Annotated in this window: 50 protein-coding genes, 1 tRNA gene, 1 pseudogene and 2 riboswitches (2 of these 54 only partly in view); of the genes and pseudogenes, 26 read left to right on the forward strand and 26 right to left on the reverse strand. The window is 56.8% G+C overall.

Translation table 11 applies throughout. The features are described 5' to 3' along the window. The 3 genes in view from V6936_RS05845 to V6936_RS05855 are tightly spaced (at most 23 nt apart) and all read right to left on the reverse strand, a layout consistent with a single transcriptional unit that may run on beyond the window. Nucleotides 1–216 carry the 5' portion of an MmoB/DmpM family protein gene (locus V6936_RS05845; protein WP_003800437.1) on the reverse strand. Its footprint begins 57 nt before the window's first position, so only the first 216 of its 273 coding nucleotides appear in the window; the start codon lies at nt 214–216; the stop codon falls past the left edge of the window. Then, nucleotides 216–1,223, reverse strand: a complete 1,008-nt coding sequence (locus V6936_RS05850; protein ID WP_336579564.1) for an aromatic/alkene monooxygenase hydroxylase subunit beta — start codon at nt 1,221–1,223, stop codon at nt 216–218. The genes V6936_RS05845 and V6936_RS05850 overlap by 1 nt, the downstream gene beginning before the upstream one ends. A gap of 23 nt (nt 1,224–1,246) precedes the next feature. Further along, nucleotides 1,247–1,519 (reverse strand): phenol hydroxylase subunit, encoded by a 273-nt coding sequence (locus V6936_RS05855; RefSeq protein WP_131071674.1) that lies wholly within the window; start codon nt 1,517–1,519, stop codon nt 1,247–1,249. A 351-nt stretch (nt 1,520–1,870) separates the two neighbouring features. Between V6936_RS05855 and V6936_RS05860 the strand changes: the two genes are divergently transcribed. Then, nucleotides 1,871–3,574 (forward strand): sigma-54-dependent Fis family transcriptional regulator, encoded by a 1,704-nt coding sequence (locus tag V6936_RS05860; RefSeq protein ID WP_131071673.1) that lies wholly within the window; start codon nt 1,871–1,873, stop codon nt 3,572–3,574. Nucleotides 3,575–3,628: 54 nt separating this feature from the next. On the opposite strand, the gene V6936_RS05865 is transcribed toward V6936_RS05860, so the two are convergent. Next, nucleotides 3,629–4,225 carry an HD domain-containing protein gene (locus V6936_RS05865; RefSeq protein WP_059317693.1) on the reverse strand — a complete coding sequence of 199 codons (597 nt, stop codon included), beginning with the start codon at nt 4,223–4,225 and terminating at the stop codon, nt 3,629–3,631. Nucleotides 4,226–4,440: 215 nt separating this feature from the next. Between V6936_RS05865 and V6936_RS05870 the strand changes: the two genes are divergently transcribed. Continuing rightward, on the forward strand, nt 4,441–4,713 hold the full coding sequence (locus V6936_RS05870) for a hypothetical protein (protein ID WP_003800445.1): 273 nt from the start codon (nt 4,441–4,443) through the stop codon (nt 4,711–4,713). 187 nt (nt 4,714–4,900) lie between these two features. On the opposite strand, the gene V6936_RS05875 is transcribed toward V6936_RS05870, so the two are convergent. From V6936_RS05875 to V6936_RS05900, 6 genes are all read right to left on the reverse strand, one after another. Beyond that, complete coding sequence (locus V6936_RS05875) at nt 4,901–5,635, reverse strand: amino acid ABC transporter ATP-binding protein (RefSeq protein WP_240208741.1); 735 nt, start codon at nt 5,633–5,635, stop codon at nt 4,901–4,903. After that, complete coding sequence (locus tag V6936_RS05880) at nt 5,632–6,330, reverse strand: amino acid ABC transporter permease (RefSeq protein ID WP_003800448.1); 699 nt, start codon at nt 6,328–6,330, stop codon at nt 5,632–5,634. The genes V6936_RS05875 and V6936_RS05880 overlap by 4 nt, the downstream gene beginning before the upstream one ends. After that, nucleotides 6,330–7,064 (reverse strand): amino acid ABC transporter permease, encoded by a 735-nt coding sequence (locus V6936_RS05885; RefSeq protein ID WP_003800450.1) that lies wholly within the window; start codon nt 7,062–7,064, stop codon nt 6,330–6,332. Before V6936_RS05885 ends, V6936_RS05880 begins: the two co-directional genes overlap by 1 nt. Nucleotides 7,065–7,166: 102 nt before the next feature. Then, on the reverse strand, nt 7,167–7,976 hold the full coding sequence (locus V6936_RS05890; protein ID WP_003800452.1) for an ABC transporter substrate-binding protein: 810 nt from the start codon (nt 7,974–7,976) through the stop codon (nt 7,167–7,169). Nucleotides 7,977–8,146: 170 nt separating this feature from the next. After that, entirely contained in the window at nt 8,147–8,686 is a 540-nt protein-coding gene (locus tag V6936_RS05895; RefSeq protein ID WP_003800454.1) for a lipocalin family protein, read from the reverse strand. A gap of 125 nt (nt 8,687–8,811) precedes the next feature. Next, nucleotides 8,812–9,231: a GFA family protein gene (locus V6936_RS05900; RefSeq protein ID WP_003800456.1), complete on the reverse strand. Its 420-nt coding sequence runs from the start codon at nt 9,229–9,231 to the stop codon at nt 8,812–8,814. Nucleotides 9,232–9,467: 236 nt separating this feature from the next. Between V6936_RS05900 and V6936_RS05905 the strand changes: the two genes are divergently transcribed. Next, nucleotides 9,468–9,872 carry a RidA family protein gene (locus V6936_RS05905; RefSeq protein ID WP_039943113.1) on the forward strand — a complete coding sequence of 135 codons (405 nt, stop codon included), beginning with the start codon at nt 9,468–9,470 and terminating at the stop codon, nt 9,870–9,872. 196 nt (nt 9,873–10,068) lie between these two features. Here V6936_RS05905 and V6936_RS05910 read toward each other — a convergent pair whose 3' ends face one another. Together V6936_RS05910 and V6936_RS05915 are read right to left on the reverse strand one after the other, a co-directional pair. Next, nucleotides 10,069–11,496, reverse strand: coding sequence for an amidase (locus V6936_RS05910; protein WP_219235969.1), 1,428 nt, complete (start codon nt 11,494–11,496; stop codon nt 10,069–10,071). A gap of 79 nt (nt 11,497–11,575) precedes the next feature. Beyond that, on the reverse strand, nt 11,576–12,880 hold the full coding sequence (locus V6936_RS05915) for an MFS transporter (RefSeq protein WP_003800463.1): 1,305 nt from the start codon (nt 12,878–12,880) through the stop codon (nt 11,576–11,578). Nucleotides 12,881–12,958: 78 nt separating this feature from the next. Here V6936_RS05915 and V6936_RS05920 point away from each other — a divergent pair, with 78 nt between their 5' ends. After that, complete coding sequence (locus tag V6936_RS05920; RefSeq protein WP_336579568.1) at nt 12,959–13,972, forward strand: Lrp/AsnC family transcriptional regulator; 1,014 nt, start codon at nt 12,959–12,961, stop codon at nt 13,970–13,972. A gap of 237 nt (nt 13,973–14,209) precedes the next feature. Here the strand turns inward: V6936_RS05920 and V6936_RS05925 are convergent, their stop codons facing one another. Beyond that, nucleotides 14,210–14,383 (reverse strand): YegP family protein, encoded by a 174-nt coding sequence (locus V6936_RS05925; protein ID WP_003800466.1) that lies wholly within the window; start codon nt 14,381–14,383, stop codon nt 14,210–14,212. Nucleotides 14,384–14,791: 408 nt separating this feature from the next. Here V6936_RS05925 and trhA point away from each other — a divergent pair, with 408 nt between their 5' ends. Beyond that, complete coding sequence (trhA, locus tag V6936_RS05930; protein ID WP_003800468.1) at nt 14,792–15,412, forward strand: PAQR family membrane homeostasis protein TrhA; 621 nt, start codon at nt 14,792–14,794, stop codon at nt 15,410–15,412. A gap of 996 nt (nt 15,413–16,408) precedes the next feature. Here trhA and V6936_RS05940 read toward each other — a convergent pair. Beyond that, the gene (locus tag V6936_RS05940) at nt 16,409–16,618 is read right to left on the reverse strand and encodes a cold-shock protein (RefSeq protein WP_003800472.1); all 210 of its coding nucleotides are present in this window, start codon (nt 16,616–16,618) and stop codon (nt 16,409–16,411) included. A 315-nt stretch (nt 16,619–16,933) separates the two neighbouring features. Between V6936_RS05940 and V6936_RS05945 the strand changes: the two genes are divergently transcribed. Continuing rightward, nucleotides 16,934–17,542 (forward strand): tyrosine-type recombinase/integrase, encoded by a 609-nt coding sequence (locus V6936_RS05945; RefSeq protein ID WP_336579571.1) that lies wholly within the window; start codon nt 16,934–16,936, stop codon nt 17,540–17,542. A gap of 156 nt (nt 17,543–17,698) precedes the next feature. Here V6936_RS05945 and V6936_RS05950 read toward each other — a convergent pair. Continuing rightward, nucleotides 17,699–17,775 (reverse strand) — tRNA-Val (locus tag V6936_RS05950). A 381-nt stretch (nt 17,776–18,156) separates the two neighbouring features. On the opposite strand from V6936_RS05950, the gene V6936_RS05955 reads away from it, so the two are divergent. The 10 genes from V6936_RS05955 to V6936_RS06000 all read left to right on the forward strand — a co-directional run bounded on the left by V6936_RS05955 (nt 18,157) and on the right by V6936_RS06000 (nt 31,801). Further along, nucleotides 18,157–18,651 (forward strand): YkgJ family cysteine cluster protein, encoded by a 495-nt coding sequence (locus tag V6936_RS05955; protein ID WP_275694034.1) that lies wholly within the window; start codon nt 18,157–18,159, stop codon nt 18,649–18,651. A 71-nt stretch (nt 18,652–18,722) separates the two neighbouring features. Then, nucleotides 18,723–19,769 (forward strand): NADP(H)-dependent aldo-keto reductase, encoded by a 1,047-nt coding sequence (locus V6936_RS05960; protein WP_003801154.1) that lies wholly within the window; start codon nt 18,723–18,725, stop codon nt 19,767–19,769. Between the two features lie 197 nt (nt 19,770–19,966). Beyond that, nucleotides 19,967–21,100, forward strand: a complete 1,134-nt coding sequence (nadA, locus tag V6936_RS05965; protein ID WP_336579572.1) for a quinolinate synthase NadA — start codon at nt 19,967–19,969, stop codon at nt 21,098–21,100. After that, entirely contained in the window at nt 21,100–22,752 is a 1,653-nt protein-coding gene (gene nadB / locus V6936_RS05970) for an L-aspartate oxidase (protein WP_336579573.1), read from the forward strand. Before nadA ends, nadB begins: the two co-directional genes overlap by 1 nt. Before the next feature lie 81 nt (nt 22,753–22,833). Then, the gene (locus V6936_RS05975; protein ID WP_059317704.1) at nt 22,834–23,508 is read left to right on the forward strand and encodes a response regulator transcription factor; all 675 of its coding nucleotides are present in this window, start codon (nt 22,834–22,836) and stop codon (nt 23,506–23,508) included. Beyond that, entirely contained in the window at nt 23,508–26,021 is a 2,514-nt protein-coding gene (locus V6936_RS05980) for a sensor histidine kinase (RefSeq protein ID WP_336579574.1), read from the forward strand. The genes V6936_RS05975 and V6936_RS05980 overlap by 1 nt, the downstream gene beginning before the upstream one ends. A 115-nt stretch (nt 26,022–26,136) precedes the next feature. Continuing rightward, entirely contained in the window at nt 26,137–27,222 is a 1,086-nt protein-coding gene (locus V6936_RS05985; protein ID WP_240208750.1) for an ABC transporter substrate-binding protein, read from the forward strand. A gap of 70 nt (nt 27,223–27,292) precedes the next feature. Next, the gene (locus V6936_RS05990) at nt 27,293–29,059 is read left to right on the forward strand and encodes an ABC transporter permease (RefSeq protein ID WP_336579575.1); all 1,767 of its coding nucleotides are present in this window, start codon (nt 27,293–27,295) and stop codon (nt 29,057–29,059) included. After that, nucleotides 29,056–30,126, forward strand: a complete 1,071-nt coding sequence (locus V6936_RS05995; protein WP_336579576.1) for an ABC transporter ATP-binding protein — start codon at nt 29,056–29,058, stop codon at nt 30,124–30,126. Before V6936_RS05990 ends, V6936_RS05995 begins: the two co-directional genes overlap by 4 nt. Nucleotides 30,127–30,218: 92 nt before the next feature. Next, nucleotides 30,219–30,306, forward strand: a riboswitch (glycine riboswitch). A 4-nt stretch (nt 30,307–30,310) separates the two neighbouring features. After that, nucleotides 30,311–30,391: riboswitch (glycine riboswitch) on the forward strand. 48 nt (nt 30,392–30,439) lie between these two features. Then, complete coding sequence (locus V6936_RS06000) at nt 30,440–31,801, forward strand: D-amino acid dehydrogenase (RefSeq protein ID WP_081050014.1); 1,362 nt, start codon at nt 30,440–30,442, stop codon at nt 31,799–31,801. On the opposite strand, the pseudogene V6936_RS06005 reads toward V6936_RS06000, so the two are convergent. The 3 genes and pseudogenes from V6936_RS06005 to V6936_RS06015 form a co-directional block, all read right to left on the reverse strand. Beyond that, a pseudogene (locus V6936_RS06005) lies at nt 31,746–33,923 on the reverse strand (ATP-dependent DNA helicase); the annotation flags it as partial. The gene V6936_RS06000 and the pseudogene V6936_RS06005 overlap by 56 nt on opposite strands. Continuing rightward, complete coding sequence (locus V6936_RS06010; RefSeq protein WP_059317706.1) at nt 33,920–35,587, reverse strand: VRR-NUC domain-containing protein; 1,668 nt, start codon at nt 35,585–35,587, stop codon at nt 33,920–33,922. The pseudogene V6936_RS06005 and the gene V6936_RS06010, both read right to left, overlap by 4 nt. Before the next feature lie 39 nt (nt 35,588–35,626). Continuing rightward, nucleotides 35,627–36,142: a MarR family winged helix-turn-helix transcriptional regulator gene (locus V6936_RS06015; RefSeq protein WP_003801180.1), complete on the reverse strand. Its 516-nt coding sequence runs from the start codon at nt 36,140–36,142 to the stop codon at nt 35,627–35,629. 84 nt (nt 36,143–36,226) lie between these two features. Here V6936_RS06015 and V6936_RS06020 point away from each other — a divergent pair, with 84 nt between their 5' ends. After that, complete coding sequence (locus V6936_RS06020) at nt 36,227–37,129, forward strand: DMT family transporter (RefSeq protein WP_003801182.1); 903 nt, start codon at nt 36,227–36,229, stop codon at nt 37,127–37,129. Nucleotides 37,130–37,200: 71 nt separating this feature from the next. On the opposite strand, the gene V6936_RS06025 is transcribed toward V6936_RS06020, so the two are convergent. Next, the gene (locus V6936_RS06025; RefSeq protein ID WP_336579577.1) at nt 37,201–38,508 is read right to left on the reverse strand and encodes an aminotransferase class I/II-fold pyridoxal phosphate-dependent enzyme; all 1,308 of its coding nucleotides are present in this window, start codon (nt 38,506–38,508) and stop codon (nt 37,201–37,203) included. Between the two features lie 77 nt (nt 38,509–38,585). Here V6936_RS06025 and V6936_RS06030 point away from each other — a divergent pair, with 77 nt between their 5' ends. Continuing rightward, on the forward strand, nt 38,586–39,389 hold the full coding sequence (locus tag V6936_RS06030; RefSeq protein ID WP_003801186.1) for a YggS family pyridoxal phosphate-dependent enzyme: 804 nt from the start codon (nt 38,586–38,588) through the stop codon (nt 39,387–39,389). After that, entirely contained in the window at nt 39,386–39,655 is a 270-nt protein-coding gene (locus tag V6936_RS06035) for a hypothetical protein (RefSeq protein WP_003801188.1), read from the forward strand. Before V6936_RS06030 ends, V6936_RS06035 begins: the two co-directional genes overlap by 4 nt. 138 nt (nt 39,656–39,793) lie before the next feature. On the opposite strand, the gene V6936_RS06040 is transcribed toward V6936_RS06035, so the two are convergent. Beyond that, entirely contained in the window at nt 39,794–41,110 is a 1,317-nt protein-coding gene (locus V6936_RS06040) for an MFS transporter (protein ID WP_003801191.1), read from the reverse strand. A gap of 277 nt (nt 41,111–41,387) precedes the next feature. Beyond that, on the reverse strand, nt 41,388–42,527 hold the full coding sequence (locus V6936_RS06045; RefSeq protein ID WP_003801194.1) for an FAD-dependent monooxygenase: 1,140 nt from the start codon (nt 42,525–42,527) through the stop codon (nt 41,388–41,390). A gap of 411 nt (nt 42,528–42,938) precedes the next feature. Here V6936_RS06045 and V6936_RS06050 point away from each other — a divergent pair, with 411 nt between their 5' ends. The 7 genes from V6936_RS06050 (at nt 42,939) to V6936_RS06080 (ending at nt 51,059) form a co-directional block, all read left to right on the forward strand. Further along, nucleotides 42,939–43,418 carry a MarR family winged helix-turn-helix transcriptional regulator gene (locus V6936_RS06050; RefSeq protein WP_003801195.1) on the forward strand — a complete coding sequence of 160 codons (480 nt, stop codon included), beginning with the start codon at nt 42,939–42,941 and terminating at the stop codon, nt 43,416–43,418. A 77-nt stretch (nt 43,419–43,495) separates the two neighbouring features. After that, nucleotides 43,496–44,659: an NnrS family protein gene (locus tag V6936_RS06055; RefSeq protein ID WP_003801197.1), complete on the forward strand. Its 1,164-nt coding sequence runs from the start codon at nt 43,496–43,498 to the stop codon at nt 44,657–44,659. A gap of 132 nt (nt 44,660–44,791) precedes the next feature. Further along, a complete protein-coding gene (locus V6936_RS06060) occupies nt 44,792–46,753 on the forward strand; it encodes a PIG-L family deacetylase (RefSeq protein ID WP_336579579.1) in 1,962 nt (653 codons plus the stop codon). Nucleotides 46,754–46,996: 243 nt separating this feature from the next. After that, nucleotides 46,997–48,430 (forward strand): hypothetical protein, encoded by a 1,434-nt coding sequence (locus V6936_RS06065; RefSeq protein WP_059317709.1) that lies wholly within the window; start codon nt 46,997–46,999, stop codon nt 48,428–48,430. Between the two features lie 298 nt (nt 48,431–48,728). Further along, the gene (locus tag V6936_RS06070; protein ID WP_240208759.1) at nt 48,729–49,208 is read left to right on the forward strand and encodes a hypothetical protein; all 480 of its coding nucleotides are present in this window, start codon (nt 48,729–48,731) and stop codon (nt 49,206–49,208) included. Nucleotides 49,209–49,262: 54 nt separating this feature from the next. Beyond that, nucleotides 49,263–49,874, forward strand: a complete 612-nt coding sequence (locus V6936_RS06075) for a superoxide dismutase (RefSeq protein ID WP_240208760.1) — start codon at nt 49,263–49,265, stop codon at nt 49,872–49,874. 249 nt (nt 49,875–50,123) lie between these two features. After that, a complete protein-coding gene (locus V6936_RS06080) occupies nt 50,124–51,059 on the forward strand; it encodes a helix-turn-helix transcriptional regulator (RefSeq protein ID WP_336579580.1) in 936 nt (311 codons plus the stop codon). Nucleotides 51,060–51,101: 42 nt separating this feature from the next. Here V6936_RS06080 and V6936_RS06085 read toward each other — a convergent pair whose 3' ends face one another. From V6936_RS06085 to V6936_RS06105, 5 genes are all read right to left on the reverse strand, one after another. Continuing rightward, nucleotides 51,102–52,211: a class II histone deacetylase gene (locus V6936_RS06085; protein ID WP_240208762.1), complete on the reverse strand. Its 1,110-nt coding sequence runs from the start codon at nt 52,209–52,211 to the stop codon at nt 51,102–51,104. 201 nt (nt 52,212–52,412) lie between these two features. Beyond that, nucleotides 52,413–53,027, reverse strand: coding sequence for an ABC transporter ATP-binding protein (locus V6936_RS06090; RefSeq protein WP_003801211.1), 615 nt, complete (start codon nt 53,025–53,027; stop codon nt 52,413–52,415). A gap of 291 nt (nt 53,028–53,318) precedes the next feature. Beyond that, on the reverse strand, nt 53,319–54,257 hold the full coding sequence (locus tag V6936_RS06095; RefSeq protein ID WP_051010412.1) for a ZIP family metal transporter: 939 nt from the start codon (nt 54,255–54,257) through the stop codon (nt 53,319–53,321). 269 nt (nt 54,258–54,526) lie between these two features. After that, nucleotides 54,527–56,068: a dynamin family protein gene (locus V6936_RS06100; RefSeq protein ID WP_240208763.1), complete on the reverse strand. Its 1,542-nt coding sequence runs from the start codon at nt 56,066–56,068 to the stop codon at nt 54,527–54,529. Beyond that, nucleotides 56,068–57,119, reverse strand: the 3' portion of a protein-coding gene (locus V6936_RS06105; protein WP_336579582.1) for a GTPase. The gene runs 211 nt beyond the window's last position; only the last 1,052 of its 1,263 coding nucleotides appear in the window; the start codon falls outside the window, past its right edge; it ends in the stop codon at nt 56,068–56,070. Before V6936_RS06105 ends, V6936_RS06100 begins: the two co-directional genes overlap by 1 nt.

The raw sequence follows: 57,119 nt of genomic DNA on the forward strand, positions 1-57,119 counted from the left end.
GGTGATCAGATTCAGATGCAGCTCCTGCATGTCCCATTGCTGCCCATACTTTTCTTCCACGGTCTCGCGCTTGACGGTCAACTGACCCACACACTCAATACGGATCATGGCTGGCTGATAAATCACCGTCGCGTCCGGGTTGTCTTCCTCGATGGCCTCGACGATGTAGCGCGACATGTCGTTGTCTTGCAGGCCGATATAAACCTTGGATGTCATCAGGCTTCTCCACCCAGGCTCAGGCCTGCTTTCGTGACGCGTTTGGCAATGGTTTCCTGCGCCTGTTCCCAGACCTGATCAGCCTGCTCGGCAAAGGCCGCCTTAAGGTATGGCATGAAGGCGGCGTGTACTTGAGGCAGCCACTGATTGAGCCAGGTTTGGAGTTGCTGCTTGTTTTCCTCGCTTTCGGCAACGGCAATCTTGAAGACGCTATCGCTCCAATTGGACAGGTCTTTATGGCACTCCAACATGAACTCCAGCAGCATATCCAGATCGCGGCCGCCTTCCTTGGCCAGATCCGCCACCAGAGCTTGATACACCCCCTGATGCACCACGCTATTGACCAGCAGGGACTGCACCAGCAGCAGTTCAAACCAGTCTTTCTGGACCAACGTTTTCTCGCACAAGGCGCGCAGACCTTGCCAGGCCGCATCCTGCATCCAGGCCTCTTTGGCTTGGCTCAGGGAATCGGCACTATTGCCATCGATCAGCAGCCCCATACGGGAGACGTATTGCGCCATACCCAGCGAATCCATCCCGGCATAGAGACAGGCTTGGGTAATGGTGGTGCCATACCCGTAGGCCGAGCCCGACATGAAGTTCAGGTTGGCAGTTTGCTCAATGTGACGCACAGGCAGCAGCAAGCGGGTGACCTTGGCTTTGACGTCCTCGCTCAGATACTGAGCCAGCTCGCGCTTTTCAAAAAAACCGTAATTGGTTTCCGCCGACTCCTGCATGCGGGCACGGTTCTGAACATACGCCCCGTAATAGAACTGACGCGGGTCACGGAACACATACCAGTCTTTCATTTGAATGGCGGTGTGTGTGGGGTCGTTCAGGGTCTTGTTCGGCATCCACAGAGGCCGGTAATGGAAGTTGGCCGTCGCCTGGGCGTCGTAGGTGGCTTCCTGGTAGCGCGTGGCCGGTTTTTCGCCAAAGCGGCGGGCCACGTTGGCGAAGGTTTGCCGCACCGGCTGCAAACTGGCCGTTTTAATTTCTAATGTCATCCTCTTGTTCTCCTGAATAAAACCTACTGGGCTTCAGCCTGACGACTGTTACCGACCAAAGTGTCATAACCAAAACGCCATTTTTCCTCGTTCTCGTCATTGACCCGCATTTGCTCATCGCTCATGGGCTGGACATTGTTTTGCAGGCAAAACTGCTCAAATGCCGCCGGGGGCATGACCAGCTCCACAAACAGGTCCGGCTGGCCAATCGCAAAATCAAACTCCACAAAACGGGCATTGGCGGGACTGCGTACGCGTACATACTTCGTCAAGGTGGGCAAGCTCGTGTCTGCCATCGGTTCTCCTCCTGATCAAACGGTTGCATGAGTGTCCACAGCCTGTTCATAGCAAACGCCGTGCCAACTTCAAATTTGAAGGATTTAACCCTTTAGGATTAAAGAGATAGAGGAAAACCAGCCGAGAAGGAATGCGGCCTGAGACGGGTCCGCAGCAGGAAAATTGATCATTTGATCAAGTGCTTAGCGCCGTTTTCACCAAATGCTGAGTTAGGGTAAAACCTTAGAAAAAACGGTTTTATCCGTACTCTGGACACTATTCGGTTTTCCTTGAGTCACTAGAAAGACAGGCGGCATACTGGTTTTAGAAAACCCAAAAACACAATAAAAAAACACAAGATGGAGACTGCCATGGGGGCTACTGAACTCACCCTGCCATTAAGTCAGGACCTGATCGACGCCATTCGCTTTGACGCTCGTGAGGGAAAAATCTGGTTTAGCGAGCAACGCATGCTCTTGCTGCACGCCAGCGGTTTTGGTCAGTTGCGCAAAGAGCTGATTGCCTCTTTAGGCAGCGAGCGCGCCAAATACTTTCTGATGCGCTTTGGCTACCACGCGGGCATGAAAGATGCTGAGGTGTCCCAGAAAGTGCGCCCGGACCTGTCGCTGAAAGAGACCTTTCTGGCGGGGCCGCAAATGCACACCATTCGCGGCATGGTCAAAGTGGTACCTACCGCCCTGACCTTTGACCGCGATGCTGGCCAGTATTACGGCGAATTTGACTGGTTTGACTCCTATGAAGTCAGCAATCACCAGAAAGAGCACGGCCAGTCCAGCGAGCCCGTCTGTTGGAGCCTGCTCGGCTATGCGAGCGGCTACACCAGCTTTTATATGGGCAAGAGCATCATCTACAAAGAAACCCAATGCGCGGCCATGGGCCACAGTCACTGCAAAATCGTAGGCAAACCCGCCGAAGAATGGGAGCATGACGACCCCGAAATTGACCGCTTCATGCTGCCCGACCCGGTTCAGGACGAATTGTTTGCCTTGCGATGCGAGCTGGTGAAGTTACGTGAGCAGGAGTTCAAACGCTCCAGTGCCCACTTCACCTTGCCCAACTCCATCGGCCAGTCGGCGGCTTACCAGGCCGCCTGCCATTTGCTGGAGAAAGCGGCGCAAAGCAAAGTCTCCGTGCTGCTGCTGGGAGAAACCGGCGTGGGGAAAGAAGCCTTCGCACGCGGCCTGCACGCGGCCAGCGACCGGGCTGATCAGCCCTTCATCGCCGTGAACTGTGCCTCCATCCCGCCAGAACTGATTGAGTCAGAGCTGTTTGGTGTGGAAAAAGGGGCCTACACGGGCGCCCACAAGTCCCGCCCAGGCCGCTTCGAACGCGCTCAAGGCGGCACCCTGTTTCTGGACGAGATTGTGGAACTGTCACCAAGGTCTCAAGCTGCCCTGCTCCGGGTCCTGCAGGAACAGGAGCTAGAGCGCGTCGGGGATGAAAATACCCGTCACATCGACGTGCGTGTAGTGGCAGCAACCAACGAGGATTTGGCCGAGGCGGTTCAAAAAGGCAGTTTTCGCGCCGACTTGTACTACCGCCTGAATGTCTTTCCCATCCACATTCCGCCGCTGCGTGAGCGCAAAGAAGACATCCCGCTGCTGACCGAATATTTCCTGAACAAATACTCCAGCATGTACAAAAAGCACGTGCTGGGAGTGAGCGACCGCAGCCGGGAACTGCTGATGCAGTACGACTGGCCGGGCAATATCCGCGAATTCGAAAACATGATCGAGCGTGGTGTCATCCTGACCGAGCACAACCACGAAATCGAAACCCACCACCTGTTCCCCCAGCAAAAAAGTGCCTTGCAGTATCTGAGCAGTTTGAATACGCAAGGCTTTATGGCCAAGGAATCCTGTCTGAGCGCGAATCAGACGCAGTATCTGGAGAGTTTGCTGGAAACGCCCTTCAATCTGGACGAGCTGGAGGAACAGATCATTCAACTGACCCTGAAAAGGACAAACGGAAATATATCGGAAGCTGCCCGCAGACTGGGATTGACCCGGCCTGCATTGGCCTATCGCTTGAAAAAAGTGACGATGCCCGCTTGACGAGTCCAGTGCCTTTTTACAAGGCTCGGGCCCTGTGTGAGCGCTCATTGACGTTTATGCACCAGCCTTGTCCGCATCCCCTGCCCGCTCATCCATGCGAGCACGGGTTTTCTCGTCAAGAATCTGGCGTAAGCGGGCCAGAAACGGCCTTATAGCCGTGTATTTCTCACCGTAAGTCAGGTTGAAGCCGTAATCAAAGTCCTGCGGATTGCGCCCCTGTGTGTGTTGCAAAATCGTTTCCAGCTTGTCCAGTGCCTTCACCATACGTGCTTCGGCTGAACTGGCATTTTCGTACTCTTCCCACAAGCCCAGAATGCCGGCCTGGGCCGTCGCATCCAGGTGGCAGGTCAGATAAGCCATATCCGCACGCTCCTGCTCGCTCTTATCAGGATGCTGATCTTTTTCAATGGCGGAAATATCACCGTGCAAGGCCTCGCCCAAATCGTGGACCAGACAGATTTTCAAGACTTTAAGCATATCCAGATCACCGAGCTCATCCTGAAACAGCATGGCCATCAAGCACAAGCGCCAGGAGTGCTCCGCCGTGCTCTCAGGGCGCCCGGTCGACGTATGTCCACTACGCAATACACTCTTGAGCCGTTCCGCCTCTTCGAGAAAAGCCAGGCGTGATTCGAGTTTCTGTCTATCCATATAAGTTAACGCTGAGTTCGTGGCCAGGAAGCGGTCACTATAAGGCAGGCTGCGGGGCAACAAAACAAAGAGTCTATCGTTGCTCCGTCATAACAAATCGCCAATGCTCGTTTCCTCAACAAAGGGCCTCATTCCTTGCTTTGGTCGAGCGGATTGCACGAGATCTAGCCTGATTTCCTCTACCTACTACAATGGAGGCTTATCTAAGGAGTCTTATGTTGGAATTTCAGCCCCGTGAACGGGCGTATTTATCGGGTATCCGAGCCCTGACGAACGATCAGGACAACAATGAAGTGTTTGTCGGTATGACCGTAGCCGAGTCCATCTGGTACGCAAACTACGTAGAGCATTCCTACAAAGGGGATGTAGCGCGAGGCGACGAAGCCGAAGCACGTTATCTGGCCCTGCATGATCAGCATGAACAGGCACGCCGCGCCGTACTGGCCTCAGAATCCCTACTGCAATCGTTTGACACCGCCGCTCAGTAGTTCTGAGTACATCGCGATCCACTCCAGGCCGGGCACGCATGTCATTCGCCCTGTTTCACCAAGCCTGGTTTGTTCGCCCGTAAAAAAGCCCGCCCATTTTTCCACAGGCGGGCTTTTTTTTGGTGACGGACTCTGGGCTCGGCACGGCTCGGCAATCAAGCAACTGGCTGCCGTGCACCACAACCAGCTACAAGCGCAGTTCCTTGGACAAAAAGGTTTGCACTCGCTGTGGCCGACCTGCCAAATCACCAAAGAACACACCCGTGGGCACGTCCTCCAGAATCTGGCCCTGATCCATGAAAACCATCCGATCGGCTACCTTGCGGGCAAAGCCCATCTCATGGGTGACGCACATCATGGTCATGCCCTCCTGCGCCAAGCTGACCATCACGTCCAGCACCTCATTGACCATCTCCGGGTCCAATGCGGAGGTGGGCTCGTCAAACAGCATGCAGACCGGGTCCATGCACAGCGCCCGCGCAATCGCGACACGCTGTTGCTGCCCGCCCGACAAACTGGCCGGATAACGATCGGCCAGCGCTTTCAGGCCCACCCGATCCAGATACAGCAAGGCCCGCTCGTTCGCTTCATCACGATCCCTGCCCAGCACTTTACGCTGCGCCAAGGTCAGATTGGCCATGACACTCAAATGCGGAAAAAGCTCAAAGTTCTGAAACACCATCCCGACCCGGCTGCGCAAGTCTGGCAGATTCGTTGCCGGGTCACCGACGGAAATCCCATCCACAACAATCGCGCCCTGCTGAAACGGTTCCAGACCATTGACGGTTTTCAACAAGGTGGACTTGCCAGAGCCCGAAGGCCCGCACACCACCACGACTTCCTGCCGGTCCACCTTGGCCGTACAGTCCTTGAGCACCTGAAATGTGCCATACCACTTGGAAACACTATCGATACGGATCATTTGCCATCCAGTCGCAGATGTTTGTCATAACGTCGGGCCACCCGGTTCGCGATCAACTCCAGCGTTGCGCAAATCACGTAGTACATCAACCCGACAAACAAGAAGATTTCAGTGGGGTGCACCATGACCCGGTTACTGACCTGAGTGGCCACGAAAGACAATTCCGCTACGCCAATGACATAGGCCAGCGACGTATCCTTGATCAAGGCAACCCACTGATTAATAAAAGAAGGCAGCATTACCGGCAAAGCTTGCGGCAGAATGATGGACGTCATGATTTGGGCAGTTTTCAGCCCCAGGGCCTTGCCCGCTTGCCATTGCCCCGCCGGCAAGCTGCTGATGCCCGCATACACCGAGTGCGCCAGATACGCACCGCCAATCAAGGACAAGGCGCAGACCACGGTAAACAAACCCGGCACATCCACCTTGAACAGAATGGGCAGCAAAAAATACACCCAGAAAATCAGCATGATCACGGGCACGGCGCGAAAAAAGCCCAGAAACAGCAGCAAAGCGGTATGCGCCACACCACGCGTCAACACCAACGCCACTCCGAACACCAAACCCAAAATGGCAGACAGGCTTGCCGAGAGCACGCTTAACAAGAGCGTCAGGGCTGCCCCTCCTAAAGGGCCGTGCGGATACGCCCCCACCAGGAAGTACAGGAGGTTCTCATGGATTACATCGAAGTTCATTACAGCCCACCTCGCACTTGCAGACGATGGCGTTGCAACCATTGCCCACCCACCTCAACCAGCATGACCAGCAAGACATACAACAGCGTGGCAATCCCAAAGGACTGGAAGGTCTTGAAGGTTTCGGTTTCCACCTGACGGGAGGCATAAGACAGCTCTGCCAAACCAATGGCCATGGTCAGCGAGGTGTTCTTGATGACATTCATGTACTGCCCGATCAGCGAAGGAAAGGTATTGCGCAAGGCTTGCGGCATCACCACATAGCGCCAGACCTGCATGGATGACATGCCCAGGGAGGCCGCAGCGGCCCATTGCCCCTTGCGCACCGCGCGCACGCCGGAGCGAAACTCTTCCGCAACAAACGCTGTGGTGTAGAGCGTCAGCCCCACAAAGGCGGCCAACATCTCAAAACTGGGCCACTGCACATCGAACAAAACCAGTTGCAAGACATGCTGGGTGTTCAGCCATTGAACCAGCTCCGGGGGCATCAGCGCGGAGGCACCGAAATACCAGAAGAACAGTTGCACCAACAAGGGCGTATTACGGAACAGGCTAAGGTAGGCACGCACCGGCCAGGCCAGCCAGGCAAATGACGAGAGCCTGGCAATACACACCAAAAAACCCAAAACAGTTGCAGCGAAGGAAACGATTAAAGAGAGCTGAATCGTGACCCAGAACCCTTGCAGCAACCAGCCCACATAGTGGGGTGCCAGCCAGAAATCAGAAGACGGCATAGCAAACACCAAAAAGCAGGATCAACCGATCCCGCTGTTAAAAACACAAACAGGAAAAGGCCAGCCTGAACATGCAAGGCTGGCCTGCAAGCACGTGGCGACTTACTGTTGCTGACCGATGCGGTACAAACGCTCCAGCGGTGTTTTGGATTGAGGACCAAACCAAACGTCATAAATGGCTTGTGCCTTGCCCTGGGCTTCCAGCTCCAGCAAGGTTTCATCCACAAAGGACTTCAGTGCTGTCTCGCCTTTGGGGATACCAATACCGATCAAGTCCTCGGAAATGCTAAAGGCCGGGATTTCATAGTTTTCCTTGTCCGGCACATTGGCCAACAGGCCGATCAGCTTGGGGCCATCCTGTGTGATAGCCTGCACATTGCCGTTACGCAAGGCGGTAAAGGCGAAAGGCGTATCGTCATAGGCAACCAGCTTGGCCTGGGGGTATTTTTCACGCAGGACGATCTCATTGACTGTGCCTTTGTCGACACCAATACGCAGCGAGTTCAATTGCTCGGGCGAGGACAAGACGCCTTTCTTGGCCAAGAACTGCTGACCCGATGCAAAGTACGGAATGCTGAAATCAACCTGTTTGGCGCGCTCTTCGGTAATCGTAAAGTTGGCCAGAACCAGATCCACTTTATTGGACGTCAGCAGCGGCACACGATTGGCTGGGTTGGTCGGCAAAACTTCCAGCTTCACGCCCAGCTTGTCCGCCAGAGCCTGAGCAAAATCCACATCCAGACCCGTGATCTGACGGGACTTCTGATCCACAAAACCAAACGGTGGATTGCTGTCGAAAGACGCGACTTTCAAGACACCCGTTTTCTTGATGTCATCCAGACGGTCAGCCTGGGCCACTCCAGCCACCAACGCCAGGGTAAGGGTTGCGGCAATGCTTAAAAACGACTTCATAATAAAAACATTCCGTAAAAAAAATGGCACGTCCGATACATACCGTCGTGCCATTCGACCACAGCCGTCAGCCTTTCAAAACGATCAAATCTCCCCATGCTTATAACCAAAACATGTAAGGAGAGAGGCAAAACTGTGCTGCTGCGGCGACCCCGCCCCTTAAAAGGCGACTATTGATTCGTCGGAATCACCTTTTGCACGGCAAAACCCTGTGATGCCGCATAGTCCAGCAACTGGCTCACCGTCTTGGGATCAGCCTGCTTGTCTCGGGACAAGACCCACAGATATTTCCGGTCTGGAGTTCCAACCAGAGAATACTGATAGTCTCCTTCCAGCTTCATGATCCAATAATCTCCCCAGACCATCGGGAGCCAGGACAACCATTTCGGAGCAAAGCGCACCTCCAGCACCGCCGGATCAGCTGGATTAACGCTACTGGCCAGCCTGCCCTGCCCCACCGCTTCTTTGACCTGACCATCGCTACCCTGACAGCGATTGGTGACCGTGATGGTTTTGTCTGCCGCCATCACATAATTGGCCTGCACGTCCCCGACACACTCACGCTGAAAACTGTTGGGCAACCGTGCCTGCTCATACCAGGTACCCATGTACTGGTTCAAGTCCACGTCTTTTTGTGTCGCCAGGTCCGCCTGCGAGGTGGCGCAGGCCGCTAAGGTGACAGATAGTGATAGCACCATAATTTTTTTCATCAGAACTCCCCTTGAACACGAATCAAAGACTATTTCCGCCGACCTTCTCTTACGATTTTCACAGCGCTGCCCGGGCAGGGCGAGCAGCCGGCTTCCAGACCCGACTGCCAGGACAGCGCAAACAATCAGGAAAACAGCTTCACCACCTCCTCGCCGGTCATCTGCCGTGTTGAATTGGCAAACTGATAATTATCTGGTTTCTCATCGATAAAAACCTGCAGTTCAAACGGCCATTGCCCGCTCTCTTTGAACAGGCCGGCCGAAATAGCATGAAAGCCACCTGCCTTGAGCTCATAGAATAAATGCGTGCCGCAGACAGCGCAAAAACTACGCCGCGCCCATTCCGAGGAAGCATAAGACCTGACATGCTCTTTGCCCTCAATGACAGGGCTCTCATGCGTCTCCAATGAAAAGAACGGGCCTCCCGTCCAGTTTCGACAGATACTGCAATGGCAAGCACTGATTGTCGGGCTGGGCTGCGCAATACTGATTGACACCGCAGCACACAAACACGTGCCCTGAATCCGGGTTTGATCACTCGTCATAAACGCCTCCGTGGCTAGGACGTGAACTCATTCTAGCGGCTGCGCGGTCGAACAAGGGAAACTCGATGTAAGGTGTCTCCGCACTACGCCTCCAGTCTTGTGAGCCCTCTTGGTGAATCCCTGCCCGGGCCGGTATCTATTTTCCACACAGCCCTTGTCTTCTACCAGACAGCCCCAAGGTAGGAGGATGGCGTGTGAACACACCGCCTCAACTGACCTTTTATGTATTGATGAAGATGACTAAAAGCGCTATTAACCCCTCCACCGTATTCAATTCTCTGCAATACGGTTTCAGCCAAGGCTTGGTTGTCACCGGCCAACGCCGTGTCATGTTGTCCGGGCAAGTGGGCGTCAACGCCCAGGAACAAACCGTCAGCGGTGGTATGCGTGAACAGACAGAAGCCGCTCTGGACAATATAGAACTGGTTCTGGCCGAAGCGGGCGGCCGGATCGATCAGGTAATCATGCTGCGAATTTTTATTCGGGAAGATGCCAGTTCACCCCAAGAGCAGGATGAGATTGCCGCCGCATTATTGAAACGCTTTCCGGTCAATCCCCCCCCTTCCTCCTGGATTCTGATCAACGGCCTGGCCCGACGCGAATGGCTGATTGAGATTGAAGCAGAGGCCATGCTGGACTGATCGCGCGCACTATGCATTTTTAAATGCTGAGCGCAAAAAAAGACCTGGTATCGAACCGAGGTCTTTTTTTTGCTCTCTGTCTCCAGAGCCTGTGTGTGGGCTCACCTTGCTAAGGGCACTACTGAAAACAGAGCCTGCGCCCTGAGTGGGGAACGGGGAGCACCCAAAGAGCTGCAGGCGGGCTCGAGCAGTTTTTTTACAGCCCCCACGCCGTCAAATCCGGATGGCGGGAAAGTCGGCCAAGCGCGTGTTCAACCCCGTGCGCACAATCGAGCAAACCCGCATCACCTCCCCGCGGAGTCATTAATTGAATGCCCGTAGGTAAACCGTGCCCATCCAGCCCGGTGGGCAGAGAAATAGCGGCTGCTCCCAAAAAATTGCCGGGGCGCAGCAAGCGGCCCAAACCAGCATGCCGTACATCTTCAGGATCGAGCGGCTGAGCCACCTGATCGCAGGCGGGCATCAGTAACGCTGCAAAGCCATGCATCGCCTGCGCAAACGCCTGCATATCGGCTGTGCGTCGTTGCAAAGCCGCTTCATAAGCCGCTCTATCAATCCGCCCCCCCGCCAGGATGCGTTCCCGCACCACTGACCACAGGTCGTGTCGAGGATCGGCAGCGAGCTCACCGTAATATTGATAGGCCTCGTAAGCGAGCACAATCGAATTATCTTCAGCCAGTCGGGCAAAAGAACAATCCGGCGGCGGTGCCCAGGTCTGCAGTGATACGCCTGCCTCCTGCAAGCGCTCCAGCGTGGAATGCCAGCTCGTTTGTGTGTCATGGTCCAACATAGTGGGCCAGTCCGTCTCGTCCAGCACGGCAATCGAACCCTGTATCGGTGCAACAGGTGCGCGCAAGGCCGCCACACACCCGGCAGGCAACGCCAGCGTCGAAGGATCGGCAATGTCCGGGCCTGCCAACAGCGCCGTCACTTGACGGGCATCGGCCACACTGCGCGCGATGGGTCCCAGAACATCCAGGGTCGCAGACAAAGGCAAGCTGCCTGCACAACTGATCACGCCGGTCGAAGGCTTGTAACCGACAAGGCCATTAAGTGTGGCAGGAGCACGTACTGAGCCGCCCGTATCGCCTCCCATGGCCATCGGCACCAGACCAGCCGCTACCGCCACCCCACTGCCACTGGAGGAGCCCCCCGGAGCACGCGCGACGACCGCATCCCAGGGATTGCGCGCCGTGCCCTGGCTAGGATTCTGCCCGGATAAGCCAAAGGCGAACTCGGTCATCCGGGTTTTGCCCAGCACCACCAAACCGTGCGCCATCAAGGAGCGCAGGACAGCTGCCGTCTCGGTACTAAGCTTGCCGCCCCGGCTTTGCGAACCGAGAGTCGCCTCGGTACCCTCCCATTGCACACTGTCCTTGACGGCCACGGGCACACCATGGAAGGGTCCCAGCACAATGCCCGCCGCCAGCAAACGATCGGCCGCGTCCGCCTGGGCCAGGGCGCGTTCGGCCGTGATGACACTAAAGGCATTGAGCTCGGCTGCACGCTCGATACGATCCAGAAAATACGTGGCAACCTGGCGGGCGCTTAAGCGGCCCTGCCGAATCTCCTGCCCAATCTCCAGAGCATCTCGAAAATGAAGGGCGACATCTTGTTTCAACATGGGGTTTCCTGAAAATCACACAGCCCGCATCGCGGGCTGTGTCTACTACCCGGCCAGACACCGGGCTAAACAGGCGCGATCAGCGCAATTTTTGTCCGACTGTCTCGGGCATACGTATAAAGGTGACCAAGGTAATTAGCGCGCCAGCCAACACATAGTAAAAGAACCATCGTTCCAGGCCATTGCTTTGCAACCAGGTCAACAGATAAGGCGTCGTGCCTCCCAACAAAGCCACCATCAGGTTATAGGGGGCACCGATGCCAACCGCCCGGACGCTGGTCGGGAACTGCTCAGACATAATCGCTGGGCCGATCGAGGTATACATGGCGTACAGGACCAGACCAAACAGCTCCACCAGCAAAATAGAACCGAAAGACGGGCCCAACGTGCTCATCAGCGGATAAAAGAAGAACAGGTACCCGGCCGCAAAAACGATTAATTGTGGTTTGCGTCCGATCCGATCGGACAAGGCACCGAACAAGGGCTGGACCACCATGAACACAATCAAGGCCACAGTATTGGCGGCAAATGCAACCTTGGGATCGGCCTGCACATGGCGGATGGCATAGGTCGGCACATAGGCGACAAAAATATAGAACGCAAAGGTTGTCAGCACGGAAAAACCGATAATGCGCAGCACTTCTCTGGGGTAATCACGCAGCAACGTGCGCAAAGGCTGCTTTTCAACCCCTGCTTTCTTGCTTTCGGAAAAAGCCTCGGTCTCGGGAATCGAGCGTCGAATCCACAGACCCACTACCCCGCCCAATGCCCCCAGCAGAAACGGAATACGCCAACCCCAGGCGGCCATTTCCGCACGCGTCAACCAGGTCGTCAGCACCCACCCTACGGCCGAAGCCGCCAGGATGCCGACCGCCGCACTGAAGAAAACAAAGCTGGAGTAAAAACCGCGGCGATGGGGCGGCGCCATCTCGGTCAGAAAAGTTGTTGCCGAGGCATACTCTCCTCCCAAAGACAGACCTTGCAACAGACGGGCAAGGGTCAATAAAAGAGGAGCCGCCAAACCGATTGCCGCATAGGTCGGGGTTACTGCGATAATAAGCGACCCTCCGGCCATCATCAGGATAGTCAGTCCTAAAGCGGCTTTGCGTCCGTAACGGTCGGAGAAGATACCAAGCAGCCAGCCGCCGATGGGACGCATGAAAAAACCCACTGCAAAAATACCAAAGCTGGCCAGCAGTGCCGTGGTTTCATTTCCTTCAGGAAAGAACTGACTGGAAAAAAAGATAGCGAAGGAGGCGTAAATGGTCCAATCGAACCATTCAACCGCGTTGCCTACACTACCTGCCACAATGGTGCGAACGCGCGAAACCGGAACGGGGTCCACTCCTGTCGGGGCGCTCGGACGTAGAGAGGGAGTGCTCATGAATTCCTCAATTTGTTTATTTTTGGTCAAAACAGGTTTAAAAAGTTTATTTTTTAGCAATTGAAGAAGGTTAATTAGATGAATATGGTCACGTCAAGCAAGGGTAAACCCTTGCTACCCACTCTCGATGACACCGATCTGGCCTGCCTGATTGCCTTGCAGGCAGAGCCACGCGCCTCCTGGCGAGAGCTCGGCGCGGCCGCCGGCATCGCCGAACGTACAGTGGGAAGACGGATCAAGCGCCTTTTGGAAACAGGCGCCCTGCGCGTCATTGCCGAAACCGACCCGTTGACCACTGGCAAGGGGGTGGTCTTGCATGCCTGGATGCGCTGTCATGCCGGACAAGTTCCTTTCGTGGCCGAAAAACTGGCCCAAATGGAAAACTGCCAATTGGTGGTCACCTTGGCAGGCTCCGCAGACTTGATGGCCGAACTGACACTTGCCGATGAGGCAGACATGCCCGAACTGGTGACCCGCAGCCTTCCCTGCATGCCCGGCGTCGAGCATGTCGATGCACGCCTGGTACTACGCTCGTTTCGACGGGCAGGTCAGTGGCGCATACAGGCCAAGCCAGCAGACACGACCGACAGCCACTCCACGCACGCTCCCCTGGCACTGACCGAAGCCGAACACCGAATCGCGAATGGGTTAAAAAGGGATGGTCGGGCCAGCCTGGCCGATTTGGCCGAGCAGGCTGGCGTAAGCGAACCGACCGCGCAACGGCTTTTACAGCATCTGGTAGAGCGTAAAGCGCTGTCTTTCCGGGTCGAAGTGGAGCCCGCTTTGGTAGGCTTTCCGGTTGAAGCTGTGGTTTCGATACAAGTGCGCCCTCAGGCGGCCAATACGCTGGCAGCACACCTGGCCCAGGACCCCAATACCCGTTGTCTCTTTGGCACCAGTGGCCCTTCCCAACTTTTCTGGCACGTGCTTTGCCGCGACAGCCTCCAGCTTTGGGATGTAGTGACGCGTCGGCTGGGGGAAATAGAAGGCGTGCTCAACAGCAACGTGGCTGTGGTCATGCAGGCCCACAAGCGCTGCGGCATCGTACGCAGCCAAGATAACGCCCAAGAACAAAAAATGGAGCACGAATGACAGAACGGCGTGTTGACCGCGCCGTCCTGTTTCTCTCGTCCAAGCCATGAGCCTGCCCAATGGCAGGCGGCGACGACTCTGTTCACACACCGTACCTGTCTGCACCGCCGTTGCAGGAAGCCTCCGCCAGGCGACGGCGTAATGGCAAGGCCCAAGATAAAAAGACACACGGACAGGCGGGCTGAGCTCTCGTCCACGTTCCCGACTGAACGAAGAAGGGGCAACAAGGGCCCCTATCTATTCCTCCACAACTGGCGCATCCGGTATTCCTTTCTTGACCGACTCAATACTGTTTTGAGCACTCTGCTTACTGGTATAGCCTTCCGAGCTGACGCAAATAATATTGCCGTTTGCCGCCTTGAACCGCCAGCGCCATTCACCCCCTTTGTCCTTGTAAAGCACAAATTTCATGATGACCCTCCCAGAGTAAAAACGCACATTGCGCTGCTGCTATCCTAGGGCCAGACAGGTTCAGCAGACATTGGGGTTTACCTGACAGCATCGCCTTGTCGGGTTAGCCAAACAGGCCACAGCGCTAGGCTAGGAAACACGGCGTCCACTTTGAACCTGACGGAGTATGCGGACACCGCACGAGCCCCATTTCCGTAAGGGAATAAGCTTGGAGCCAACACAAAAACAGCACGATCGCCAAAAACGGCGCCGTACGGCAAGAAATTAAAAAACACGGCGGTTCATGCCCCAGGTATTGCGCGGACTTGATCAACACCAATACGGGCTTCGAAGCGATGCACTAAGCTTTTCCCTTTCGGCAACAGTCTTCCATTGTGCCTGCCCTGTGTTCGGAGAGAAGAGGGAATCATGTATTACGGTGAACGATTCAATGCCTGGTCACATTTGATCGGCGCGGTTCTGGCCATCGGCGGTGTCTCCTGGCTGCTGGTCATGGCAAGCTTTACGGGCGACCCTTGGCGCATTACCAGCACAGCCATCTATGGCACTACGCTTGTCCTGCTTTACCTGATCTCCACGCTGTACCACTGCTTCCAGGGACGAGCCAAACGCGTATTTCGCAAGATGGACCACTTTTCCATCTATTTGCTGATTGCGGGAAGTTATACCCCCTTTTGCCTGGTAACGCTGCGAGGACCTTGGGGATGGAGTCTGTTCGGCGTGGTCTGGGGTCTGGCTCTCATCGGTATCCTTCAGGATATCCGTCCACGTTCGCCAGCACGCGTCTTGTCGCTGGTCATTTACGCTCTTATGGGCTGGATTGTCTTGCTGGCGCTGGAGCCCCTGGCATCCAGTCTGGGCTCACAGGGCTTTTCCTGGTTGGCGGCAGGAGGGGCAATTTATACTGCCGGCATTGTTTTTTTCGTGTTTGACGAGCGCTTCCGACATTGGCACGGCATTTGGCATTTATTTGTACTGGCGGGCAGTGCAGCACATTTCCTGGCCATATCCCAATACGTGGTGATGTAAAGCCAACTCCAGCCAACCACTCCCTGATGATCAGGCGCTTGTACGAAGCGCTGGCCTACCCAAGCGGCTCCCCATGGGTAGCTCTGCTTCGACGCTGATAATGATCAGCGCCACGCTTGTCCTACAAGGCCCCTCATAGCAACCTGACAAACACAATCGCTTTAATGACAGGGAGATAACCCAACAAAATTCCGATAGTTATCAACGCTGATAAAGCTTATCGGGCTTTCGGGACTGTAAATCAAGCGCTTATTACCGCGATAGCCTCGCGACACATCCAGGTCAGCACTGAGCCACTGCACATTAGCGGGCAAGCCTGGGCCTCTGAAAGCGTCCCCTCCTATCAATTTCTGATTGGTTGCCCTAAGCCCCCACAGACTGTCTGAAGCCTTCCCAGACCACCCCAGTCTCCTTGCTTCGTTACTTGTCAGGTACTGAGGAGGAAGCCTTTCGTACTGCTTTATTTGGCGAAGCACATGGACAAGCGCCTTCACGTCATTGATGACCGGCATCCCTTGCTCTGAGAGAAACTGGTTGACCTCTCTCACTTCCTGCTCACAGGACACCCTCGTCTGAGCGTGGGCGCTACCGATCAACATGCTACAAGCGATGGCACCTAGTGTTAGTGCATTTATTTTCTCATTATTTGACTATTTGACATTATTAAATGCGCGATTCTATCACCAACCACTGCGCCGTTACCTTATTCTCAACGCTAGGCGTTGAAGCTACCAACAGCGCGTCTATTTCAACAAGAGGCGTGTATGGATGGAGGTTGAGAACCAGCTTGTCATGCCCTTCCCTATCATGCTCACAGCGTCGTCTCTGCCAGAAACACCCTCATTGACAGAGGGTCAGGGACGCCGATGCATCGTCGCGGACCATGCCTGGATGAGGGCAAGGGGCACTTGCATACGAAAAGGCCGAACCCAATGTTTCAAAGGGTCCGGCCTTAACCGATCAACTCAACACTTGCCTAAGAAGGCAAGCAGGGGATCAAACGATTTGGATCTGGGTAGCGCAAGGGCCTTTTTGGCCAGCGCCTGCAACGAAAGAAACTCGCTGATTCTCTTCGAGAGATTTAAACCCAGTACCCTGAATTTCACTGTGGTGTGCGAAGAGGTCTTTACCGCCACTTTCCGGTGCGATGAAGCCGAAGCCTTTTTCGTTGTTGAACCACTTCACGATACCAATTTCTGTTTTCAATGTATGTCCTAATTGTTCAAGGGAAAAATCTCCCTGAACACACTATGGACCTTATTCAGAGATATAGATAGCGCTGTTACAAACTAAATAGCCAAACCGCGTTCAATCTTGGCTCTGCAGCCACCGCCTTCCCACTCCCTCAAGCATTTCAATATCAAAACTGCCTTGTCATGATCAACGAGAGTACCGCGAACGATAGGATTAGATCCCCGGACATGGCGGTCACGGCCTACGCGTAGATGCAGCGACAGGCACAGGCTAAGCCTCTTGCCTTTCAATGGAGCCTGACGCGGCGCAAACCTCACGGGGTTATGCATGACAGCGCTTGCAGTGCACAGTCCATGCGCACACGGGCTGTGGCTGAGCGTAACAGCGCCTATATTGCGAAGCCCACCCGCTGCTCCCTCATTTAATTACAGCCCCACCCCACCCACGAGCGAGCGGCAATGGGCGCGCTGGGAAGAATTCGATATGGCCAACGCCTTATGGACCATCCCCGCCGAGCGCATGAAAGGCCGGCTGACTCAAAAACAAAGCGCCGCGGATCACCTGGTGCCCCTGTCCCGCCAAAGCCTACAAATTCTTGATTCGCTGTACAGCCTATCCGGCCGGCATGCGTTTCTCTTTCCGGGTGTGCACAATCCTCGCTCTACGCCTATCAGCAGCGAGACGATGAACCGGGCTTTAAAGATTATGGGATTTGGCGGCCTGCAGACGGGCCATGGCTTTCGTGGCTTGGCTTCCACCATCATGAACGAGCAAAGCGGTTTTTGCTCAGAGGTGATTGAGCGTCAGCTGGCACACCGTGATCGCAACAAGGTGCGCCGTGCCTACAACCATGCTCAGTACATGGCCGGGCGCCATGACCTGATGCAATGGTGGTCGGATTACCTGGACGCGCAGTTGGAGAAAGCGCCAAAATAGCCATGCCCCCATTCGTTCCGTCCGTGCCCCCATTCATGCCACCAAAATACCTTGGCGGGGCTTGGCGCAGCTTGGAACGCTGGGCAACAAAAAAGCCCCAAAGTATTGATCTTTGGGGCTTTTCTTGGCACAGCTTGGAGCTGTGTGCATATATTCTGGTAGGCAGTACTGGATTCGAACCAGCGACCTCTACGATGTCAACGTAGCGCTCTAACCAACTGAGCTAACCGCCTGCGGTGAAGAAATAAAATAATAGATCTTCCCTATGAGGCTGTCAACACTATTTTGCGTTTTTCCATAAAAAATCCCTTATTTTTTTCTCCACCTATCCGCTCGAACGCATCAAAATCCCCAGAATAAGCTCCAAGCCATTGTTTTACTTAGAATAAAACGAAAACCTATCGTTCCAAAAAATTTTGGGTGTTTTCTGCTCAACTCATCACAAGATACATATGGATACATCAATTCTGTCTCGCCTCAGCATCACGCCCCTGGGGGCATACACGATTTTTCTATTCAAGTTCTTCGCGCAAAAATAAAATAAATGCTTTACGCCTGCAGATACGCGATCTGATCTGAACCGAATTTGCGGCTACTACGGGACATCCACGCACATGACTTGCTCTTCTCTCCCGCCTACCCCCACTACTTTGCTTGACTTGCCTGGCGTTCAAGAAACAACGCTGGAAACGGTGCTTTATACGCCCCCCAATGATGAGATTTTCGACGAAAACCCCTGTTTGAGCTGTGGGGTGTGCTGCTCACACTTTCGGGTTTCCTTCTATAGTGGCGAGTTAAGTGGCGAGACGGGCGGGACCGTTCCGGTCGAGTTGACCACCCAGGTCGGGCCGCTGCGCGCGTGCATGAAAGGCACAGAACAAGGTGAGGGTCGTTGCATTGCCTTGCGGGGCACCTTGGGTCAGCCAGGCATTCATTGCGCCATTTACCCGGATCGCCCTACCCCCTGTCGCGACTATCAGATCTGGGAACTGGATGGCAGCCCCAACGTCGACTGCCAACGTCTGCGGGCCAAGCACGGTTTGCCCCTGCTGCCCAAACGTCCCTTACCCGCTCCGCCCGCCTTGCCCGAGCATGATGAAGCCGCATAGCGTCTGGTAAATACGCTACCATGCACGATTTGTAGGGCCGCCCGGCCCTGCGTTTTCGGGAGTCGAAGTAGATGGAATACCGCAAGCTGGGCAATACAGATCTGGACGTCAGCCTGATTGGTTTGGGCACCATGACGTACGGGGAACAAAACAGCGAGGCCGAGGCGCACGCTCAACTGGACCTTGCCTTGGAGCTGGGGGTAAATCTGGTGGATACCGCCGAAATGTACCCTGTCCCTCCTATGGCAGCCACACAGGGTTTGACCGAGCAATATATTGGTACCTGGCTGGCGAAAACGGGCCGTCGCAAGGATATTGTGTTGGCCAGCAAAATTGCCGGTCCGCAGCGCGACCCCAAGCGTCCCGGACACATCCGTAATGGCAGCACAAGCCTGGATCGCAACAATCTGGAACAAGCCCTGCATGACAGTCTGCGCAGACTGCAAACCGACTACCTGGATCTGTACCAGTTGCACTGGCCAGACCGTAGCACGGTTACGTTTGGGCAGCGCAGTTACCCCTGGAAAGAGGAAGACACCGTCCCTATTGAAGAAACTCTGGCGGTACTGGACGACTTTGTACGTCAAGGCAAGGTGCGGCATATCGGTGTTTCCAATGAAACGCCCTGGGGGGTTTCCCGCTTTCTGGAATTGGCGCGCACCCAGTCCCTGCCTCTGATTGCCACCATCCAGAATCCCTACAACCTGCTGAACCGGGTGTTTGAAGAGGGCCTGTCCGAATTTTGTCGCTATGAAGGACTTGGGCTTCTGGCCTATTCGCCTTTGGCGATGGGTGTGCTAACCGGCAAATATGATCACGGCGCACGCCCCGAGAAGGGTCGCTTGACACGGTACAACCGATTCACGCGTTATGACGCGCCGCGGGCTCGTGAGGCCGCGTTGGCCTACAACGAGCTAGCCCGTGAATATGGTCTGACACCGACTCAGCTGGCTTTGGCATGGGTAAACCAGCAAGCCTTTACCAGTAGCAACTTGATTGGTGCAACCACCCTGGAGCAATTGCGCGAAAACATTGCCAGCGTGGATGTTCAGCTCAATGATGAACTGATCAGCAAAATCAACGCCATTCATCACCACACGCCCAATCCGGCGCCGTAAGGGACTTGGCCCCGCTTCAATGTCATGACGCGGGGTCTCCTTTTTCTGACTGAATCTGTCCTTGTGCTTGCGAAGCATTGATTTTTTAATTATGCTCAAAAAAAGCATAACAAAAAACAATTTTCCTTTTCGCTCGATGTTTCACCGCGGCCATTTTTTTAAATCATTTATGCTCAATTTGAGCATCAAGGACACTCATGACTCAGCGTTTCCCTATTGATGTCTGTCAGCCCGATTCACAGGATGCCTTAAACCGTCAGATTGGCTGGCATGAAGTCCCATCCCCGATCAAGTCACAAAACGATAAAGCGGCTTTGAAACAAGTCTTGGCCACGGAGCTGAAGGCCCAGGATGCGGTGCTGGTGGCCCATTACTACACCGATCCCGATATTCAGGATCTGGCGCTGGAGACCGGGGGCTGCGTGGGCGACTCCTTGGAAATGGCTCGCTTTGGACAAGAGCACAAAGCCAGCACGGTCCTGGTAGCCGGTGTGGGTTTCATGGCAGAGTCCGCCAAAATCCTGAGTCCGGAAAAACGGGTCCTGGCCGTCCACGATCAAGCCACCTGCTCACTGGATCTGGGCTGCGCCCCGCAAGACTTCAAAAAGTTTTGCGCCGCTCACCCGGACCGGGAGGTGGTTGTCTATGCCAATACCAGCGCGGCGGTGAAAGCTCAGGCAGACTGGGTGGTCACGTCCTCGATCGCACTGGACATCGTGCGCCATCTGCATGCGCAAGGGAAAAAAATAGTGTGGGCGCCCGATCGTCATTTAGGTGCGTACATCCAGAAGCAGACCGGAGCGGACATGCTGCTCTGGCAAGGTTCCTGTCTGGTTCACGACGAGTTCAAGGCCGACGGCTTAAAAGCGTTGATGAATGAGCATCCGCATGCTCAGGTACTGGTCCATCCAGAATCGCCAGCTGCGGTGGTGGCCTTGGCCGATGTGGTTGGTTCCACCACACAACTGCTGCGCGCCGCTGTCAACCACCCTGCCGACACCTTTATCGTGGCGACCGATCAGGGCATTTTGCATGCCATGCGTCAACAGGCCCCAGGCAAAACCTTTTTGGCCGCCCCTACAGCAGGCGAAAGCGCCACCTGCAAAAGCTGCGCCTATTGCCCCTGGATGGCGCTGAACAGTTTGCAAGCGCTGCAACAACGCTTGAGCGAGCCGGGCGCGGGTATACAAATCGAGCCCGCATTACAGCAAGGCGCACGACGCTCCCTGCAAAGGATGATGGACTTTGCAGCTGCTCATCAGAGAACACTGCGTGTAGGAGCTGATCTCGCCCAACACAGCCAGCAGTTTCTGCACGTAGGGGCCGCCTGATGCCGCGCCTTAGCACAAAGACGGATGTATTGATTATTGGGGCGGGCCTGGCTGGCACCAGTCTGGCTCTGTCTCTGCCTGCCTCCATGAAGGCAACGTTGCTGAGCAGTGGCGCGGCTCCGTGTAGCGCAAGCACGATGGCGCTGGGGGGGCTGGCTGCCGTGCTCAGCGCCCAGGACAGTGTGGAGCTGCATATCGAGGACACCCTGCAGGCAGGTGCCCACCATTCCGATGCGGATGCTGTGCGCAACATCTTACAAGCCGCGCCACAAGCGGTGCAGTGGCTGCTGGAGCGCCAGGTGCCTTTGGACAGAACACCAGACGGGCAACTGCACCTGACCCGCGAAGGGGGGCACAGCCAGCGACGTATCGTGCACGCGGCGGATGCCAGTGGGTACGCCATCATGCAGGCCTTGTACCCCCAGCGACAACAAGCCACACAACTGCTCCAACGCACAAACTGCCTGGCATTGGCCTTGCGCCGGAATGAACACGGTCGTGTAGCGGGGGTTGATATTTACGACAAACAAACCCATCGTCATGAAACGATTCTAGCGGACCATGTGGTGCTGGCCACGGGCGGGCTCGGCAGTCTGTATGCCCACAGCACCAATCCCGACACCGCCAAAGGTGAAGGCGTGGCTTTGGCCTGGCGCATAGGCGCAGCAATCCGCGATCTGGAGTTCGTGCAGTTCCATCCCACCTGCCTGTACACACAAGGGCCGACGTTTCTGCTTACCGAAGCCTTGCGGGGTGAAGGTGGCCATTTACTGGATGCACATGGTCGTCGCTTCATGCCGGACTATGATTCCCGCGCCGAACTGGCCCCCCGCGATATTGTGTCGCGAGCCATTGCAGCACAAATGAAACAAGAGGACCGTGCGCACGTCTGGCTGGATGTGCGCCATCTGGGTGCCGATACGTTGCAGCGGCATTTCCCACGGGCCTTGGAAGAAGGTTTACGCCGCGGCCTGGATTTACGCCAGGACTGGATACCTGTCGCGCCGGCAGCGCATTACAGCTGTGGAGGGATTCAAACCGACCTGTCCGGTCGCACGAGCGTTTCGGGTCTGTATGCGATAGGGGAAGTGGCCTGCACCGGTTTGCACGGGGCGAACCGCTTGGCCAGCAACTCGCTGCTGGAGTGCGTGGTCATGGGGCGGGCAGCAGCGCAAGCCATCGAAGGGAGCCGGGCCGCTCATTGTTCCGCCCTGACTCCCGAGGACGAAAGATCAAAAACGGCGCCGACCTTCGCAGGGTCACCGCACACCCCTGCGCCCGCACGCAACAACAACAACAACAACAACAACAACAACAACAACAACAACAACAACAACAACAACAACAACAACAACAACAACAACAACATTACCTGCAAAGACAAGGGAACACTGCATCGCCCACCCACACCCCCGTTCCCCACCCTGCCTGCCTTGCAAAACCTGATGCAAGAGCATGTCGGTCTGCTTCGCAATAGAGCGGGTCTGGCGCACGCCATCCACACCCTGAGCGACTGGCGAGAGCAAATTCGCCGCCTGCCCGACACGGTCGATCATCGCATTGGCAGTCTGCACCTGGACACCGCCTGGTTGCTGGCCCACGCGGCTCTGGCCCGCCCTCACAGTCTGGGCGCGCATTTTCGGCTGGACTAGAAGCCTTAGTTCCATGAGATAGAATAAAAAAATAAATAAAGAGGCTTCTCGACGAACAGGAGCCCATTGGATGGAGGCAATATGCGATTACTCATGGTCGAAGACAATGAGGATTTGGGAGAAGCCATCGCCAGCCGGCTCAGCGCGGGCGGTCATAGCGTGGAGTGGGTCAACACTGGCGAGCTGGCCCTACGCTATCTGGAAATGGATAACTGGGACGTCCTGCTTTTGGACATCATGCTGCCCGATCAGGACGGTTTCAGCATTTTGCGGCATCTGCGCCAGCAAACACCCAGCCTGCCCGTGCTGGTCATGACGGCTCGTTCAGAAATCGAAGATCGTGTGTCCATGCTGGACCTGGGAGCAGACGATTATCTGGTCAAACCTTTCGATCTGCGCGAGCTGGAAGCACGGCTGCGTGCCCTGATGCGGCGGCCCGCCACCACCCAAGCGGAAATCTGGCAGTTGGGACACGTCAGCATTGACATCGCCGCCCGACGCATCAATAGCCGGGATCAGACCGTGGAATTTGGCCAGCGCGAATTCTGCTTGCTGGAGTTGCTCCTGAGTCGTGCCGGACAAGTGGTCACCAAGGAACGGTTGATGATGCAGCTGTTCAACTTCGATGAAGACTCCAGCCCCAATGCCGTGGAGCTGCATGTCTCTCGTCTGCGGCGCAAGCTTAGCGATAGTGCCATTCGCATCGACACGGTGCGGGGCACCGGTTATATGGCAAGCTTGGGTGATGCCCGCTGATGCGCCGCACCCTGTCTATCCAGCAGCGTGTACTGGCGCTGGCCGTATGCTTGCTGGCCGCTGCCTTACTGGCATTGGGTCTGGCATCGCGACAATATGCCCAGCGTGCCGCCGACTCCGCCTATGACAGGCTCCTGAACGCCGCCGCCCTGACTATTGCCAATGCCATTCAAATTGACGAGGGTGAACTTTCCCTGGAGCTGCCCTATTCGGCGATGGCCATGCTGTCCGAACAGGAACATATTTTTTACAGCGTACGCTCGGCCACTAGCCTGATTTCCGGCTATCCAGACTTGGGAGACACCCTGCCGCCGGCCACCAGTTCCGAACCGCGCTACGACACCATTTCCTATCACGGCACTGCCGTGCGTGTCGCCACGATCGGACGCTTGCTGACAGGCCAGCATTCACTGGGCCGTGGCTGGATCACCATCCGCGTTGCTGAAACCCTGGGCACCCGACAAGCGCTGGCCGATGAGTTGCTGGGTCGCAGCACCCTGTCCCTGACCGGTCTGATGTTGCTGGCCCTGATGATTACCAGCCTGGGGATTCGGCGTGCGTTCGCCCCCTTGGCCGAATTGGAAACAGCACTGCGAGAACGCTCCCACGACAATTTGCAGCCCATCGACACGCCGGTACCCAAAGAGATTCGCCGTCTGGTCGATACCCTCAATGCCTTCATGCAGCGTCTGCAAACAGCGGTTGGTACTCTGAACAATCTGGTGGCCGATGCGGCCCATCAGATTCGCACTCCCTTGGCGGCAGTCCATCTGCAAACCCAGCTCGCGATGGATGAGCCCGGCTCTGACACCCTAAGGCCACGCCTGCGACGGATTCTGAACAACACTACGCATGCCACCCATCTGTTGAACCAGTTACTGATGGACGCCACCGTCAGCCACCGCCTGGACCGCAGCACCATGCGGCCTTTAGATGTGGCCCCGTTGATTCAGGAAATCCAGGGCCGGGTCGATCCCGACCGGGCCCACCGGCTGTACATTCACCTCACGCCCTCGGCTCGACGAGCACAAATCCTGGGCGACCATGTGTCCTTGCGGGAGATGCTGCGCAATGTGATCGACAACGCCATGCTCTACAGCGACGAGCCTGTTTCCGTGCGAATCTACACCCGCCCGAACGGTTGGGTGGTGTTTGATGTGTCCGACCTGGGCCCAGGCATCAGTGACGATGACAAAACCCGTTTGCTGGAGCGTTTTCAGCGTGGTCCCAGCAGCCAGGGGCGGCCCGGTTCGGGCCTGGGGCTGTCTATCGTGCGCACCGTGGTACAAGCGCATCAAGGCACGTTGCTCTTGCGTGACCATACCCCGCAGGGTCTGACAGTCCGCATCGAAATCCCCACCCTTTACCAGAGTCCCCGACCCTCGCCCCCCCTGACCCTGCTCATCGCAGCGTTGATCATGACGGGCATGTTGGCCCAGCCCCAGCCAGCCTTCGCCCTCGCCAGCGCCGCGGAACCCGATATGGGCATTCGCAGTCACGACTACCCGGCTCGCTCCCCCCGTCCACCTGGACCGGAAGATCAGGCCTTGCTGGTGATTGCTGGCCCTACCGACACCGAACTGTTTGAAGTGCTCGTACAGGACTTTCAGCGTATCCAGCCTCACGTACGCATTCTTTATCACGAGATGGATTCCACCGCGCTGTATCGGCACACCACTCAAGGCAGCCTGCCTGAAACGGATCTGCTGATCAGCTCGGCCGCGGACATGCAGGTCAAACTGGCGAACGACGGCTATGCTCGTGCGCACACATCCAGTCTGACCCAGACCATGCCCGGCTGGGCACGTTGGCGCAATGAGGTGTTTGGCTTCACGCTGGAGCCGGCCGTCATCGCCTACGCACCGGCTCGTTTACCGTACGAGCTGCCGGCCTCTCGCGAAGCGCTGCTTAAGCTGCTGGAGCGTAACCAGGGCAGTCTGAGGGACCGGGTGGGCACCTATGACATTCAGATCAGTGGCGTGGGCTACCTGTTTGCACTGTACGACGAACGCACCTCTTCCACGTTCTGGGGCTTGGCCAATGCCCTGGGCCGTGTCGGCACCCGTCTGTATGCCAATACCGGTGCCATTTTGGATGATCTGGACAATGGCACCCTGGATGTCGCCTACAACGTACTAGGCTCGTATGCCCTGGCTCGGCAAAAAGCAGGCTCGGACATTGCCATCGTCGTACCCAGCGATTATGTGTCAGTGTTTACCCGCAGCGCCCTGATTCATAAACAAGCTCGCCGCCCCGATCTAGCCGCTGCTTTCATTGATTACCTGCTCTCTCCCCAAGGCCAACAAACCCTCGCCGGCCCAGCCGGATTAGGCTCGCTCAACGCCGTGGAAACGGGCAGCTGGTTCACAAAAACCATTGAAAATCAATCAATTGGAATTATTCAACCGCTTATTCTCAATCCCTCTTTGTTAGTGGGCCTGGACCCCACCCGCCGCCACCGTTTTCTGCAGAACTGGCGACGTCTGGTCACCGACACGCCGGCAAGACCCTAGCCCCTTCCCATCCCCAATGACAGGATGCTGACAGCTAGAGTCCAGACAATGCAATGACACCGATCACCCAAGAAGTCCCGCAACAGGACGGGACTCTGACAACAAGGAGACTCGAATGTCAGCATTTACCCCCCCTAAGCGCCTGAGCCTGCTCGCCCTGTCACTCAGTGCCAGCCTGCTGGCCGGACAAGCGGCCTGGGCTCAGGACGACCAGACTCAAGCAGCGGACAAAGAAGGCAAGGTTATTGTCTACTCGACCACGGACACCAAAGCCGCCGCACCGCTCATTGCCGCGTTTGAGGCCGCCCACCCCAAGATCAAAGTCGAATACCACGACATGAACAGCACCGAGCTGTACAACCGCTACATCAGCGAACAGGCTTCGGGCAGCCACAGTGGCGACCTTGTGTGGAGCTCCTCCATGGACTCGGCTATGCGCCTGGCCACCGACTACGCAGCCCGCTACGACTCCCCTGAAATCCCTGCCCTACCCAGTTGGGCCGTATGGGAAAACAAGGCGTTTGGCACCACTTACGAGCCGACGGTATTCATCTACAACAACCGTCTTATCAAGCCTGAAGAAGCACCCAAGACGCATGCAGAATTGGCCAAGCTGGTGGAAAGCGACAAGGACCGCTTTCGCAACAAGGTCACTACCTACGACATTGAAAAATCTGCAGTAGGCTATATGCTGGCCGCTCAAGACAGCAAGAAAGGCCAGAGCTACTGGGATTTCATCAAAGGCGTAGGTTCAGCCAATCTGGTGCTGCAGTCCTCGACGGGCACCATGATGGAGCGCGTCAGCTCGGGTGAAAACCTGATTGGCTACAACCTGCTGGGTTCATATGCGGAGACCCGCGCCGCCAAGGATAAAGCCATCGGTATTGTGTACCCCTCGGACTACACCCTGGTCCTGTCACGCGTGGCGTTCATCAGCAACAAGGCCCAGCACCCCCATGCCGCCCGTGTCTTTCTGGACTACATGTTATCCAAGGACGGACAGGATGTTCTGGCGAACCAATCCGAGCTGGCCTCGATCCGCTCTGACGTGGAAGGCGACAACGATGTGGATGGCCTGACCAAGAAATTGGCAGGGGTAGAACTGACCCCCATCCCGGTGGATTCGTCGTTGCTGGACTTCCTGAAGCAAAAGGAACGCCTGGACTTCATCAAGCAATGGCGCGCTGCGGCCAATAAATAAGACACCTCGTCTGTGAACCGGGTGACGGCCTCGGCCGTCACCCTGCCTTTTACCGCCTGGAATCCTTATCATGCAAGCCTTACGCCTTCGGTGGCAGGCCTGGCCACGCCATGTCGTTGTTCTGATCACGGCATTGGCCATTTATGTGCCGCTTAGCCTGATCATCATCCAAAGCCTGCTATCGGCCCCCTTTTTTGCGACTGACAAGTCTCTGGGGCTGGATGCTTTCCGTTTCATCTTCGACGACCCGGACTTTTACAAAGCACTGGGGAGCGGTTTCATCATGGCCTTTGGCCTGGCCGGTATTTCGATTCCTTTGGGCGGCATCCTGGCCTTCCTGATGGTACGTACCGATTTACCCGGCCGTACCTGGATTGAACCGCTCATTCTGGTCCCGATTTTCGTCTCGCCCATGTTGCTGGGCTTTGGCTATATTGTTGCCGCCGGACCCGTCGGTTTCTTCTCCACCTGGACGCTGGAGCTGATCGGCTTTGTCCCCTGGAACATTTACTCCTTCACCAGCATTGTCATCATTGCCGGTCTGACGCACGTTCCCCACGCCTATCTGTACATTTCCTCGGCCTTGCGCAGCATGGGCTCGGATGTGGAAGAAGCCGCCCGCAGCGCCGGTGCCAGCCCCTGGCAGGTCATGCGCTCGGTCAGCCTGCCCATGGTGCGTCCCGCCATCCTGTACGCCTGCGTTCTGCTCTTTTTTCTGGGGCTGGAAGTATTTGGTCTGGTGCTGGTGCTCGGCGACCCTGAAGGCCACCTGGTACTGGCCACCTATCTATACAAGCTCACCAACAAGCTCGGCATTCCGTCCTACCACCTGATGGCGGCTGTGGCAGTCGTCCTGATTGCCATGACTATCCCGCTCGTGATGCTGCAACGCCGTCTGATGCGCACCGCCAACCGCTTCGTAACCGTCAAGGGCAAAGCCTCCCAGGCGCGTGCCTTGCCGCTGGGTCGCTGGCGCTGGGCAGCTGCAACACTGGTCGGTCTGTGGTTGTTCTTCACCGTCATTGTCCCGGTGGTGGGCGTAGTCTTGCGCGCCTTTGTGTCCAACTGGGGGATTGGCGTCTCGCTGATGGACGTGCTCTCCCTGGATGCCTTCCGGCAAGTGTTTGGGCAAGCCAATCTGCTGCGCGCCATTCTGAACTCAGTGGCGATTGGTGTATTTGGCGGCGCCTTGGCCGTCATCTGCTACACCTTCATTGGCCTGGCCATGCACCGCAAGCCAGACGGCATCACCCGCTTTCTGGACTACAGCGTTCTGGTACCCCGTGCCGTCCCCGGTCTACTGGCGGGTCTGGCCTTTTTGTGGATGTTCCTGTTCGTGCCCATGTGGCTGGATCAGTCCCTGGAAAACGGCTACTTGTCGGTCCTGCCCATGGCGGAATGGTTGCAAGGCACGCTCGTCAGTCCGCTGCGCGCCCTGCGCAGCACCATCTTCAGCGTCTGGCTGGCCTACAGCGTGGTCTGGATGGCTTACGGCTTGCGTCTGATCTCCTCCACCCTTTTACAAGTGGGCCCGGAGCTGGAAGAAGCCGCCCGCAGCACGGGAGCGCGTCCCGGTCAGGTAACACGTCAAATCACCTTACCACTGGCAAAGTTCGGCCTGATCGGGTCCTGGTTATTGATGTTCCTGATTTTTGAGCGGGAATACTCTACCGGCGTGTACCTGCTCACACCGGGCACGGAAACCATTGGCTCCATGCTGGTTTCACTATGGGCGACCGGCGCCATCGACATTGTAGCTGCCCTGTCTTTTATCAATATCGTTCTGGTGGTCATTGGCCTGACCATCGCATTGCGCTTCGGAGTAAAACTACGATGACCGAGCTGACTGTAGACAACATTCATCTGGCCTACGACCGCAACCCGGTTCTGAAAGGCCTGTCCATGAGCCTGAACAAAGGTGAGGTGGTTTCCCTGCTGGGGGCCTCGGGTAGTGGCAAAACCACCTTGCTGCGTGCGATTGCCGGGCTCGAACAGCCCTCCCAAGGGCGTATCGCCATCAATGAGAACGTGCTGTACGACTCGCAAAACCGTATCGACCTGCCCGCCGAGGCGCGCAATCTGGGCCTGGTTTTCCAGTCCTATGCCTTGTGGCCGCACATGACCGTGCAGGACAATGTGGCTTATCCGCTCACGCTGCGCAAAACCTCCAAAGCGCAAAGCCGCCAAAGGGTGGACGCCATTTTGGATCAATTGGGGTTGAAAGGCCTGGGCGAGCGCTACCCCAGCCAACTGTCTGGAGGGCAACAGCAGCGTGTGGCCATTGCCCGTGCGCTGATTTACAACCCCCCGGTCATCTTGCTGGATGAGCCACTATCCAACCTGGATGCCAAGCTGCGTGAAGAGGCCCGCGTGTTCCTGCGCGAACTGATTGTGCAAATGGGCCTGTCCGCTTTGATGGTAACCCATGACCAGGCGGAGGCCATGGCGATTTCGGACCGGATCCTGTTGCTGAATGGTGGCGAAATCGAGCAACAAGGTACCCCGCAAGAGGTCTACAGCAATCCCAAGACCCTGTACACCGCCGAGTTCATGGGCTCGAACAATCATCTGCAAGGCAAGGTTACCGAGCAACGCGATCAACAAACTCGGCTTAGCGGCCCTGGTTGGGAGTTATGGGGCCATGCCGCCGCTCCTCTGAGCGCCGGCCAGCACGCCACCGCCGTGATTCGCGTCGAACAAGTGCAACTGAATGCGCAGCCCGGCCCCGATACGCTGCCACTGCAGCTATCCACCAGCATGTATCTGGGCGACAAGTGGGAGCACGTTTTCCGCATGGCCGACCCGACTGCCGGCACACTGCGAGCTTTCGGACCTGAACCACTGCCCAGTGGCGTGCATCATCTGCAATTGCCGCCCTCCAAACTGTGGATTTACCCCTCCTGATCCATCGCTCCAAACCGGGAGCCGCCCCCCACAGCTCCCGGTTTACCCTGATTGCAAACTTTTGTAAGCGCGGCTAATGTAGTCGCGTCACTACAGGCGGTATGAAAGAGACCTGTTCAGTCAGGCGCCGACGGAGCAACCACCCCGGAATCTCTCAGGCAAAAGGATCGTACCAGCCCGACACTCTGGAGAGCGGCGTTTGACGCCCACCGAAGGAGCCCAGCCAGATGCACAGGTTGGATAAACTCTCAGGTCACAGGACAGATGGGGTATTGCCACTACTCGGTGGTAATTCACCTGTCAGGAGCCTGTTATGTCGCATATTGCCGTCATTGGTGCCGGTATTTCCGGAATCACCACCGCCTACGCCCTTAGTCTGAAGGGCTATCAAGTCACCGTTATTGACCGCCTTCGCTACCCCGCGATGGAAACTTCTTTTGCCAATGGCGGGCAGCTTTCCGCCTGCAATGCCGAGGTCTGGAACAGCCGCAGCACCATTTTCAAAGGCTTGAAATGGATGATGCGCAAGGACGCTCCACTGCTCTTCAACCCCAAGCCAAGCTGGCACAAATACAGCTGGATGGGCCAATTTGTGGGGGCAATTTCCGGTTACGAGCGCAACACGATCGAGACCGTCAAGCTGGCCATTGCCGCTCGCGAAAACTTGTATCAGTGGGCCAAGGACGAAAATATTGATTTCGACCTGGAGCAGCGCGGCATTTTGCATATTTACCACACGCCCGGCGGCTTTGAGTCTGGCAAAAAAGTCAGCCAGCTACTGCAAAAAGGCGGTCTGGAACGCCGTACCGTTACCAACGAAGAAATCCATCAGATCGAACCTGCTCTGCAAGGCACCTATTACGGCGGTTTCTTCACGCCCTCGGACGCCACCGGCGATATTCACAAATACACCCGCGGCTTGGCCGATGCGTGCGCCAAGCGCGGCGTGAAGTTTCTGCAGGATACCGAAGTCCTGGGTATTGATTGCGGCCCACCGCACCGTATCCAGCTCCGTACCGGCGAAGGTGCAGATGCCCACACCCATACGCTGTCCGTGGACTCCCTGGTCGTGTGCGCTGGCGTAGGCAGCCGCCACCTGGCCCGTATGCTGGGCGACTACATCAATATTTATCCCGTCAAGGGCTACTCCATCTCGGTGTACCTGGATACGCCCGAAGCCCAACATGCAGCCCCCTGGGTCAGTTTGCTGGACGAAGAGGCCAAGATTGTGACCAGCCGCCTGGGCAAAGACCGCCTGCGTGTGGCCGGCACCGCGGAATACAACGGGTCCAACAAAGACATACGCGCCGATCGCATCGCCCCGCTGACCAACTGGACACGTCGCAACTTCCACGACGCGGCTACCGACCGTGTCGTACCGTGGGCAGGTTTGCGCCCCATGATGCCGGACATGATGCCGCGCGTAAAAGCGGGCAGCCGTCCTGGCGTGTACTACAACACCGGCCACGGTCACCTGGGCTGGACCCTGTCCGCCGCCACTGCGCAGATCATTACCGAGGTGATTGCCCAGAACGAGCGTCAGTCCGCACCTGCTCAATTTGCCACCAGTCCGGCAACAACTGCTGCACCCGCCGCTGCCCATAACGTTCGTCCAGCAGATACACAAAGCCTTGATCCTGTTCATCGCGAATCACACGACCCGCGGCCTGTGTAATCTTGCGTAGTCCCGGATACAGATAGGTATAGTCATAGGCCCGCCGCTCCCCAAAGAGCCGGGCCATGACTTGCCGCACCGACTCATTGGCCGGGTTGAATTGCGGCAAACCCAAAGTGGCAATAAAAGCACCGATCAAGCGTTTACCGGGTAAATCTACCCCTTCTGAAAACGCCCCCCCCAGCACTGCCAAACCCACTCCCTTGCCGTCCAGCGTAAAGCGGTCCAGAAACTGCGTTCTTTGCTGATCGCTCATACCCGGTTGCTGATGCCAAAGCGGCATATCCGGCCAGCGCTCCTGCAAGGCCTGGCTGACCTGCTCCAGATAATCAAAGCTGCTCAAAAACAAGAGATAGTTGCCCGGCTGCTCCTGATAGGCCTGCCCGACAATATCGCACACCCCGCTCAGGCTTTGCGCCCGGTCGGCATAACGCGTGGACAAACCGGCATATTGACGTACCCGCAACTGCTCGGCTCGATAAGGAGATGCTACGTTCAACTCTGCCGTACTGGGCGGCAGCCCCAAGACATCACGATAAAACTGCGAAGGATTCAACGTGCCGGAGAACAGCACCACGCCGTGCGCATCGCCGTAGCGTTCGGCCAGAAAGGGAGCAGGCACGATATTGCGCAGGTTCAGAAGTACACCATCGCGCTGCGCCAAAATATCAAACAAGGAATGCGAGCCGAACTGCCCGGCCAGGTCCACAAAATACAGTAGCTCGAAATAAAACAGCAGCAAGGGGCTGTCTTGCGGCAGGGGATTCTCCGCTACATAGGCCCCTAAACGGGCAGCCAGATACTCGCACTGCTCCAGCAAGTCCTCCGGGATTTTTTCCAGCCCCCATTGGTCACCGCCTTCCTCGGGTATCAGGTCCTCCATCAAGCGAGTCAATGGAGCGAAATGACGCTTCAAGGCCGAAGGCGCGGCTTTACGTGCCATGCGCAACTGCACTTGCGAGAAGGACGCGGAATACATGGAACGAGCACGTTCTACCAGATTGTGCGCCTCGTCCACCAAGATCGCGCTGCGCCATTGCTGGGCCAGGGTCTGGCTATAGAGCACCGCATGTGAGTCGAAAAAATAGTTGTAGTCGCCCACAATGGCGTCCGCCCAACGCAGCATTTCCTGGCTCAAGTAATAGGGGCAGACCTGGTGTTCGCTAGCCACTTGCTGCAGGCGCTGGCTAGTTAGCATGGGCTGCTCCAGAGCTTGCTGACGGGCCGCGGGAAGCCGGTCGTAAAAGCCTTCGGCCAAGGGACAGGATTGGCCATGGCAGGCTTTATCCGGATGGGGACACTGCTTGTCGCGGGCCACCATTTCCAGCACCCGCCACGCGCCCCCACCATCCGGGCTTAAGCGCTGCAAGGCGTCCAGCGCCATTTGCCGGCCCGAGTTTTTAGCCGTCAGATAAAACAGCTTGTCCAGACCAGCCTCGGGCATGGCTTTCAGGCCCGGGAATAGGACTGCCAAGGTTTTGCCAATACCCGTGGGGGCTTGCGCTAACAGGCACTGTGCATCGCGCTGCGCCCGGAACGCAGCTACAGCCAGTTGCCGCTGACCCGCACGAAACTGTTCAAAGGGAAATTGCAGAGCAGTACAAGCTTGATCGCGCGCCAGCCTGTGTTTTTGCTCCTGCTGCCCCCACGCTACATATGCGTGACATTGCTGCTCAAAAAAGGCCCACAGGTCCGCGCGCTCCAGATACTCGGAAATGCTGGTCTCTTTGTGCTTGTCTACGTGGTAATACACCACGCTGACTGTCATCCCCGGCAAATCGCGTTCCTGGCACAACATGGCAGCATAGACCTTGGCTTGCGCCTGATGCAGGCGTCTATGGTGCCCGGGGATGGCATCAAAAGCACCACGATAGGTTTTCAGCTCTTCCAGGCAATTGCTGACGGGATCAAATCCATCGGCTCGGCCACGCACCAAGAGCCCTTCCATCTCATATGACAGCGGTACTTCGGCTTCATAGTGCTCGGGGCGACGCAGCGTTAACTGCTGATGGCCTAGAATGCCTTCCTGTGCCGTCGCCGCAGGCGTAAAGCGCAAGTCCAGATCCCCGCTGCGGGCGGTAAATTCGCATAAGGCTCGCACGCCTACCGTCCAGGCTTTCATGACGCCTCAGGCCGGGTCACATAGCAGACACGCGCGGGGATGGCGTGCTGCTCGAAATAGCTTAACCAGCGCCGTTGGTTATCTTGCAAACGATCTCCGGGCCCTTTTACTTCTATCAGCTCGTAGCTTTGCTGGGCGGGCATGAAACGCACCAAATCCGGCAGGCCGGCACGGTTATCCCGCCAATCCTGCAAGATACGCGTGAACACGAGCTGCAAATGCTGGGCGGGAATGCAGTGCAAAGCCTGCTCGATCAAGGATTCATCCAAGGCGGGCCAAATCAGCAAGGGACACTGTATGCCGCGCTTTTCCTGCCAGCGTTGCCAGATCACGGTTTTATAGTCTGTACCGTTCAGCACGCTTAAAGACTGATCAAACAAGTTCTGCCTGCGGGACACGAAATCCGGGCTCCCCCAGTCGGCCGGACAGGCCTGATAGGGATGAAAGAAAGCCCCAGGCAAAGGGGCGTAAATGGCATCCCAGCCGAGCAAACCCAGTAAGGCGGGAAACAAAGTGTTTTCTACATAAAAGACCGGTGCCAGAGGGCTGTTCCAATGGGACAGAACCTGCACTTCGACCCGACTGCCATCATCAGGCAGCACCAGGTCGCTGCGTTGTGTACGGCTCGCCGGTTTGCCGGATGGGGCAGTGGGAGGTGCCTCTAGCGCCAACTTACGACGCAGGCGCGGCAGCATACGTCGTAATTTCTGTGCCTCGCCCTCACTTTCGGGTTGCTCCCAGGCCTGGCAAAACAAGGGCCAGGCATCCTCTTGCTTTTCCTGCCGCTCCAACACCCGTAATTGACGATAACGCGCGCCCGGCCAGCGGGTCTGCGCGTAGGCCTGCTCGGCCAGTGACCACCAGTGTTGTCGCTCGGCTTGCTGGCCCAGCTGAAACACGGTTTTCGCCTTGCGTCGCCGCAACCAGTCACTGTCCGTCTGAATCCTTTGCACCGCGGCAAAGCGCTCTGTCCAGTGCTCAAGATCGGCCTCGTCCGGTGCGTCACGCAGTTCAGACAGGGTTTCATACAAACGCACGTCCTCCTGGTGCCGGAACGCTCGACTGCCTTGATCCAGCGCCACAGCCTCGTAACGATACAGGCCCAGATCACTTAATACGAACTCGGACCAATCCTGGTAATGATTGCCAAAGAACAACAGCTGCAGCCGCTGCGCCCAATGCACCACGGCCGCTGACAAACGCAGCAAGGGAGCCTGCAGTTCTGGCCGCGCGCACCACTGCAAAAAAGGCCGCTCCTGCTCACCCTGGGCCCGAGCTATCCATTGCTGATAATCCGACTTGCGGCCGGCGGCGGGCAGATCATGAAACATACGACGCAATTCAGGCATGGTATGCACGGCAAACAGGGTATCCAGATCCAGCGCAGGATCGATTTCTATGAGTTTGCAGGCGGCCAGTTCCTGCACAGCGGCCTCCAGATCTTCGATTTCGGCATAACGAAGCTTGTCGATACGAAACACCGGGCCTTTGCGCATCAACAATCGCACCAACAGTGCTTGCGCAGACTGAGACGCCTGCGCAAAAGCATGGTCGCACTGGACATGTTCGGGCTCCAGCAAGTCGGCACTGACATGCTGGACCCACTGCAATACCTGGTGGAAATTATGCAGGTAATAAAACGGAGGAAGCTCGGGCGAAATCATAAGCAGGCTGTGTATATATCCAGCTACTTTAGCATTCCTTTACACCGGGCGCGACTCCAACAAACGCATCCAGTCACGCAGCAAACCGTCCAGGCGTTGTCGCTGCGTCGCATCCAGACCTTGCAGCAGATTTTCCTCGTTGGCCAGATGGTCCACTACCACCGCGTCCACACAGGCCAGCCCAGCCGGACTCAACCGTACCAGGCTGCGACGGGCATCCTCAGGGTCGGCGATACGCTCGATCAGGCCCTGCTTTTCCAGACCGTGCAAACGGTGTGTCATCGTGCCCGAGCTGACCATCAGTGAGGAAAACAAAGCCGTGGGCGCCAAGGTGTAGGGCGGGCCGGAACGGCGCAAACTGGCCAGTACGTCAAACTCACCCAGTTGCAAACCATGACGACGAAAGTTTTCGCCCATTTGCTTTTGAACCAGTTGAAAGCAGCGGGTCATGCGTCCAAGCAGAGCCATCGCATCCAGATTCTGCAGGTCGGGCCGTTGCTCACGCCATTGCTTGATAATCAGGTCGACGGCATCCTGTTCTTCGCTAGTGCTCATGATTTCTCGGTAAAAACATTTATCTTGATATTAAGATAAAACGTCCCTACACTGGCATTTATCTCGACATCAAGACAATTAACCATGACCCGACTTTCTCTCTGGCTGGTGACGGCACTGACCGCACTGGGCCCGGCCATTTGGGGCTCCACCTATATTGTGACTACCGAAATCCTGCCGGCGGATCGCCCTTTTATCGCCGCATTCCTACGCTGTTTTCCAGCCGGTGTGATCCTGCTGTTATGGAGTCGGCGCATGCCCGCCCAAGGGGAATGGGGGCGGACCCTGATTTTGGCCGCCTTGAATATCGGCGCTTTTCAGGCGCTTTTGTTTGTGGCTGCCTATCGCCTGCCGGGCGGGCTGGCTGCCGTTGTGGGCGCCGCTCAACCCTTGGTGGTCATTGCGCTAGCCTGGGCGCTGGAAGGCAAGCGTCCGATCAGCCTGGCTTTAGTCGCTTGTGTGCTTGGCATCGTGGGCATGGGTATTTTGCTGCTCTCGCCGCACAGTCAGTGGGACGCGTGGGGCATGCTTGCGGCGATTGTCGGGGCTTTGTGTATGGCACTGGGCACCTATCTGTCGCATCGCTGGCGAAGCAGCATGCCAATATTGGCGTTCACGGCCTGGCAACTGATGTTGGGCGGATTGATGCTCGCTCCCCTGGCCTTATGGCTGGACCCACCTTTGGATGGTTCCCTGAGCATGATGCAGATCAGCGGCTATCTCTACCTGTGTCTGGTCGGCGCGCTACTGGCCTACACCTTGTGGTTCCGAGGGATTGCAGTCCTGCCATCGGTGGCGGTGTCGTCCCTGGGGCTGCTCAGCCCCTTGACCGCCGTGATACTGGGGTGGCTGATTCTGGGTCAGGCCATGACTGGCACCAGCCTGCTGGGCATGGTGTTGGTGATGGGCAGCGTGCTGGCGGTCCAATGGATCAGCAATCGTCCGCCTGCCCCACGCTCTGAGGGACGTAAAAAAAGCGCCCCTTAGTAAAACCAGCCATGGGCGCACTGCAACGAGTTCACCATCTTGCCACTTCGCCGGAAGCGGCAAGATAGTGACTAGTACCGCTCTTTCAGAACCTGTGCCAGATCAGCGGCAAAACGTTGCGCATCTTTCGCATTCAAACTCGCAAAGCTGACGCGCAAGCCTTGGGCTGGATGGCTCACCCCGAAAACCTGGCCCGAGCGAACCAACCAGCCACGCGCGGCCAGCCCGGCCAGCACAGGCTCGGCTTCCCGGTCCAGGGGTATCCATAGGTTGAACCCTTCTTCGCTATCCCAGAACGGAATGCCCTGCTTTTTCAAGGCCTGCATCAGGTCGGCCCGGGCCTGTACGTAGGCAGCCTGGGCGGCGCGGGTCTGAGCCTTGATCTGGGCGTCCGTCAAGCCGTGTACCACCATTTGCTGCAAGAGGTGACTCACCCATTGCGCCCCCGACGCCAGGCGTTGTGACAAGCGTTCGCTGGTTTGCAGGTCAGACGCCACCAGGGCCACCCGCAAATCAGGCCCCAGTCCCTTGGAGACAGAACGGATCAAGGCCCAACGCAAGTGCTCGGCGGGAATCACGTTCCGGTAAGAACTGCTGGCCAGCATCCAGAAATGGTCATCAATCATCAGCAACAGCTCAGGATACTGCTTCAGGATCTGCTCAATCTGCTTGGCCCGGGTACGACTAAGCGAACACCCAGTGGGATTGTGAGCCCGCGGCGTCAAGATCAAGGCACGCAGGCCGTCGGCCAATGCTGCCTCCAGTGAGGCTGGCACCATGCCCTCACTGTCGACCTCAATACCGACTGGTTTGTAGCCGAGCGTATGAACGGAATTGATGCTGTTCAAATAGCCTGGGTCCTCAATGCCAACCTTGTCGCCCGCCAGCAGGAAAGCCTGTAGCAAACGCTCTATGGCATCCACCGCGCCGTAGCTGACGTGGTAGTCGGTTTCCGGGGGCGTATCTTTATGAAATACCTGCTGACACACTGCGCGCAGCTCCGGCACCAGGGGATCGGCGCCATACAGGGCCTGAGTCTGACCTCGCACCCCGGCCACCAACTGAGTCGGAGCCGGTAGGTATTCCAGCGCCGGGTTTCCGCTGGCCAGATCCTGCAAGGCAGAACTGGCTCCGTGCCCTTCCCGCGCCAGCTCCCGGATCGCCTCGCGAATGCGCGTACCACGACGACCTTGCGCATCGGCCACGCCCGCAGACACCAGGCGCTTGTAGGCCAGGGCAACCGTGTTCCGGTTCAGTCCCAGTGTCTGAGCCAACTCGCGCACCGGCGGCAGGATCTGACCCGGCGCTATCCGCCCCAGCGCCACCTGCTGACGGATATCATCGAAAAGTTCCTTCGCATTGCTTCCCTGGATATTCATTTTGACCTATGACATAATAGTTTATGCGCGACCCGCAGGGTCGAGTTTATCTTTTTTTTCTTCCTTACTGGTGCGCCATGTCCGAATCCGCCCCTGATCTACTTCACACCGAGCATTATCCCACCTCCACCAGTGTAGAGGCATTTCGGGAACGCATTGCCCTGGTACAACAACGAATTGATGCTGCCTGCGTGCGGTACGGACGTGCTCCCGGCGATGTCCGCTTGCTCACTGTCAGCAAAACCTTCGGGATTGACCGCATTCGTCTGGCGTATCAAGCCGGCTGCCGCCTGCTGGGCGAGAACAAGGTGCAAGAGGCCGAAGGCAAGTACGAGGCCCTGCGCGAGGAACTGCCGGATCTGGAATGGGCTGTTATTGGACACCTGCAAAGCAATAAAGCCAAGTCGGTTGCACGCTTTGCGCGCGAATTTCACGCACTGGACAAGCTCAAGACCGCCGAGGCGCTGGATCGTCGCCTGCAAATCGAAGGCCGCAGTCTGGATGTCTTTGTACAGGTGAACACCTCCAACGAGGACAGCAAATTCGGTTTGCCGCCGCAAGACGTTCACGCATTTGTGCGCGAATTACCACAGTTTTCTGCCCTGAAGGTCAAAGGTCTGATGACCCTGGCCCTGATGGACGCCGATCCTGAACGGGTGCGCCCCTGCTTTGCGCTGCTGCGCAACTTGCGCGATCAGTTACGCAACGACATCCCGCATGCCGAAAACATGCACGAGCTCTCCATGGGCATGTCAGGCGACTACGAAGTTGCCATCTCCGAAGGCTCAACCATTGTGCGCGTCGGACAAGCTATTTTTGGCGCACGCGCCACGCCCAATAACTTTTACTGGCCCGTCTCTGATACGGCAACAACATCATGAACCCACTACGCCTGATCATTCGTCAAAACGGCAGGGAAATCGGTCACTTTGAATCCAGCCCCTGCTGCCCTCCCGAACAACTGTTGGCCGTAGCCCGACACTTGATGACGCTGCCAGACACCGAGCTGGAGTTGCAACAAGCCAAAGGCGAACATCGCATCCTCGATAGCGGCCCGCACGGTCTGCGTGTCCTGAGCGCGCAGGTACTGTACGAAACGGTCGATCTGCAGGCCTGGCTGCAACAAGGCAGCAAGGTGACCGCCTGAACACAGCCCGTGGCCGGGCCACAAGCCCATCACACGTGTGCAACCCTGTGGCGCTTACCCGCTGCCTCAAAAAAAAACATACCCGGCCAGCAGCCGGGTATGTTTCTTGTGTTTCAGACTATCAGTCCCAACTAAGACTTAACGATTCACCTGTTTGGCCGGCAAGGCAAAGGCCAGCAAACAACTTACCATCAAGCTGCCGGCAAACAGCCACAAGGCGGCGCTACCGGAACCGGTCAGATCCGTCACCCAGCCAATCAGGGAATTACTGACCAGACCCGCAATATTGGCCAGAGAGCAGGCCAAGGCAAAACCCGTTGCAGCGGCCGTGCCTTTCAGAAAGGTAGCCGGCAGGCTGAAGAACACAGGGACCGCACCCATAATCACCGCCGAAGCAACCGTAAAGGCCAATACGGTCAACCAGGCGTGATGCGCAACAAAGGTACTGACAACCAGCGCTATCGCGCCAATGGTCAGCGGCACAATCAAGTGCCAACGACGTTCACGGCGACGGTCTGAGCTGGCACCGATCATCAGCATGCCGACCACGCCGGCCAAAGACGGAATCGCAGTCATCAGGCCAATCTGGAAGGGGTCCTGCACACCGGCAGCACGAATAAAAGACGGCATCCAGAAACTGATGGAGTACGTCCCCAACAAAATGGAAAAATCGATTCCACCCAGCATCCACACTTTCAGGTTGAAAAAGCCGTCCTTGAAGCTGTGCTTGACGCCTTTGCCCTCTGCGTCATCGGCCGCCAGGTCCGCAGCGAGGCGGGATTTCTCTTCGTTATTGAGCCACTGGGCGGACTGATAATTGTTAGGCAAGGCCCAGAACGTCAGAATGCCAAGCAGCACACTGGGAATGGCTTCCAGCAAAAACAGCCACTGCCAGCCGCGCCAGCCGTTCATGTGATCAAAATGACCAATGATCCAACCGGACAAAGGACCGCCAATCACACTGGACAAGGGCAAACCGATCATGAACAAGGCAATGATCTTGCCGCGCCGATAGGTGGGAAACCACAAGGTCAGGTAGTACAGTACACCTGGCAGGAAACCGGCCTCCGCCGCCCCCAGCACAAAGCGCAGAATATAGAACTGCGTAGGCGTGGTGACAAACATGGTCAGGCCCGACAAGATGCCCCAGGTGATCATGATGCGGGCAATCCACAACTTGGCACCCACCCGCTCCAGAATGAGGTTGCTGGGCACCTCAAACAGAATGTAGCCCAGGAAAAACAGGCCCGCTCCCAGGCCGTACGCAGTTTCACTCCACTGCAGATGATCGAGCATCTGCAGCTTGGCAAAACCGACGTTGATCCGGTCCAGATACGCCGCCAAATAACAAAAACACAGAAAGGGGATCAGACGCCAGACGATCTTCTTGTAGAGATCTTCGTTACCGTCCCGGCCGGCAGGCACCGCCGTAGGACTTGGGATGGATGAATGCACCTTGTATATCTCCAGATAATTATTGGTATGCCTGGTGAACCAGAAAACTGCCTAAGAACAGCGCCTGACAGAACACAGCAGGGCCCTGAACACGTCCGCATTCCCCCCATTGGGCTGCAGACTGTTTACAGATAAAGAATGAAGGATCAACCGTGATTCCCGCTTGTCATGGCCTCTGACTCGCTTGGGCGAGAGCAGCGGGTTTACAACAGCGGGACCCGATCCGATCAGGCTGCGCCAAATCCGGATCGCTCCCGTATTTGGCGCAGCATGCCGTTTAGCTGGATTTGAGGTCCTGACCGTACAAGTCGTAGCCATACACCCAGGCCGGGTCTTCCTGGGTACGCAGGAACGTATTGGCATTGGAGACCGACTGAACGCGAGTGGCACGCTCTTTGCGGTTGAGCTCATACAACTCGAAGGCCGTGCGAAAGTCCGACAAACCGGTCTCTTGCAGGCAGCGGGTCAACATGGCGGCATCTTCAATCGCCATGCACGCGCCTTGCGCCATATGCGGCTTCATGGGGTGGCAGGCATCGCCCAGCATTACCAGACGGCCACGGCTCCACAACGGCAAGGGATTGCGGTTGCGCAAGGGCCACTTGGTAATGCTCTCGGTTGATTTGATCAAATTCTGAACCGTGGAATGATAGCCCTCAAATGCGGCCAGCATCTCTTCTTGCGAGCTGTCTACGTACGCGCCCTGAAAATCCCAGGCAGGATGTGGCACGCCCGTCACAAAATAGTATTCATCACGCTTGCCGGTGGTGTAGTACACCATCATGTGACGATCCTCTGTCCACCACTTCACACAGTCCTCGAACTCATCGGCAAAGCGGGCCAGATTCTCGCCACGGATCAGGGCACGGTGTGCCACCCAGCCGCTGTAAATCGGATCTTCCACCCCCAGCAAGGTTTCGCGAATCTTGGAGTGAATGCCATCGGCACCAATCACAATGTCGGCCGTCACGCTGGTGCCATCGGCAAACTCCAGCAACACGTCATCGCCACGGTCCACCAGATTTTGCAAGCGCTTGCCAAAATGAACGGTGCCCGGTTTGATGCTGTCGATCTGCAGGGCGTGCATATCGCCGCGGTGCACGGTGATGTAGGAAGCCCCGTATTCTTTCCGCGCAAAGTCGCCCAAAGGGATACGCGACAGATAATCGCCTGTCTCACCATCTCGGCTGAACCAGAAATCAGGGTGCGAGCCCATCTCATCGAGCGCCTTTTCCAGACCCATGCGACGGAAAATCTTCATCACGTTGGGACCCACGTGAATACCGGCACCCAAACGCGAGAATTCCGGCGCCTGTTCAAATACTTCCACCTCAAAGCCGGCCTGCTGCAACAGAGTCGCCGCAGCGGCTCCGCCAAGACCGGCCCCTACAATCGCAATCTTGACTGTCTTTTCCATCGTTAGCTCCAAATCACGGCACTCACAAAAAGTGCTCACCACATGTTTTTCGTAGTGTACACACTAAGTTTAAGCATGAAAACATAGGAAGCTGCTAGGGTTTATACCTACTTTCATGCAAAAACAGCCGCGCCAAATATGGGAGCAAAAAACCATTTAACAATAAAAAATCAAGAACTTATAAATAAAAATTAACCACAAGCACCGTCTCAAAAACTTAAGCCTACAGTTTATGAAATTTTTAAATTTAACAGTGTGTAGACTTATTTATTGCCATGCACACCCTAGAAAGACGTATGCTTCAAGCTCAAAAGAACTGATCTGGATCAGGCCTTGCTCCATCTCGGGACAGGTATACTGGCCCCGTTGTCATACCCCGGCCTGCCCACTCCACAAAAAGACAGAAAGACTATGCAGCCTAGCTCCCCGGCCTCCGAGCCCCAAACCTTGTCCTACGATGTCACTGAACAGATCGGCCACCTGCTGCGCAAGGCAGGTCAACGGCACACGGCCATCTTTCAACATTACGTCGGTGACAGTCAGTTGACGGCCATTCAGTTCGTGACGTTGTGCGCCCTGCGCGACCACGGGCCGAGCTCGCAAACCGAACTGGTCGAGGCCACTGCGGTAGACCAGGCGACCATACGAGGCATTATTCAGCGACTGAAATCGCGGGGCCTGATTGAACTGGCACCCGATAAAGATGATCGACGCAAAGTGATTGTGGAACTGACCCAGGATGGCCTGGCACTGCTCGATCGCGTTATTCCACGAGCCCACACGATTAGCGAACTGACCATGGGCAATCTGAACCCCGCCGAACGCGTGGCGATCGTCTATTTGCTGCGAAAAATGATAGACAGCACGCTTGATATGAGCGACAAAGAATAAGGCCGCCTATCGTCAAGAGACTAGGTTTTATTCGGCCTTTAAGATATATTTAAAATACATCTTTCAACTGATCTGCCATGATACCTCTGACTGCCTCCCCCGCCTCTACCCGTCCGCAATGGCGCGCTTTTCTGGAATTGGGATTTCGCCCCCTTTACCTTTTAGCCACCTTATGGGGTGCTGCCAGCATTGCGCTCTGGCTCTACACACCCGCCTGGCTATCCAACACCGCCATTCCTTCCTTGTACTGGCATGCCCACGAAATGCTCTGGGCCTTTATCGGCACCATCGCCGTCGGCTTTCTGCTAACGGCCAGTGCCACCTGGACAGGACAGGCTACCCTGCGGGGCCCCTCCCTGGGCGCCTTGTGTTTGATCTGGATTCTGGCCCGCTTCAGCCTGTTGCTTCCCAATGGCCTGCTGGCAGCCCTGCTACTCGACGCCCTATTTTTCGCCATTGCCGCTGCCGAGCTGGCCCGTGTGATCCTGATCGCGCGCAACAAGCGTAATTACGGTATTCCCGTGGCCATGCTGGCTTTGGGCCTGAGCCATAGCCTGTTCATGTACAGCCTGATGCAAGGGCATGACCCCATGCCCTACTTCTACAGTGGATTCTGGACCATGGGGCTGATTACCCTGCTGATCGCCCGCCGCATCATCCCCTTTTTTGCCATGCGCGCTTTACCGGGTCTGAGCCTGCCGGCTCAAACTCGCAGCGGACACTGGCAAATGGGGCTGAGCGCCCTTGCCATCGGCCTGTCGCTGACCCCATGGCGCCTGCCGCTGGCCCTGACACTGGCGGCCTTGGGGCTGATCGCCTGCTACCAGTGGATACGTTGGCAGCCTTGGGCCAGCCGTCATACCCCCCTGCTTTGGATTCTGTATCTGGGCTATGCAGGCTTGGCGCTCGGCCTGCTCAGTGCTGCCGCCTATGAGGCAGGCTGGATTGCACGCGCCGCCTGGCCTGTGCATATTGTGGGCCTGGCAGGGTTTAGCGTCATGATCATCGGCATGCTGACCCGCACCGCCCTAGGCCATCTGGGCCGCCCCCTGCGCGCCACGCCCAAAGTTGTACTGAGCTATGCTTTCCTGATCGCCGCCTGCGTGTTGCGCCTGCTGGCCTTGATTCCCAGTAGCTGGAGCCTGCCCTTGCTGCACCTTGCCGGCCTGTGCTGGATTCTGGCCATGTTGAATTATCTGCATCAATTTGCCCCAATGCTGATTCGCCCCAGACTGAACTGATCGCAGCGCCAGCGCCACACTTTACCGCCCCAAGCTCCTGGGGCTATGTATCTTTATTTTCTGTCTGACCGTGCCTGCTTATACTAAGCAGGCACGTTGTTCGCTCACTCTGCCAACAACGCGGGACGGATCATGCTGATCCTTGTTTACTCCGCGCTCCCACCACCTATGTCTCTTGCCAGTCTGGCCTGCTCTGTATTGATACGCTCCCTGTTTGCCGGGCTGTGTGCCTTCGTTCTGCCGCTTTCCGTCCTGGCCGCCGATGCCTGTCACGGCAGCCGGGATCTGGTGGTGGTCGGCCATATGGACGACGATCTGCTATTCATGAATCCGGATCTGTCCAGCAATATCCAGGCCGGTGCCTGTATGCAGGTTCTATACCTGACCGCCAGCGAACGCAAAGGCGGACTGGAATACATGTACAGCCGCGAACAGGGGGTACGCGCGGCCTATGCCTATATGGCTGGTGCGGTCAATGAGTGGCAGCAAACCCGCCTGATGGTCGGCAGTGCCTCGATTGCGCAATTTACTTTGCGGTCCCGCCCCGGCATTCAGCTCAGTCATTTACGGCTGCAAGACCCCTGGTTAGGACCGGGATGGGGAAGCCTGACCCCCTTGAGCCGGGCAGAATCCGAACCCGGACAAACCGTCCAGACCTTGGACAGCCCCCAACAAACGTTCAATCGCGAACAATTGGTTCAAACGCTGGCTGCCCTGATACGACTTTATCAACCCACCAGCATCCGCTATCTGGATGACACCAATCCGGTTCCTTACACCCAACTTTGCTGGCGTTGTACCGGCCATGGCCACCCAGACCATATTGCCAGCGCCCGTCTGGTTCGCGAAGCCATGCTGGCGGCGCCGGGTAATTACGCGCAAATTGGTTATGTGGATTACCCCATTCAGGAGCAGGCCGCCAACCTGACCTTGAACGAAATCCGTAGCAAAACCGAGATTTTCAGGCGCTATGCCTGGCATGACCGACATGCCTGCAAAGGCCCGGCCGTATGTCAGGAACCGGCTGGGCCGGCGGCTGCCTGGGTGCAACGCAGTTACTACACCAGCCGGGCGGACTACCCTGCCAGTCTCCTGGCTGACCGCTCCGGAGGCCTGCATTTTTTCGTCTCCGGTGAACAAAACGACGCCATCAACCAGTGGGATGTCCAGCAACAGCGCTGGTTCACCTTGGGTGGGCGCACCGCCGACGCCTTGAGTGTCTTTCATTATGCAGACGGCAGCGCCGGGCTGTTAGCCCGTGACGCAACAGGCCAGGTATGGGTGAGCCGATCTGAAGATGACGATGATTGGCTGGCCTGGCAAAAACTCCCTGGCCCTCGGGTCTTGCACACCCCTATCGTCAGTCCACAAGGAGGCCAGGCCTTGGCCATGGCTACCGACGGACGCTTTTACTGGAGCACGGTTCGTCCAACCGATCATGCCTGGGGCAGTTGGAAAGCGCTTCCACCTCTGGACCAGGCCACCTATCCTGCCGCCCTGAGCGTGGACTCTCAGGGACGGGCACATGTATTTGCCAGCAACCAGCAGGGCCAACTTTTTCAGATCGTCCAGCGCAACGACACCCAATGGCACGCCTGGCAGGCCATTCCAGTGGCGCCGGTCAGCGGAGGCCTGGCAACGATTGTGAATGCGCAAGGCAAAATTGAGCTGTACCTGCGCGATCGGCAAAGCCAGCGTTTGCAGCGCCTGGTCCAGTCGGCGGGCGAGCACAACTGGGGCAAGCCTGAAAATCTGGGTTTGACCTATGTGGGTCGTCCCGCGCTGAGTCTGGGCGAGCAAGAACAGGTCGTGGTCGCCCTCCAGCAACAACCCGGTGGCGCAATTGTCTTGCTCGATGAAGGACAGGTGGTGGAAGTAGACAAACACTCGGCCTCCCAGCCGGTGCTTTACCGACTGGGGCGTACGCTTTATCTGGCCAACCGCCCCCCTGGCCCCCAACAACGCTACCGTCTGCTGGAACGACGTGCGGGCAAATGGGTGCAGGTGGCCTTGACTCAAGCGCCTCCTCCCGCGGGTGGACGATCCTTTAGCGAGGCCCCGGCCTTCATTACCCAAGCCTTCGTGCAACCGTAAGTGCCCGTAGCGCCCTTAAAACGTAACAAAATACGGATATGCTATGGCAAGCTTGGGCAAGCCGCTGAACCAGCGAGCGAACCCCGTGACTGATCCGCAGCTCGAGCAGGCAGGCGAACTTTTACGCGTTGCAGTAGCACTTTGTTGCAATGGCATGCGCCTGCTCGTTCAGCTCCAGTACAATCGCCCGCTAACGCGTGCCGGCGTACCGGCGCCCCTTTCTTTAGCTACTCTTCAGAGATCATGAAGCCAACTACCTTATTTGCTGCCCTGCTGGGTGTACTCGTGGGCGCAGGTGGCGCCATTTATTACGCCAAAAACGTATCGTCCCCCGCCACCGACAAACCAGTCAGCTCTGCCAGCACGACGCTAGCTGCCCAAGCCTTGACCCTGGGCCAATCCGTCTCGGGCGAACTGACCAGCAAGAGCTTCTTGAATCTGAGCGATGGCGTACGGAGCAGCCTGTTTGATGTAAAGGCCGAAGCCGGCCAGATTATCAAGATCAGCGTCAGCGGCCCTCTGCGTCCACAGATCAGCGTCCTGCGCAATGGCGAGCTGGTGACTCGCAGCCAGCGTTGTGAAGACTGCCCCGACAGCGAAACCAAGGGCCAAACCACCACGCTGGGCTTCAAGGCAGACTTCAACGACACCTACCAAGTCGTTGTGAGCGGTTTCAATACCAGCTCGTATGGTCCCTTCCAGGTTACGGTAGACACCTTGAAAGCCTATACCGGCGAGCCACTGAGCGCCGACCAGACCATTCACGATTGGGCTCTGGGCGGTCAGAAGCGTTACCGTTTGACTATCGACAAGGATGGTTTGTACAGCCTGGCCATGAAAGCCGAGCAAAGCAGCCTGGATGCCTATCTGAAGCTGATGGATCGCCGCGGCATGGAGCTGGCGTCGGACGATGACAGCGCTGGTGGTACCGATGCACGTTTGCAGATGTACCTGAAAGCGGGCGACTACATTGTTCAGGCCAGCTCGGCCATGGGCTCGCAGAACTTCCAGGGCGGCTTCTCGCTGGAAATCAAACCAGAAGAGATGACGGGCGAGATTGAGCTGAAAAACGGCGATAGCCTGAGCCTGGACGGTGAAGGCAAAACGGGTCTGTTTACCGGTGAGACTCAGACCTACAGCTTCACCCTGTCCGAACCCAAGCTGGTTACAGTGCAAATGGATGCCCAAGGCTTCCAGGCTTCGTTGGAAGTAGACTCCAGCACCGCCAGCCAGTACGGCGATGAAGCCGGTCAGCAACGGGTGCGTGGGGTACTGGCCGCAGGCGAGCATCAGGTCAAGATTTCGGGCTCCTCCCAGGCTGGGCTGTTTACCTTGTCGGCCACGGCCGATGAGGTTCCTGCCAATGCGGGTGGTGGCGTTTTGCTCGTGGGTGAGCCTCGTCAGGCCCTCATGCTGCAGGGCATTACCAGCGACAGCTACCAGTTGAATGTGCGTCAGGCTGGCCGCTACGTAATCGACATGACCTCACCAATCTTTGACACCTACCTGGTGCTGCGCAAAGACGGCCAAACCGTAGCCGAAGATGACGATAGCGGTGGCGATATGAACGCTCGTCTGGAGGTACAACTGGAAGTGGGCGAATACGAAGTGAAAGCCATGTCCTTGGGCAGCTATGAGCAAGACATGGAGTATGAGCTGTCAGTGCAACGTCTTTAAGAACGGACTGACACGCTAGCATCAAGGCTGAAAGTTTCCGGACTTTCAGCCTTTTTTATATGGATAACGGCCTGGGCCTGCTCAGGAGCACCTACCTGAAATGCCCCGAACTTGCCCCATCGCTACAGGGCCTGCTATTTACCGTTATCCTCTCAACCCGCGCTTTCCTCCTCTCGCGTACCGGTTTTTCCCGTTTGGTCTGCTTACGATTTGCTCACTGTTTTTCTTGTAATTAGAAATGCAAATCATTATCATTAATTTCATTATTGATGCACCGCCCTTTTAGCAGGAGCCCCGCATGCAGACACCCGTTCAACCGCCCCACCACGCCCTGAGCCAGCGCGACGAACTGGCCTGCTGGCGCCATTGGATTGCACAGGGAAACCTGGCCTTCCAGTCTCGAAATTACACCAACGCCCTGGCGCACTATCAACAAGCTCGCGCGTCTGTCCGGCCCCTGCTGTTTAATGCTTCGGATGGAGCTGACGCCACCATTGCCGCCTGGGTCATTGTCCATTTGAATCTGGCCGATGCCTGCGAACAGCTGGGTCAAAGCGACGAGCAGGGTCTGCACCTGTGCACCGCGCATGAAACCTTGTGCTGCGCCGCAGCCAACACCCACCTGGCTGATGACTGGCGCATGGCTGCCTGGCAACATAGCCGACGCACGTATGCCGAGCTGGCGCGCTATGCACGTCGCTATCCCCACCATGTCGCGACCTGCTCTGCCCTGTTCTTGGGGGCGGTCAGCCCGCAGGAGCGCTCTTTTTCTCATTAAGTTTCATGGTGTCCCCCACATGCGACTGACCTGGGGTTTATCGAGGAGTGCGTTTTGCCTTACACCTTACCTGCCCTGCCTTATCCCTACCATGCTCTGGAGCCGCATATCGACACCCGGACCATGGAGATTCACTACAGCAAACATCATCAGACCTATATCAATAATCTGAATGCGGCACTGGAGGCGGCCAAGCTGCCCTACCCGCCTATTGATCAACTGATAGCCGGCCTGGATACCGTGCCTGAACCCCTGCGCAATATCGTGCGCAACAATGGAGGCGGTCACGCCAATCACAGCCTGTTCTGGACCGTCATGACACCCGATGCCGACACCACCCTTCCCAAGGTTCTGGCGCATGCGATAGACCGGGATCTGGGTAGCTTCGCGCACTTCAAGGATGCCTTTACCAAAGCGGCGATTTCACGTTTTGGCAGTGGCTGGGTCTGGCTGAGTGTGACACCCGAAAAGAAACTGGTGGTGGAGAGCACCGGCAATCAGGACAGCCCGCTGATGCACGGCAACACGCCCATTCTGGGTCTGGACGTGTGGGAACACGCCTACTATCTGAAGTATCAAAGTCGACGGCCCGAATACATTGCGGCTTTCTTTCAAGTGATCAATTGGCCCGAAGTGCTAAGAAGATATTTGGAAGCCCTTACATAAAACGGGTTTACTGTTTGTCATTTTCCAGCCCCTCATCCCCCTATCTTCCTATTCAACGATAGCTGGCACCAAGCGCTTTGGCGTGTCTCCTGTTGCACGCAACCCTCCGCCTTTGGAGGGTTTTTGCGTTGTGAACCCAGCCCTACACAAGGCTGACGTCGAGTCTGGGTTTGGCCCGATTGCGCTCACCATCATCAAACGCTATGTTAATTATCAGCACCCTTATCACACCCGTCCTCAGGCCCCCACATGTTGAGTCTCTGCGATCGTATTCAATCCCTGCGTTCTCTGTTTCACTTCGATGCGGTGCAACTTCTGGGGTGCGCGCCGCAAAGCCGTACGCATCTGGAATTGCATTGCGAAGGCTATAACCTGAACTGTGCCTCTGCCTTGGGGACGGGTTTTCCGCAGATCTATGCACCAGGCTTCACAGCCCAAGCCTCTCCCCACGATTTGCTACCACCCTCCATTTCAGAATGCTCGGACGCCATGAATCCTCCTTTTCGCAGCACCGCCATCTATACCGATGCCTTGCTGCGTGGCGGGTTTCAGGATGGGATGACGGTCGAGTTGCAGCGTGGAGATTCCTATTTGGGGATGATTCACTTCTCCTCTCAACAAGCAGGAAGCTTCAATCGCCACGTTCGCACACTGGCCCTGGGCGCCAAGGTCTTGCTGGAGGAGGCCATGCAGAATATGGCCTGGCACCAAGGCACCATTTTGCATCTGGTACCCCAGGCCGGCGGGCTGGTCGTGCGCGAGGATATGCAAGCACAGGCGAACGCAATCAGCGGTACGCTGTTCAAAGCCCTGTCATTCATGGATCGGCAAACCCCCACGCTGCAGGCTTTCTGGCTGGAAGGCAGACAAAGCTACCGTTTACAGGCACAGCGCTTTCCGAAAGGAGATGTGCTGCTGCGATTGGTGTCCGCTGATTTGCCTGGTGGTCTGAGCGCAAAGGAAATGCAGGTACTGAGCTGGCTGCTTACGGGCCACACCGATCGGGAAATCGCCGCCAAGCTGTTTCTGAGTGAGCGCACCGTCCATTCGCATGTTACGTCCTTGCTGCGCAAGCTGGGCATTACCAGACGCACCGAAGCCGCTGTTAAAGCGGCTCTGAATCACTGGTATGTGCCGGATGCACAGGGTGCGATCCTGGCGGCGGTGCCCGGACTGTGCCACTAAAGAAGCAGTCCGGGATGCCGGTCCAGCCAGGCACTTCAGGAATTAACGCAGTCCACTCAACAAGGTTGCGGCTTCATCCACGCTAGCACGCTCCGCATCCAAGAGCGTGTCGCCGCCCATCCCTCCCAGGAACTCCGCGTAAGGATCAGCCAGCGTGCGTACCCCGGTCAGTTCTTCAATCACGGCCTGGCCGCAAAATGGCAAGTAATGTGGGCTGTAACCCCCTTCCTGCACAAAAGCGATACGGCCTTCACAAACCTCTTCGGCACAGTCGATGATTTGACGCGCCATCTGGCGGAAACCGGACGCTGTCACCATCATGCGCGCCAAGGGGTCCATCATGCTGGCATCAAAACCCGAGCCCACGATAATCAGCTGCGGCTTGTAGGTGCGCAGCGCAGGCAGCACCACTTTCTCCATAGCATAAAGGTAAGCGGCATTCCCGCCGCCAGGAGGCAGGGGGATGTTCAAGTTGTAGCCCAGGCCTCCACCCTCACCGCGCTCAGTCGTGAAGCCGCTATTGGCCGGGAAGCACAGATGCTGGTGCAGGGAAATGGTCAGAACAGAAGGATCATTCCACCAGATATCCTGCGTACCATTCCCGTGGTGCACGTCCCAATCCAGAATCGCGACACGATCCAGACCCAGCTCCTCGCGGGCATAGGCCGCCGCTACCGAGGTATTATTGAAAATGCAAAAACCCATTGCCCCGGCGCGGGGTGCATGGTGGCCGGGAGGATTGACCAGCGCATAGCCGTTGCTGACTTCACGGCTGACCACTTTCTTGACCAGCTCAATGGCGCCACCCGCAGACAGCATGGCAATTTCCAGCCCGCCATTGCCCATGGTGGTAATACCGTCCCCCGTGTCGCCCCCGGTGGGCAAGGCGCTGACGCGTTTCATGTTTTCCAGATGCTCGGCCGTATGAACACGCAAAATATCCTTGTCGCGTGCCGGCTTGGCCTGGATGCTGGTCAGATGATCAATTTGACCGGAGGCGCAAACCAGTTCGTGAAAGCGGCGCTTCGTATCAGGATGAGCTAGGTGGTGGCTGATCGGCTGTAAACGAGCTCCCAGATTGGCCGAGGCAAGACTGCCCGTACCAGTATCCACCCAGCCGTAAAGCGTATTCCAGATGTATCCTGTTGCCATGTCGTCTCCTTTATTTTGGTTTGTGTGGCACAACCATAGTAGGGATTTAGACAACGGAACGAATCCGTAGGATTGCCGAATTTAAGAACTGATCAGAAAGCCATCACGGCAAAAAAGGCAGGGGACGCTCGTTTGCCGTGGGTGATTTCTGCCTCTCTCGTTGAGCTGATTTATGTATAGACGACGCGCAATGGCCAAGGCTTAAACCAGCTCTGCAACATTGATTATTCTTGCGCTGCATGCCTCAACCAACTCGGCATCGTAGCTGGCGAACAGCACAACACGATCGTGTGACCAGATCTGAAACTGTTCAGCCAAGGCAGCACGAGCCTGCATATCCAGGCCATTGCTCGGGCCATCAGCAATGATTACAGCCGGGTCACCTAAGGCGGCCGCCGTCAGAAACACCTTGCGCCGCGTTCCGGTCGACATCTGCTCAAAGCGCTTGTCCAGGTGCGGTTCCAAGCCCAAGCGACAGGCCAGATCCAGTGCAGTGTCATCCACGTGGGTCTGCTTTTCTGTGGCGATTTGCTCCAGCAGCGCTCGGCCAGTCTGAGACGGAAACAACATGCAGTTGTCGGGCACATACGCCATGCGGGCGCGTGCTCGTCGGGGGGCTTTCATTAGCGAATGCCCATCTACCCACACTTCCCCCGTATCTGGTTCGAGCAAGCCAGCGATGATGTTCAGCAAGGTGGACTTGCCGGTACTGTCTTCTTCACAGAGCGCCACGCAGCCTGGCTGAAATGTATGAGTCAGTCCCTTGAAAACGGGATAGTCACCATAGTTTTTACTGAGATTGTCTATGCGTAGCATGCTGGAAATCACTGCCAAAGAAGCGCCCGGACAGTTACAAGATGCGCTGACGGGGCGGGATGAAAAACAAGTCGGGCATTACCCCGAACAGGGGCTTTAGTATAGGGCTTTATGGGCGACTGTTTGGACTGCCTGCCGCGCCTTGGTCTTGCGGGAGTCACCGGCTATGGGGCAAGGGCCGTGTCGAACAAAAGCGGAGCGGGCCGCCATGCTCAGCTCTGAAGCCAAAGCCAAAAAATAGCCTGAAACAAGGCCGGCTTGTTCAGGCTATTTTTTCCCGCATGGCCACACCTAAGCCAATGCGGTATCCAGCAACATCATCAAGACAAAACCTATCATCAGACCGCCGGTTGCAAAGCTTTCATGCCCTTGTCGGTGTGATTCCGGAATAATTTCATGACTGATGACAAACAGCATGGCACCAGCGGCAAAGCCTAAACCAAAAGGCAGCAGCATCAGCGAACTGCTGACAGCAACGGCACCGAGCACCGCCCCTAAGGGCTCAACCAGACCGCTGGCCATGCCTAGAACCACCGCAAACGTACGACTGTATCCCGCCGCCAGCAAAGCCAGCGCTACCACCAGCCCTTCAGGCACGTCCTGAATGGCAATCCCTGTGGCCAAGGCATTGGCACGTACGCCTTCATTACCTACATATCCCACCCCAATCGCCAAGCCTTCCGGGAAGTTGTGCAAGGTAATGGCGATGACAAACAGCCAAGCTCGACGCATGGTAGCCGAGGAGGAGCGGCCCGAACCTTCACGCCCCTTGATGAAATGCTCATGAGGCAGGATACGATCCAGCAACATTAAAGCAGCAGCACCCAACAGGATTGACAAGCCGACAGCCAAACCCGCCCCCCAGGCGCCAGGGCCAAACACCTGCTGTTGCTTTGCCGCTTCCAGCCCCGGCAAAACCAGCGAAAAGGCACAGGCAGCCAACATCACCCCCGCCCCAAAACCATACAGCGTATCTTGCGTGCGCTGCGACATGGTTTGAGAAAACATGACGGGTATGGTGCCTAGCGCCGTAGCCAGTGCCGCGATGGAGCCTCCTACCAGGGCCTGTAAAACCACCGGGTGATCTTGCGCGTACAACCAGAACTGATGACAGATCGCCCAGACGCCCCCCATGGAAATGATGAGTCCGACCCACAGGCGCAAGTGTTGGCGCCAGTTCGGCGATATTCCCTTATTGGGCGAAAAATAGAGACTTGATTTCAGTTTCATCGCCATGCACCCCCAGAAAATGACGCCATCCAGGTATGCCTATGACAGACGCAAAGAGCTGCAAAACCGCTCCTGCAAAGGCATGGATGCCGTATCAACCATCATAGCGACTTCATCTGCGATTTAAAATACAAAAATAGAAACGATAACAATTCTCATTAGCATTTCAACAAATAAACCACGATCTATGCGATCAGCGTGGGGCTGGATGGCAAGCCAGCCTGCTTTTTGTACTTTATAGTGCGATGCTAAACCGAATTAATGCTGCCTCACGCAGTTTGTACATCCTGTTTGATCGCCTCCAAGGCCTGGACCCGCTCAGCCACGGCGTTTTCCAATTGAATCAGCTCCTGCGTGAGCTGCTCCAGGCGTTGTTCAGCCTGCTCCACCACCTGTACCGCCCTCTCTTGGGCGCTATTCATCACCGCCTCACTCAAGCTGATGTACAGGCGGTTGTAGTCGATCAGTGGCGCCTGCCCTCCCCCCGGCTCCTGGAAAACGTCATAGCCTATATGAGCAGGCAGATTCAGCGTCGGCAAGTCTGGCTGCGACAGCTGAAAGTTCGCCAGGGCAGTCCGGCTTAACTCGGCAAATTCCTTGCCCAGATTCTGGGCGAGATCGTTACGCACGGCGGCCACATCTTGCTGGGCCGCATGTTGTTCAAGCACTGCAGGCAATTGGGGCACCACCCGCCGCCAGCTACCTTCGGCCAATAGGTGTACGGCATCCTGCAAAACAAGCCTTTGCTCTTGGATACGTTGATGCAGTCGGGCAGCGGCCTGTTCCATCCCCACCGTCAAGGGCTCCAGAATAGCCTCTTCTAGATGATGTAATTGCAGTTCAGCAGGTTTGCGTCGCTTGTAGGCCAAAGCGGGCTCCAGCATGTTTTGCAGTGCCACGTATAAACGTGCAAACCCCGCCTGCTCCAACCCCTGCTCTTCATCCTGTTGGCTGCGCGCCATGTGAACAGACAGGGACACAGCCGGTTTGAGCACATCCCTGTCCAGCCCCCAATGGCTCAGGGCCTGCGCTGCCCGCGTCATGACGTCCTCTTCTTGCAGTTGACGATTATCAGCTGTCTTGTTGCAAAGCACTTTGACGATCTCGTCGTCGATCTCATCTTCCTCAATGCGATCACTGCGGGTAATTACAGGCAGCAAAGGCTTGTTGCGGCGCAATTCCACCCGCAGATCCTCCAGCTCATGAACTTGCCCCGGCGCACTGGAACTGCTCAGCCACAAAAGCGCATCCGTGCTTTCCAGAAACTGCTGTGTCAACGCCGCGTTATGGGCATTGACCGAATGCAGGCCGGGGGTATCGAGCAAGACCAGCTTGTCGCCTAGACAAACGCCTTGCAAGGCCACGGTGGTTTCTGTAGCGCCTTCCTGAAAACCCTCGGGCATGGCCTGCAACTGCCCCTTTTCCAGACGAAAAAAATCCACACGCTGCCCATGACGGCGAAACCGCTCGGCAAGGAAGTTGCACAAGGAACTTTTCCCGGCATTAAAGGAGCCGAACACCAGCAGCATGATACGGTCGCGGAAACGCTCCGCCAGCTCTTGCGCTGGTATCAACGCAGTCCACGAGGTCGCCCAGCCTGCCCGGTGTTCCTGTAGCTGCTGGTTCAAATGCCCGACCGCGCGCGCCAAAGTTCCCTGCTCATGCAATCCAGTGTCGGACAAGACCTGGGTCAAGGTGGCTTGCTCCAATTCCGTCAACCACTGTTCCATTCTGGTAATAGCGGGCTGACTTTCCTGGCAGGCAGGCTGCAGATCGGCGATTGCCCGGATAAGGATGCTTTCCGCTGACATCAGACACCCTCCAAGAGCGCCAATTCCTCCAGAGCCTGGCGGGTCTGCTGAAGCTGTTTCTGGCTTGTCTCGATCTGTGCTTCCAACGCCCTGCGGCCCTCCGAAATCTCAAAATAATGCGTGAAATCCTGGACCAGTTTGTCGCGCCCGGCCTGCTCACAGAAGATGCGGCGCAGATCGGCACGGTACTTCACCGACACACCCATCACCGCAATCATGACGGTGTCCATACTGCGCACCGAGGTCCGTTGCGCTGCGGGTAAACCCACGGCACCGTATTCCACCAGATGACTATTGATCGCAATACACGCACGCGAATAGGCGATCTGCAACCGGGCACGCTCTTGCTTGCCCGCTGTCATCTTGAAGCCGAATTCGGCCGTATCCGGCACCAGCGAATGGTCCACCCCCGCGGCATTGACCAGCGGTTCCAGATCCTTCTCGATGCCTTCCAGAACCTTGCGCAAACCCTCAACAAAATCAATATGCTGCTGCCTTTGCGTCTGCTGCAGGCTGTGCAGACTTTGCTCTTGCATCTGCTGCAAGGCGCTCAATTCTTGCGTCAGCTCGGTCAGCAAGGCGTCACGCTCGAACTCGCGGGCTTGCGGCACACGCTTCAAGGCGGCTTCCAAAGAAGCCTGCAAAGCCGGAATGCCACTTTTCTCCAGCATGCGCGGCTTGCCACCGTCGCGGCCCTGACGATAACGGGTGCTGGAGACGGGGTGTAGCAAGCAGCCTGGGCATTGCTGTGCAATCGAATCAAGCACTTTCTCTTGCTGCTGCTCGTCGGCCAATTGGTCGATCTGGCTGATCACCAACAGAGTCTGACGCTGCGAACGCTGGTGATCTGCGGCCAACTCCTGCAACAAGCTGCTTTCCAACGCGTCCAGCTCACCTTCTTTGGCTGCGTGGACAAAGAGGCGGATATCAGCCTGCAAACCCAGCGCCTCGCGAGCCAGCGCATCATCTTGCAAGGCCACGTCTGCGTACAGACCCGGTGCGTCCAACCAGCGCACACCTTCATGCACATGCTCGGCCAGCGCAATCGTTT

The sequence above is a fragment of the Alcaligenes sp. CHO6 genome, assembly GCF_037120595.1.
In the GTDB taxonomy this organism is placed as follows: Bacteria; Pseudomonadota; Gammaproteobacteria; order Burkholderiales; family Burkholderiaceae_B; genus Alcaligenes; species Alcaligenes ammonioxydans.

What these genes read in the sequence shown, in the direction of transcription:
- V6936_RS06015 (WP_003801180.1), bottom strand. Translation starts at nt 36,142, where the DNA reads ATGAGCACTAGCGAAGAACAGGATGCCGTCGACCTGATTATCAAGCAA.
- V6936_RS06080 (WP_336579580.1), top strand. Translation starts at nt 50,124, where the DNA reads ATGTTGAGTCTCTGCGATCGTATTCAATCCCTGCGTTCTCTGTTTCAC.
- nadA (WP_336579572.1), top strand. Translation starts at nt 19,967, where the DNA reads ATGACTCAGCGTTTCCCTATTGATGTCTGTCAGCCCGATTCACAGGAT.
- trhA (WP_003800468.1), top strand. Translation starts at nt 14,792, where the DNA reads ATGTATTACGGTGAACGATTCAATGCCTGGTCACATTTGATCGGCGCG.
- V6936_RS05995 (WP_336579576.1), top strand. Translation starts at nt 29,056, where the DNA reads ATGACCGAGCTGACTGTAGACAACATTCATCTGGCCTACGACCGCAAC.
- V6936_RS05890 (WP_003800452.1), bottom strand. Translation starts at nt 7,976, where the DNA reads ATGAAGTCGTTTTTAAGCATTGCCGCAACCCTTACCCTGGCGTTGGTG.
- V6936_RS05960 (WP_003801154.1), top strand. Translation starts at nt 18,723, where the DNA reads ATGGAATACCGCAAGCTGGGCAATACAGATCTGGACGTCAGCCTGATT.
- nadB (WP_336579573.1), top strand. Translation starts at nt 21,100, where the DNA reads ATGCCGCGCCTTAGCACAAAGACGGATGTATTGATTATTGGGGCGGGC.
- V6936_RS06090 (WP_003801211.1), bottom strand. Translation starts at nt 53,027, where the DNA reads ATGCTACGCATAGACAATCTCAGTAAAAACTATGGTGACTATCCCGTT.
- V6936_RS06085 (WP_240208762.1), bottom strand. Translation starts at nt 52,211, where the DNA reads ATGGCAACAGGATACATCTGGAATACGCTTTACGGCTGGGTGGATACT.
- V6936_RS05865 (WP_059317693.1), bottom strand. Translation starts at nt 4,225, where the DNA reads ATGGATAGACAGAAACTCGAATCACGCCTGGCTTTTCTCGAAGAGGCG.
- V6936_RS06000 (WP_081050014.1), top strand. Translation starts at nt 30,440, where the DNA reads ATGTCGCATATTGCCGTCATTGGTGCCGGTATTTCCGGAATCACCACC.
- V6936_RS05870 (WP_003800445.1), top strand. Translation starts at nt 4,441, where the DNA reads ATGTTGGAATTTCAGCCCCGTGAACGGGCGTATTTATCGGGTATCCGA.
- V6936_RS06070 (WP_240208759.1), top strand. Translation starts at nt 48,729, where the DNA reads ATGCAGACACCCGTTCAACCGCCCCACCACGCCCTGAGCCAGCGCGAC.
- V6936_RS05875 (WP_240208741.1), bottom strand. Translation starts at nt 5,635, where the DNA reads ATGATCCGTATCGATAGTGTTTCCAAGTGGTATGGCACATTTCAGGTG.
- V6936_RS05910 (WP_219235969.1), bottom strand. Translation starts at nt 11,496, where the DNA reads ATGTTGAAACAAGATGTCGCCCTTCATTTTCGAGATGCTCTGGAGATT.
- V6936_RS05900 (WP_003800456.1), bottom strand. Translation starts at nt 9,231, where the DNA reads ATGACGAGTGATCAAACCCGGATTCAGGGCACGTGTTTGTGTGCTGCG.
- V6936_RS06060 (WP_336579579.1), top strand. Translation starts at nt 44,792, where the DNA reads ATGCTGATCCTTGTTTACTCCGCGCTCCCACCACCTATGTCTCTTGCC.
- V6936_RS05980 (WP_336579574.1), top strand. Translation starts at nt 23,508, where the DNA reads ATGCGCCGCACCCTGTCTATCCAGCAGCGTGTACTGGCGCTGGCCGTA.
- V6936_RS06035 (WP_003801188.1), top strand. Translation starts at nt 39,386, where the DNA reads ATGAACCCACTACGCCTGATCATTCGTCAAAACGGCAGGGAAATCGGT.
- V6936_RS06050 (WP_003801195.1), top strand. Translation starts at nt 42,939, where the DNA reads ATGCAGCCTAGCTCCCCGGCCTCCGAGCCCCAAACCTTGTCCTACGAT.
- V6936_RS05895 (WP_003800454.1), bottom strand. Translation starts at nt 8,686, where the DNA reads ATGAAAAAAATTATGGTGCTATCACTATCTGTCACCTTAGCGGCCTGC.
- V6936_RS05855 (WP_131071674.1), bottom strand. Translation starts at nt 1,519, where the DNA reads ATGGCAGACACGAGCTTGCCCACCTTGACGAAGTATGTACGCGTACGC.
- V6936_RS06025 (WP_336579577.1), bottom strand. Translation starts at nt 38,508, where the DNA reads ATGAATATCCAGGGAAGCAATGCGAAGGAACTTTTCGATGATATCCGT.
- V6936_RS05885 (WP_003800450.1), bottom strand. Translation starts at nt 7,064, where the DNA reads ATGCCGTCTTCTGATTTCTGGCTGGCACCCCACTATGTGGGCTGGTTG.
- V6936_RS05990 (WP_336579575.1), top strand. Translation starts at nt 27,293, where the DNA reads ATGCAAGCCTTACGCCTTCGGTGGCAGGCCTGGCCACGCCATGTCGTT.
- V6936_RS06020 (WP_003801182.1), top strand. Translation starts at nt 36,227, where the DNA reads ATGACCCGACTTTCTCTCTGGCTGGTGACGGCACTGACCGCACTGGGC.
- V6936_RS05850 (WP_336579564.1), bottom strand. Translation starts at nt 1,223, where the DNA reads ATGACATTAGAAATTAAAACGGCCAGTTTGCAGCCGGTGCGGCAAACC.
- V6936_RS06030 (WP_003801186.1), top strand. Translation starts at nt 38,586, where the DNA reads ATGTCCGAATCCGCCCCTGATCTACTTCACACCGAGCATTATCCCACC.
- V6936_RS05905 (WP_039943113.1), top strand. Translation starts at nt 9,468, where the DNA reads ATGACTAAAAGCGCTATTAACCCCTCCACCGTATTCAATTCTCTGCAA.
- V6936_RS05925 (WP_003800466.1), bottom strand. Translation starts at nt 14,383, where the DNA reads ATGAAATTTGTGCTTTACAAGGACAAAGGGGGTGAATGGCGCTGGCGG.
- V6936_RS06055 (WP_003801197.1), top strand. Translation starts at nt 43,496, where the DNA reads ATGATACCTCTGACTGCCTCCCCCGCCTCTACCCGTCCGCAATGGCGC.
- V6936_RS05920 (WP_336579568.1), top strand. Translation starts at nt 12,959, where the DNA reads ATGAATATGGTCACGTCAAGCAAGGGTAAACCCTTGCTACCCACTCTC.
- V6936_RS05985 (WP_240208750.1), top strand. Translation starts at nt 26,137, where the DNA reads ATGTCAGCATTTACCCCCCCTAAGCGCCTGAGCCTGCTCGCCCTGTCA.
- V6936_RS05860 (WP_131071673.1), top strand. Translation starts at nt 1,871, where the DNA reads ATGGGGGCTACTGAACTCACCCTGCCATTAAGTCAGGACCTGATCGAC.
- V6936_RS05955 (WP_275694034.1), top strand. Translation starts at nt 18,157, where the DNA reads ATGACTTGCTCTTCTCTCCCGCCTACCCCCACTACTTTGCTTGACTTG.
- V6936_RS05880 (WP_003800448.1), bottom strand. Translation starts at nt 6,330, where the DNA reads ATGAACTTCGATGTAATCCATGAGAACCTCCTGTACTTCCTGGTGGGG.
- V6936_RS06065 (WP_059317709.1), top strand. Translation starts at nt 46,997, where the DNA reads ATGAAGCCAACTACCTTATTTGCTGCCCTGCTGGGTGTACTCGTGGGC.
- V6936_RS06100 (WP_240208763.1), bottom strand. Translation starts at nt 56,068, where the DNA reads ATGTCAGCGGAAAGCATCCTTATCCGGGCAATCGCCGATCTGCAGCCT.
- V6936_RS05915 (WP_003800463.1), bottom strand. Translation starts at nt 12,880, where the DNA reads ATGAGCACTCCCTCTCTACGTCCGAGCGCCCCGACAGGAGTGGACCCC.
- V6936_RS05945 (WP_336579571.1), top strand. Translation starts at nt 16,934, where the DNA reads ATGACAGCGCTTGCAGTGCACAGTCCATGCGCACACGGGCTGTGGCTG.
- V6936_RS06010 (WP_059317706.1), bottom strand. Translation starts at nt 35,587, where the DNA reads ATGATTTCGCCCGAGCTTCCTCCGTTTTATTACCTGCATAATTTCCAC.
- V6936_RS05975 (WP_059317704.1), top strand. Translation starts at nt 22,834, where the DNA reads ATGCGATTACTCATGGTCGAAGACAATGAGGATTTGGGAGAAGCCATC.
- V6936_RS06045 (WP_003801194.1), bottom strand. Translation starts at nt 42,527, where the DNA reads ATGGAAAAGACAGTCAAGATTGCGATTGTAGGGGCCGGTCTTGGCGGA.
- V6936_RS06095 (WP_051010412.1), bottom strand. Translation starts at nt 54,257, where the DNA reads ATGAAACTGAAATCAAGTCTCTATTTTTCGCCCAATAAGGGAATATCG.